Here is a 55,744-nt window from a genome sequence, read left to right as displayed (position 1 = left end):
ATCGAGGACGTGTGGATCTATCTGCATCTGATGTTCGAACTGATCTGGCGCTACCGTTTTTTCTATCGCGACCTGAACGACCTGCTCTCGCGCAACCGCAAGCTCGAACTGCATTTCAAGCTGATCCTGGCGCACAAGATCAAGGTGGCCAAGGAGTTGTGCGAAGACCTGCGCAGCGAAAAGTCGCTCGAAGCGTCGGACGCCGACATCAATGCCATGGCCACGAACATGGTGGTGGTGGCCACCTACTGGCTGTCGTACGAATACGTGCTCAATCCGCGCAAGTATTCGGAGCAGCAGGCCATGTCGGACGCGCTGGCACGCGGCTGCTACCAGGTGCTCTCGCAGATCGGTCCTTACCTGCGCGGCGACACCCACCTGCTGTTCCAGAAGCTGTCCGAGGAATACCTCAAAAAGCTTAAATAAGAAAACTCAAATAAGAAGCGGCACACAATGAAGTCAATCGCAGTCTATTGCGGCGCCTCGTACGGCGCCTCGCCGCTGTACGCGGACAGCGCGCGCGCCATGGGCCGCGCGCTGGTGGAACAGGGCATCGGCCTGGTGTACGGTGGAGGCAAGGTGGGCCTGATGGGCGTCATCGCCGACGAAGTGCTGCGCCTGGGTGGCGAAGCGGTCGGCGTGATTCCGCAGGCGCTGGTCGAACGCGAACTGGCGCACGACGGCCTGAGCAAGCTGTTCATCGTGCGCGACATGCATGAACGCAAAGCCATGATGGCCGAGCTGTCGGACGGCTTCATCGCCATGCCGGGCGGGATGGGTACGCTCGAAGAACTGTTCGAGATGCTGACCTGGTCGCAGCTCGGCATCCACCGCAAGCCGGTCGGCGTGCTCAATACCGGCGGCTTCTACGACCTGCTGGCCGCGTTTGTCATGCACCAGCATCGCGAAGCCTTCGTGCGCGAGGAGCATGCCGGCTTGATGATGGTCGAGGCCGAGCCGCAGGCGCTGCTGGCGCGCCTGCTGGCACGCTAAGTACCCGCACGTGTCCGGCGCCACCGTGCTGCTGGTGCTGTTCGCCGCGCTGCTGCACGCGAGCTGGAACGCACTGGTCAAGGCCGGCCCCGATAAACTCCTTTCCACGGTGCTGGTGGCCAGCGGCGGCGCTGTGCTGGCCGCGCTGGCGCTGCCGTTCCTGGCGTTGCCGGCGCCGGCCAGCTGGCCGTGGCTGATCGCGTCGGCCTGCTGCCACCTGGCTTACTACCGTCTGCTGGCCGCCGCCTATGCGCATGGCGACATGAGCCACGCGTATCCGCTGATGCGCGGCAGCGCGCCCTTGCTGGTGGCGCTCGGTTCCGCCGCGCTCGTCGGAGAAGTGCTCAGCCTGCGGCAGTATGGCGCGATCGCGCTCATTTGCGCCGGCGTGCTGGCGATGAGCCTGCGGCGCGCCGCTGGCGCCACGCCGCCCTCGCGCCGCGCCACCCTGTTCGCCTTGCTCAACGCCGCCGTGATCGCGTGCTACACGCTGGTCGACGGCATCGGCGTGCGCCGGTCCGGCGCACCGCTGGCCTACACACTGTGGCTGTTCGCGCTGTCGGCCGCTGTGCTGCTGGTGTCGGTGATGGGCGAGCGCCAGGCCTTGCGCGCTTATGCGGGCCGGTACTGGAAGACCGGCCTGCTCGGCGGCTTTGTTTCGATGGCGTCGTACGGGCTGGCCCTGTGGGCGATGACGGCGGCGCCGGTGGCCGTCATCGCCGCGCTGCGCGAGACGTCGATCCTGTTTGCGGCGCTGATCGCCAGCGTGTTCCTGCGCGAGCGGCTCGGCGTGCGTCGCCTGTGCGCGGTCGGCATGATTGCCGGCGGTGCGGTGGCGATGCGCTTTGCGTGACGGCACATCAGTCAGGTAAAGCGCATCGTGCCCGATGCTCACGGTCTATTCTGAAGATGTCGCCTTTTCGGAGACGTCAGTTGCACGATCATGGCGCTGCTTCATAAAGCTAGTCACTGTGCCAATGATCGTGGTGGTTAGAACGATGCCAGCTAGAACATCCTTATTCATCATGGCGAAAATCAACGCCATACCGTATCCACCGGCGATGAAGCTGTAGCTCATCCAGTGAACGCGTTGGATATCGTTCATTTTGGCGTTGATGATGTTCAGTTGTCTTTCTCGAAGATGGGCCGAATCTGCCTCGAGTATTTTCAGGATGCGCTCGGGTGCATCGGCGATGACTGCTCCGTACTGACGCATGATGTCAGGGGGAGGCAGAAAGCTGGTGGACGCATGGCGGCGGCATGCGGCCACGTTGACCCGCCGCTCCGGCGCTGAATCATCACTTGTCGCTGCGTGAGGATGCGAGGATATGAACATGCGGCGTCGCTCCCGGCTTCTTGGCAAGGTATCGGCGCAATTGCCGAAAACCCGGCCCGCTTCACGCGGCGTCGATAGCACATACCTACTTGTTTTTTTGCTGTTCGACATCTAGGCCTACCTTGTCGATGGCCGCTTCCATCCTGCGCCCTATCCCTGCCCAGTTGTCGCGCATCATCTCGGCAGCGCTTTGGTGTATCCGAACTCCGCCGTACTCGCCGTACTCGCTGTAGTCGCTGCTCGGCCGCAACGAAAAAACGCCGGGAAACGCCTTGAGTAGTTTCGACAGCATGAAAAACCTCCAATCAGAACATAGGCACATCACTCATGTACCGATTGGACCTGCGCGCACCACGGTTAGTTCAATTTAATGTCGTCATGCCGCATCGGCGTGCGGGCCGAACAAGGGACGCCCGGCGCTGTCGCAGCCGGCCTGCATGCGCGCCTGTTCCTCCAGCAACAAGGCGATCTGCGCCGGCGGCACCGGACGGCTGAACAGGTAGCCCTGCATCTCGTCGCAGTCGTTATCGCGCAGGAAGGTGCACTGCTGCTCGGTCTCGACGCCTTCGGCGATCACGCGCAGCTTGAGCATGTGCCCGAGCGAGATCACCGCCTTGGCGATGGCCTGGTCGTCGGGATTGTCGGCCAGTTCGCGCACGAAGGACTTGTCGATCTTCAGGGTGCTGATGGGGAAGGACTTGAGCGCCGACAGGCTCGAATAGCCGGTCCCGAAGTCGTCGATCGACAGCGAAATGCCCATCGCCTTCAACTCGCGCATTTTGTCGACCGATTGCGACAGGTCGCGCATGATCAGGCTTTCGGTCACTTCCAGCTCCAGCGCGCTTGGTGTCAGGGCGCTCTCGCGCAGGGCTGCGGCGACCCGTTCGACCAGGCGCTTTTCTTCGAACTGGCGCGGCGAGACATTGACCGACATCGTCACCGGCGCCAGGCCCGCATCCTGCCACGCCTTGTTCTGGCGGCAGGCCGTGTGCAGCACCCAGTCGCCGATGGCGACAATCAGCCCGCTTTCTTCGGCCAGTCCGATAAAGCGCATCGGCGAGACCACGCCATGCTCGGGATGCTCCCAGCGGATCAGCGCTTCGACGCCGAAAATGAGGCCGCTGCGCAGGTCCACCTTGGGCTGGTACAGCAGGTGGAACTGGCCGTCGTCGAGGGCGCCGCGCAAGCCTTCGAGCAGCACCAGTTTTTCTTCCACGCTGGCGTTCATCTCGCGCGTGTAGAACTGGAAGTTGTTGTTGCCCATCTCCTTGGCGCGGTACATGGCGGCGTCGGCGTTCATCATCAGGGTGTTCGGCCCGGCCCCGTCGCGCGGGTACATCACCACCCCCATGCTGCAGCTGACCTGCACTTCCTGGCCGCCCAGCAGGATCGGTTCGGTGACGGCCTGGCGGATCTTTTCCAGCACCGGCGCGACCGCCATCGGGTTGTCCGGCTGGTCGGGCAGGATGATGATGAATTCGTCGCCGCCGAAGCGTCCCAAGGTGTCTTCGCGCCGTACGCAAGCCGCCATGCGCGTGCCGACCACCTTGAGCAGTTCGTCGCCGGCGTTGTGACCGAGGCCGTCGTTGACCAGCTTGAAGCCATCGAGGTCGATGAAGGCCACCGCCACGCAGCGGTTGCGGCGCTGCGCCTGGACGATGGCCTGGTCCAGGCGGTCGCGGATCAGGCTGCGGTTGGGCAGGCCAGTCAGTTCGTCGTGGTGCGCCATGTGGCGGATGCGTTCCTCGGCCACCTTGCGCTCGGTGATGTCGCGCACGATCGCCACCACGCCGTCTTCGACCGCCACCACCTGGCGGTGCAGCCAGCAGGTACGCGCGCCGCTCAGTTCGGCCAGCCATTCGGCTTCGTGCACGCCGCCGTCCAGGGTGACCTTGATCAGGTCTTCGAAGATGCCGTTGTCGCGAAAGGCCGGCAGCATGGCCGACAGGCGCATGCCGCGCAGGGCCGGCTTGTCCATGCCGGCCAGTTTTTCGGCGCGCGTGTTGGTCGCCTCGATCACGAAGTCGCTGATCGCGCCGCCGTCGTTGACGATGCTGCGCATGAGGAAAAACGCATCCAGGCTCGCTTCCGACGCGGCGGCGTAGGTTTCCTGGGCACGCCGGATGCGGTGCCGGGTGCGCGTGAGCTGCCACGACCAGACGCACACCAGGGTGACGATGACGACCAGCACGGCGCTGCCGCTGCCGGCCACCCACAGGTAGTTGCGGCGCTGCTGCTCGAAAGCGGCCATCGACTCGTGTTCGGACAGGCCGACCAGCGCGGTCAGCGAAAAACCGTGCAGGCGGCGCACGCTGGTGTAGCGGCGCACGCCGTCCCAGCTGCTGGCCAGCGCCTGGCCGGCGCCGGCCTCGCGCGCGAAGCGCGGCGCGGCCTGGCCCCAGACCACCTTGTCGCCGATGCGCAGGGCGCGGAAAACGCCATCGGTGCCATACAGCCCGAGCGCGCCCGACTCGCCCAGGCGCGAGCGCTCGTAGCCGCTGGTGAAGTAGGCCGGGTCGACTTCGACGATGACGACGCCGGCGAAGCTGCCATCCTTGTCGTTCAGGCGCCGCGTGAAGTGCAGGTGCCAGTCGGGATTGGCGTCGTCGCGCAGGGTCTGGCTGACGTAGGGCGTGCTGGTATCGCTGTCGCGGTGGAATCCGAAGTAGCCCTGGCGCGACACGTCGATCATGCGCGCCGGCGGATTGCTGGCCACCAGCATGCCGTCGCGGTCGGCGATGCTGACCACGAACACCAGGCCCGAAGGCAGCAAGCCTTGCTGGTTCAGGGCGGGCAGGGCGCCGGCCGTGCCTTTCAGTTCGACCGCGTACTTGAGCACTTTCAGGGTCTGGTCGATGCTGCCCAGGTTGCGCTGCATCTGCGCTTCGTAGGTGTCGATCAGTTCCAGGCTCGACGCGCGCGCGGCGCTCTGCGCGGCGGTGCGTTCGATGCCGATGAAGTGGTCGGTGGCCATCCAGATCATCACCAGCAGCAGCATGGCGAACAGCGGCAGCGAGATATGGGTTTCCTGCCCGAGCCCGAGCAGGCGCGTGAGGCGGGCGCGCATGCCGTTCATGCTCAGCGCACCACCAGCACGGCTTTGACGCTCGGGTCGAGCGCGGCCTTGTCGATGTAGCCGATCAGGGCCGGATTGTCGGCCACCATGCGCCGTACGGCGGCGCTGTCGGCGGCTTCCTGGGGCGGCTGGCCGCGTCCCGTGAAGATCATCTTGGTCCAGTAAGCCTTGAGCAGGGCCGGCGTCTTGGCGGCCACGCGCGCATAGAATTCGTCGCGCAGCTGGGAGCCGATGCGCTGGTCCAGCGCCACCGCTTCGGCGCCGTCGGGAAAGGTGCCGACCTGGCCGAGGAAGATGTCGGCCACCTGGTCGGCGCGCAGGCTGGCGACCGGGCTTTTGGCCGAGACGATCACCACCAGTTCGGCGCCGGCGGCGTGCAGCGATGACGCGGACAATGCCACCGCCAGGGCGCAGGCGCCCAGCACGCGTCGAAGTGAGTTGTTGTTCATGGCGCCGTCCTCAGAACACGAAGTCGAGCACCGCGCTCGCGAGGTTCACGCGCGGGTGCGCGCCAAAGCCCGGCTGCACGTTGAACAGGGTGCCGCGCGAATGCTGGCCCGGGCGCACTCGGTCGTACTGGAGCTTGAGGGCGATATTGTGGCGCACATCCCAGCGCATCCCGGCGCTGACGGTGTTCTGGACCGGTACGCTCTTGAGCAGGTAGTTCAGGCCTTCATTGAGCTGGGCGGCCGGTGCGGCCAGCTGCGGCGGCAAGCCGTCCAGCGGCAGGCCGGGGTCGCGCGTGGCACTCTTGGCCTTGGCGCCGGCGAACGCGATATACGGCGTGAAGGCGCCGAAGCGGTAGCCGGCGCTGGAATACACCGTAACCGACTTGCCGAAAAAGGAATGGGTGGTGAAGCGCCCGATTTCGCCCATGACGAACCAGTTGCCGGGATCGTAAGTGGCGCCGATGGTCAGGGCGTTAAAGCGCTTGCTCTCGACTTCATATTGACGCGCCAGGTCTTCGCCGCGCGGGCCGAACTGGCGCAGGCCGTCGAACAGATAGCCGGCCAGGTTGATCGTCACCTCGCTGCTGAAGGCGCTGATGCGCCCGCTCAGGGCGCCGTGTTCGGCGGTGGTCGAGATGCCGGTCAGTTTGCGCGCCTTGACACTGTTCTCGTCCAGCAGTTCAAGGGTGGTGCCGCCGGCGAATGCCTGGCTGACGAATTTGACGTCGCCGGCGCGCCAGCGGTAGCTGACATCGACCCCGTCGCTGTTGCTGATCGGGATGGCGCCGTACACCTCCACCGGCGTGCGCGCCCATGGGTAGGCATAGCCGATCTTGCGGTAGTCGGCCGCCAGGAAGATCGGCAGGCCGATGCGCCCGAGCCGCAGCGACAAGTCTGGCGTGGCCTGGTATTTGACATTGGCCCATTCGATGATGGGGCGGTAGCTGTGGTCGAGCCGCTGTTCGGCGATCACCTGCACCACGCCCGACCACTGCTTGTTGACGGTCACGCCGAGCTGCGCGCCGAGGCGGCTGTCCACATGCGCACTCCAGGCGTCGGTGTAGCCGGCCCCGGTGGCCTTGAGGACGCTGGAGGAAAAATCGGCGTGGCGGTTGTCGGAGTAGGTCACTGCGGCCGTGCCGAAGCCGCCGAAGGTCCAGGCCAGGCCGTCCGGATCGGCCGCGCGTGCGCCGCCGCCGGCCAGCAGCAGGGCGGCCAGGGTGCAGGCGCGCGTGACGACAGGGGCAGGGTGGGAAGCAAGCTTGGTCATAAATAGAAGTCCGGTGAAGCATGCCTTGCGCAGGCGCAGCACGTCGGTGCGCGCGCGTGGCTCAGGCCAGGTGCGGGAATGTTGTTTTTCAGGCTAGCGGGAATTGGGCCAGCGCGGGGTTCAGCTTCGACTTTATAGAGCAGGGTGGCGCTTGTCGATCATTATCCTCCCCTTCGTAATCGTCCTGATAACTTGTGATGCGGAAGTGCAACATTTGGAGAGAATGTCGAAGGGCGGGGGTGGGGCGGCGCGCTGCGTGATACCGAAACGGGGATCGCGCGACGCGAAAAATTCATTGGTCCGCAAGGCGCGCCAGGCCTACCCTGAGTTGGCAGGGCAAGCACAACCATAACGGAGACCCATGTTAAAACCACTCATCGCGGCGCTGGCCCTGGCCATGTGCGCCGCCCCGGCGTCGGCCATCGAACTGGCCGGCGTCAAGAACGCGCACGACCCCGGCACCGTCACCAAGGACGGCGACACCTACTTCAACTTCACCACCGGCAAAACGGGCATCTGGCACTCGACGTCGAAAGACCTGATCAACTGGTCGGCGCAGAGCAAGCCGGTGTTCGCCACCTATCCGGGCTGGATCGCCAACAAGATCCCCGGCTTTAGCGGGGACATGTGGGCGCCCGACGTGATCCACATGAACGGTTACTACTACCTGTATTACTCGGTCTCTTCGTGGGGCTCGACGACGTCGGCGATCGGCGTGGCGCGTTCGGCGTCGCTGAAAAACCCGGCGTGGACCGACCTTGGCATCGTGGTCGAATCGTTCGGCAGCCCGGCCGAAATCAACGCGATCGACCCGGCCCTGTTCCGCGACCATGACGGCAAGGTGTACATGTCGTACGGCTCGTTCTTCGGCGGGATCGGGGTGGCGCAGATCAACCAGGCCAACGGCAAGCTGGCTGGCAGCGTGACCAGGGTATTGGGTGGCGGGCACCAGGATATCGAGGCGCCGTACATCACGCGCAATGGCCAGTACTACTACCTGTTCGTCAACCGCGGGGCCTGTTGCAAGCTGGCCGACAGCACCTACTACGTGGAGGTGCTGCGCGCCACCAGCGTGACGGGACCGTATGCGGGCGCGCGCACGATTTTGCCCAACACCGACGGCAAGTACAAGGGGCCGGGCCATGTGGGGGTGCTCAAGCAGGATGGCTGCAATTTCGTCTCGACCCATTACTATGACCTGAGCGACAAGGGCAACGCCAAGCTGGACATCCTGAAGATGAGCTACAGCGGCGGTTGGCCGAGCATGACGCGCAATTTCAGCAGCTTTGCCGGCTGCGGCGGCATCAGCGACGGCGCGTATGCGATCAAGTCACGCGCCAGCGGCAAGGTGCTGACGGTGGCCGGTGCGGCCACGGCCAACGGCGCCCTGGTGCGGCAGGCCGCCGACAGCGGCGCGAAACATCAGTCGTGGTACGTGATCGGGCAGGGTGATGGCATCTACAGCATCATCAACGCGGGCAGTTTGCGCAGCCTGGATAACTACGGTAACTCGACCACGGCCGGCACGCCCATCGCGCAGTGGGATTACTGGGCCGGCAGCGGGCAGAAGTGGCGCTTTGCCAGTCCGGCGCCGGGCTGGCATTCGGTGAGCAACCAGTTGAGCGGGATGGCGCTGGACCTGCAGGGCGGCGGCACGCAGGACAATGCGGCCGTCCTCCAGTACCCGCTCAATAATGCGGCCAACCAGCAGTGGTCCTTGCAGCGGCGGTAAGGCGCCGCCGGGTCCCATCACCAGAGGCGCTGGCCCGACACGTCGAGCTGCGTCAGGTACAGCCTCAGGTCGAATTCGTACTGGTGGTAGTTCGGCTCCATGTAGCAGCACAGCTTGTAGAAAGCCTTGTCGTGCTGCTTTTCCTTGACGTGCGCCAGTTCGTGCACGGCGATCATGCGCAGGAATTCGATCGGCGTGTCCTTGAACACGGTGGCCACGCGGATCTCGTGCTTGGCCTTGAGCTTGTTGCCCTGTACGCGCGAGATGAAGGTGTGCAGGCCGAGCGCGTGCTGGATCACGTGCAGTTTGCTGTCGAAGACGACCTTGTTGATCGGGTCGGCGTTGCGCAGGAATTCGGTCTTGAGGTCTTGCACGTAGTCGTACAGGGCGCGGTCGGTGCGCACCTCGTGGGCGGCGGGATAGCGCTGCTTGAGCACGTCGCCGAGCTTGTTTTGCGCGATCAGCTGGGTCACTTGCGCCTGCGTCTGTTCGGAGTAGGCGCTCAGGTATTTAAGGGGTTGCATAGGAGCACTTTACCATGCCGTGCCCACCGGCACGTGCATGAAAGCGACAGGGCCAGCGTTGAGATGGATGCTTTGGAGGTACATATGTTAAAGTTTATCAATTTTATAAGATGAACATATGAGCCAGAATCCCTACGCGCCGCCCAAGGCCGACATGAGCCAGCCAGCGCTGGCGGCTGGTTCCGACGAGATGTTCTACGTAGTTTCGCAGCGCAAGTTCACGATTCTGTTCCTGGCGACCGTCGGCGTATACGAATTCTACTGGTTCTACATGAACTGGTGTCTCGTCCGGCGCCAAAGCCGGCTTGTGTATGGCCCCGACAGCACGATCTGGCCGGCCGCGCGCTCCGTCTTCGCGCTGTTCTTTGTCCACTCCTTGTTCAACGCCGTGGCCGCTCACGCGGCGGCCAGGGCGCGCCCGCTGGTGTGGGACCATCGCTCCCATGCGCTGATCCTGGTCGTGCTGCTGGGCGCCACGCATGCCGTGAACTGGATGTCGGACACGAACCTCAACAGCGGACTGATGCTTTTCCTGGTGTTTGCCACCTGCTACCGCGAACGCCTGGCGCAGGGCTATATCAACCACAGTTGCGGTGATCCGCAGGGCGAGAGCAACAACGAACTGACGTGGGCGAACTACGTCTGGATCGCCCTCGGATGCTTGCTGTGGGGCGTGGTGTTCGTGAGCATGTTCATGTTTGAGGATGTCATGAGCCTGTTCATGCCCGAGGAAGTCGATTGAAACCGCTCGCTTGTCGGGGACGCGGCGTGTCGAACCCGCCGGCGGCAAAGGCCGGCGACATGAAATCGATTTCAATCTGCTCAAAAAAACAACAAAATCGCCGTTGTCAGATAGGCACGAGGAGAAAATTTATGTTAAAATTATGCAACTTTTCCTGAAAGAACTATATGACAGATAACCTTTATGCACCTCCGCAAGCCGACATGAGCAAGACGCCAGTGGCGGCCGGCTCCGATGACAGCTTCTATGTTGTCTCGCAGCGCAAGTTCACGCTGATGTTCATTTTGACGTTCTCGATGTACCAGGTGTACTGGTACTACAAGAACTGGAGCAACTACAAGAAGCAATGCCAGCTGCAAAACTCGACCGACAGCGATATCTGGCCGGTGGCACGCGCCTTTTTCGCGCTCTTCTTCATCCACGCCTTGTTCCGCCGCGTGGACCAGCACGCGGATGCGAAGCAGCGACCGCTGGGCTGGGATTTCGCGAGCCATGCCACCGGGCTGGTCGTCCTGCTCGTCGTTGCCAACGTGCTGAACGGCTTTCTCACCAGCATCCTCGGCCCGTTCCTGGGCAACTTGGTCGCGCTGGCCGTGCTGGGCGGTATTGGCTACAGCATGCGTAGCGCCCAGGCGTATATCAACAAGGCTTGCGGCGATCCGGAAGGCGCAGCCAATAACAATCTGACCACCGCCAATTATCTGTGGATGGGATTCGGCGTCTTGATGTGGTTGATGGTCATCGTCGGAATGTTCGCAACCGCGACTCCGGTTTAAGCATGTCGTCGCGGCGGCCATCGACGCAGGTCGATGGCCACCGCCAGGTGTCATCGGGCCAGCCGTCGGCCCGCGTCAGAACAGGCGATTTTCTTTGTTCGCCTCTTCAAAGCTGGCCTGCGTGACATCCTCGTCGCGCAGGCCGAACGCGTAATTCGCCTCCAGCCACATCACGTTGATGATGGCGGCCGAGAGGGCAAGGCCTATCCCTAATATCCAGGCAAAATACCACATGGTCTGCTCCTAGTAAGATTCGTGTTCGTTTTCGCGGATATGCGCCGCGGTGACCTTGCCGCGCATGATCGAATACACCCAGCTGGTGTACACCACCACGATCGGGAGCATCACCACAATCACCCAGAACATCACGCCCAGGCTCTTGTGACTGGCCACCGCATCCCAGGCGGTCAGGCCGCTGCCGGGCGAGAGCGACGAGGGCATGATAAACGGGAACATGGCCGCGCCGGCCGTCAGCAGGATCGAGGCGACCGACACGCCGCTGGCCAGGAAGGCCGGCAGGCTGCGGCGCGCCGCGCATAAAAGCACCGCCAGCGCCGCGCCGAGCAGGCCCAGGACCGGGAAGGCGATCGTCAGCGGCCAGCGCGCGTAGTTATCCATCCACGCGCCGACGCCGCGCTCGACCACTTTGGCGGTCGGCATGAAGGCGCTGTCGACCGGCGGCATCGAGACGATGCGAAACCCCTCCATCCCGGTTGCGACCCACACTCCGGCCGCGCCGAAGGCGAGCAAGGTCAGCGCACCGGCCGCCATGGCCGCCTTGCGCGCGCGCCCGGCGATGACGTCATCGGTCTTCTGGTACAGGTAAGTGGCGCCGTGCATCGCCAGCATCGACACCCCCAGCACGCCGGCCAGCAGGCCGAAAGGATTGAACAGGCCAAAGAAGCTGCCGGTGTACTCCATGCGCATGGTGTCGTCGTAGTGGAAGGGCACGCCCTGCAGCAGGTTGCCGAAGGCGATGCCGAAGATCAGCGGCGGCACGAAGCCCCCGGTAAACAGGCCCCAGTCCCAGGCATTGCGCCAGCGCGTGTCGGCCAGCTTGCTGCGGTAGTCGAAGCCGACCGGGCGGAAGAACAGCGCGAACAGCAGCAGCATCAGCGCCACGTAAAAGCCCGAGAAGGCGGCCGCGTACACCAGCGGCCAGGCCGCGAACATGCAGCCGCCGGCGGCGATGAACCAGGTCTGGTTGCCTTCCCAGGTCGGGCCGATCACGTTGATGATGACGCGCCGTTCCATGTCGTCCTTGCCGAGGAAGGGCAGCCACATGCCGACCCCGAAGTCGAAGCCGTTGGTCAGCGCGAAGCCGATCAGCAAAATGCCGACAAAGCCCCACCAGATGACTTTGAGCGTGTCGTAGTCGAAGATCATGCGGCCTCCTTGTGTTCCAGTTCCCAGTGATATTTACCCGTATGCAGCGCGCTCGGTCCCAGGCGCGTGTACTTGATCATCAATCCCATCTCGATCACCAGCAACAGCGTGTAGAAGCCGATGAAGCCGGCCAGGCTGAAATACAGGTTCGACGCCTGCAGCGTGGACGCCGACAAATGGGTCGGCAGGATGCCGGCGATGGTCCACGGCTGGCGGCCGTATTCGGCCACCACCCAGCCCAGTTCGGCCGCCACCCACGGCAGCGGGATCGCGACCACGGCCAGTTTCAGCAACCAGCGCTGCTGCGCCAGGCGCTTGCGGATCAGGAAGTAGAACGAGGCGCTGAAGATAAACAGGAACAGGAATCCCAGGCCGACCATGATGCGGAAGGACCAGAACAGCGGCGCGACTTTCGGCACTGTGTCGTTGACCGCCATCTTGATCTGCGCTTCGGTGGCGTCGATCACGCGCGGGGTGTACTTCTTGAGCAGCAGGCCGTAGCCCAGGTCGTCCTTCAGGCGCAGGAATTCGGCACGCGCTTCAGGCGACTTGTCGCCGCCTTTCAGGCGCGTGAGGGCCGCGTACGACAGCATGCCGTTGCGGATGCGCTTCTCGTGCAGCTTTTTCAGGTCCTTGATGCCGGTCACCTGGGTATCGAGCGAACGGGTGGCGATCACGCCCAGCACGTAGGGAATCTTGACCGCGTAATCGGTGCGCTCCTCGGCGTCGTTGGGCAGGCCGATGAGGGTGATGCCGGCCGGCGCCGGCTCGGTTTCCCATTCGGCTTCGATGGCGGCCAGCTTGACCTTGTTCACTTCCCCGGCGGTGTAGCCCGATTCGTCGCCCAGCACGATTACCGACAGGGTCGAGGCCAGGCCGAAGCCGGCCGCGATGGCGAACGAGCGCAGAGCGAACGGCACGTCGCGCGCCTTGAGCAGGTAAAAGGCCGACACCCCCAGCACGAACATCGAGGCGGTGACATAGCCGGCGGCGACGGTGTGCACGAACTTGACCTGGGCGACCGGATTGAAGATGACATCCGAGATGCTCACCAGTTCCATGCGCATGGTTTCGAAATTGAACTCGGCGCCGACCGGGTTGTTCATCCAGCCGTTGGCGATCAGGATCCACAGGGCTGACAGGCTCGATCCGAGGGCCACCAGGAAGGTCACGCCCAGGTGCTGCACTTTCGACAAGCGCGACCAGCCGAAGAAGAACAGGCCGACAAAGGTCGACTCGAGGAAGAAGGCCATCATGCCCTCGATCGCGAGCGGGGTGCCGAAGATATCGCCCACGTAGTGCGAGTAGTAGGCCCAGTTGGTCCCGAACTGGAATTCGAGGGTGATGCCGGTGGTGACGCCCATGGCAAAGTTAATCCCGAACAGCTTGCCCCAGAACTTGGTCATGTCGCGGTAGATTTCGCGCCCGGTCATGACGTAGACCGATTCCATGATTACCAGGATCCACGACAGGCCGAGGGTGAGGGGAACGAACAGGAAGTGATACATGGCGGTCGCGGCGAACTGCAAGCGCGACAGGCTGACAACATCATCGATGGGACTCATGGCGTGGCCTTGGCAGGAACAGGTGGTGTTGGTCGGGGCGTCGCGAGCAGGTGCTGTTCGACCTGCGCGGTCGGCATGCGCATTTTTTTAACCTGGGGCGTGGAGAAAAAGGCTTTGTAGAGCATGAACAGGATGACGGCCTTCAAAACCAGCACCAGCGTGATCGCCAGTGCGAACGGGAGGCGGTGAAGAAGGGCGCGCATCTTATTCGCCTTTGACGTTGCTCTCGCCGCTGTCGCGGTCAGCGGCGGCTGCCGCTTCGGGGGCGGCCGGCTCGGGAGCGCGCTTCTTGCGGAAGGTGCCGCGCACGGTATCGCCCACGTTGAGCAGGGTCTTGACGGTGGAGCCCATTTTCATCAGCGAGGTGAGGGTTTCGGGCGAGAGACGCTGCACGTCGTCGAACCAGGAGCTCGATAGTTCGATCAGGTTGTACATCTCGCGCATGCGTTCCTGGGCGACGCGGTCGGCGTCGGTGGCCGGCGTTTCGAGCAGGGCGTCGCGCAGCATCGAGAGGGTCGGCTCGACTTCGCGACGGCGGCGTTCCTCGAGCAGGGCCTTGAAGATGTCCCAGATATCCTTGGGCGGCTCGAAGTATTCGCGGCGGTCGCCCGGCTGGTGCAGCAGCTTGACGAGGCGCCAGGATTGCAGCTCCTTGAGGCCCATCGACACATTCGAGCGCGAAAACTGCAGGTGTTCGGCGATTTCGTCGGCATTGAGCGGCTTGGCCAGCACGTACAGCAAGGCGTAAATCTGCCCCACGGTGCGGTTAATGCCCCAGCGGCTGCCCATTTCGCCGAAGTGCAGGATGAATTTCTGGGCAAGTGGACTGAGATTGGTCATGTCTATAGGTCTTTGGAAGTATTGAATTTTCAGGAATTACTGAAATTATAGAAGGTTTACGAATTACGTGCAGGGGAGGGCCTGGAATGTTGCCGTAGGTGTCGGATAGGAACTGGACAGGCAAGCGGGCGCCCGCTCGTGTCAGCCCGGTGTCAGGTCTGACATTCGGACACGAACTGGACAGGCAAGCGGGTGTATGTCCGGTTGGCTGATGCTTAATGTAACAAGTTATAAAGGATGAGGTCGTGTCCGAATGTCAGACCTGACACCGGCGCGGACACCGGCGCGCGGAGGCACCGGCAAAAGGATGGGGTCGTGTCCGAATGTCAGACCTGACACCGGCAGGCGAATGTCAGACCTGACACCGGCAGGGAGGGCCGGATTTATTCCTGGTGTTCGCGCAAGACTGCGTGGAACAGGGCGTTCAAGGCGGGCAGGGGCCGGGCACGCGGCGCCGGCAATGGTTGCACCGACTTCAGCCGGGCCAGCTCCTGTTCGATAAACTCATTGAGCAAGGCGATCGGCTCGGACAGGCCCAGTTCGGGCGCGGCGCGTTTTTGCACCAGCAGCGCGTCAATCCGCGCCAGCAAATCCGGGCGATGATCGAGCAAATGCAGCAGTTTGTGGAATTCGATCGGCGCCGCCGTGCCATAACGCTCGATCCAATGCACCGACAGCAGCGCGCGCAGTACATAAAAATACTTTTTGAGCGGGACCAGCGCGGCGCGCAAATGGTCGCCGTAATTGGTCTTGGCCATGCTGCGATAGTGATAAATCCCGCGCTCGGACGAATACAGGGCCGGCAGCAATTCCCGCGCCCCGGCGCCAAAGCCGCCGCTCTCGATATACGTGATCGGCGACTGGATCCACTCCACCATCGCCGGATTGGTTTTCCAGAGCAGGCGCAGGGCCTTGCGCAGGTCCCAGCCATTGAGGTCGATGTCGTCGACGATCGGATATTCGATCACGTCGCGCCGTTCTTCCAGATCGACGGCCAGATACCAGTCGGCCGCGCGCGCATAAATGAAACGCACATCGTAATCGCTGTTGGGCGACGCAAAACCCCAGGCGCGGCTGCCCGATTCAATCGCCAGGATAATGCGCACGCCTTCCTCGCGCTCGGTGCGCGCCAGGCGCGTCATTATCTCGGTCCTAACCTCGTCTGGGATCATGCTGGTTCCTTGTGTTGCGCAGGCGCAGGCGACCTGCCTGCCCGGTCCGGCATTATGGCTTGATTTGCGCGAGCAGGTCGGAGATCGCCTTGATCACCGCCTGCGGCTGGTCGGCCTGGATAATGTGGCCGGCGCCCGGCACCACCCGGTGCGTACTGCGCGTGGAGAGCGCCGCCATCTCTTGGTGGATCGCGTAGTTTTCCTTTTCCGTTGCCTTGTTCAGCTCACTTTGCGGCTTGCCGGGAATGGCGTACGGTGACACGCCACGCGTCAGTACCATCAGCGGCAGGTCGCCGAACGGCTTGCGCGCCGCGCGCAACTGGGCGTTGCTGACTTCGAATGCGTCTTCCTCGGCATTGCGCGCGCGCCAGTAAGCTGGCGAGGTGAGCGAGGCGAGGTAGGCTGCATTGAGGGCGCGGCCGAATTGCGGCTGGACGCCACCCGTGCAGTTGGTGAACAGCTCGCTGCCGGGAACGAAGCCTTTTGCGGCCTGGGCCTCGCAGGCGTTGGCGTACGCGAGGCTTCCCGCCATCATTTCCTTGAACTTGCCTTTCGAGACGACATTGATGCGGTCGATTTCATCTTCATGGTGGCCTTCGACCAGCACCAGTCCTTTGACTTCATCGGGATAGCGGTAGGTGAACAATTGCACGTTGGCGCCGCCCAGCGAGTTGCCGACCAGGACGTAAGGCGGCGCGACGCCAGCCTTGCCCAGGGCGGCATGCAAGTCTTCCACCACGTTGGCCGAAGTGTTCGGGCGCGGCGACGGGTCGCTGAAGCCCATGCCGGCGCGGTCGAAGACGCAGGCGCGCGTCTGCTTCGCCACCTCCGGCTGCACGTTGTGCCAGACCCAGCCTCCCATGCCGGACGGCGCGTCGAAGATGACCGTGTTCGCTCCAGATCCGCTGCAGTACAGGTTCAGGCGTCGCCCGCCGATATCGACCAGTTGATTGGGGTGGGAAAACGCGAGCCCGGTATCGACTGTGGAGGGTGCCTGGGCATAGCTGGAAGCGGCGCAGACTGCGGCGATGGCGATGGCGGTCACGGACAAACGCAAGGCGAAACGTGGCATGGCAAACGTCTTTCTATGTGGATGGGGATGCCGTTGGATGCGGCTTCCAGAGTTGCATATTAGATTATTTGTTATTTCTTGAGGAGATGCGGGGGTGAACTAATTTGAAAGCGCGCCTTACTGACGTTGGCGCGCTTGCCATATGCATGTGCGTGAGGAATGCGTCGGGGATGGTGCGAACCGGTGCGTATATGCACGCGATCGCAGCGGGAGATTCTATGCGCCAAGGCGGTGCGCCAAGGCGGCGCGCCAAGGTGCCGGGCGATGCACGCGATGGTGGCGCGGTGTCGCCGATCTGCATATGCATGCAGGTGCCTCATTGAACATCACGCCGTGCCGACCACATGTCGCTGCGTCTGAAACGTACGCGCACAATCAACCGGCGGTGATCTGGCCGGCACTGCCGTTGAAAAGCGGATCGTTACTATGGCGCGTCAAGGAGCGACAGCGGGAACGACAGCGCAGGTCCGTCGCTGGCCGCCCTGCCTGGACCATCAGCGGCGTTCCTTGCGGGCGGCACCGGCACGGCACGCGATGCCACCCAGGCTCCACGCCATTTGCGCAGGCGCGGGCCGGTGACGTCCGCATGCCGGCAGCGCCACCGGACCTTAATCCGCCGCCTTGTCCTTGGGCTTTTCCTTGCTGCCCTGGCGCGCTCCCTTGGCGGCGCCGGCGCCATCGCCATTGCCATTTCCGGCGGCGGCGGCGGCAGCGCGCGCGGCCGATTGCCGGCTCTCGCCACCCTTGCGGCCGATGTCGGCCATGTGCTCGCGGTTGCGGCTGACCGCTTCACCGCCTTTTTGCCCGGCCCGCCGCGCTTCTTCGGAATCGAATTCGTGCGCCGTGCCCTTTTGGTGGGCGGCCTGGCCACCCTTGCTGGCAATCTCGCGCTGTTGATTCTGGTCCATCGCCGCGAAGCCGCGCTTGGCCGGACCGCTGCCGCTGCCGCTCCCGCTCTTTTGCGCATTGCCGCTGGACGTACTGTTCTTGTTGCCTCCACTTTCCTTGCTTGTCGCCATGTCGTTCTCCTTGTGTTTAGATATCGGAACCCCGCTCTCGTGCGTTACCGGGCTTCTGGGTTAGAGAAGTGCTCAATTCAATAGTTCCCTTGCGATGCCGCGGCGCGGTTCTTAATCGGGTGGACGCGGGGTGCGGCGTGCGTTGTTATGCGGTTCTGTCGCGTCGATCGGCGCCGGCGGCGCTGTCAGGTCCTCGTCCAGTTCCTCTTTGCGCGCGGCCAGACGTTCGCCCAGGTCGTCAAGGTCGATGCCCGATTCGAGCGCGACATCGAACATTTCTCGTTCTTCCTTGTCGATGTGGTGGGCCATTTCCTCGCCCAGCACCGTGACCGTGGCGTCGAAATGGTCGTCGTTCGGATACATCACTTCGAGCTGGCTGATCAGGTCGCGCATGCCGCTGTGCTCGACTTCGGCTTCGTCCATCAGGTCGTCGTCATCGATGACCGAGCGCAGCATGGGATAGAAAATCTCTTCCTCGATCATCGAGTGCAAGGTCAGTTCGTAGCAGATCTCGTCGACCAGCTCGAACTTGCGTTCGTCCTCATCGTCGCTTTCGCGCAGAGTTTCAAATTCGAGAAAAAGGCTTTTGACCTTTTCATGGTCGGCTTTCAGCAATTCGAGCGCGTCGATCGCCGCGCCGCTTTTTGGCTTACCGTGGGTAGACATGGGTACACTCCGTGGTGGGCTGTTTGCCGGTCATTACTCCGGCTGGTGGTGGGGTGCCTGCTGGCTGTCCCGCCCGGCCGCGCTGTCGGTGGCCGGGCGGAACTGCACCTGCGGCGCCCCGGCGCCGCGCGCCAGGTCGAGCCGGGCGCCGGACAGCACGTCGCCAAGCTGCCGCTGGTAGCTGCGCAAGTGGTCGAGGGCCGGCTCCGCCGCGCGCGCCGTGACCGCCGCCAGCTGGAACGGATCGTTGCACGACACCAGCGCGCGCGTTGCGTTGATGGCATCGTCATTAAGTTGCCGCGCGAGTTGCAGATTGAGCTCGCTCAGCCTGCGTAGCGCATCAACACCCGCGCGCGCCAGCTCGGTGAGAAAATGGACCTGCGTCTCGAATGGCGAGCGCATCGATGGTCTGTTTGAATAGGATGGCATGACGTTCCTTGTCGTAAAACATGGGGAAGGACGCCGTCGCGTTCAGGCGAACGTGCGTCGTAGTGACATGTGATAGACGTGACAAGGCGCGCCAAAGTTCCACGAACTTTGTGCGAAGGCGCGTTAGGTCAAGCGGGAAGGGAGTAAAAGGGCCGCCGCGAACGGGCGGCCCGATGCTTCAGGGCAGTTGTCAAGCGGGAAACAGGGCAAGGCGCGTGGCTTACGCGTCCGCGACTTTGAGCACGAGCTTGCCGAAGTTCTTGCCTTCGAACAGCATTAACAGCGCTTCCGGGAAATTCTCAAGGCCGTCGACCACGTCTTCGCGGCTTTTGAACGTGCCTTCCTGCATCCACTTGGCCATGGCGGCCACGCCCAGGTGATAGCGGTCGGCGTAGTCGAACACGACGATGCCTTCCATGCGCGCACGGTTCACCAGCAAGGACAGGTAGTTGGCCGGCCCCTTGACCGGGGTGGTGTTGTTGTACTGCGAGATGGCGCCGCAGATGACGATGCGCGCGCGCAGGTTGATGCGCGTGAGCACGGTGTCGAGGATTTCGCCGCCAACGTTGTCGAAGTAGACGTCCACGCCGTTCGGGCAATGTTCTTTCAGGCCATCCTTGACGGCGCTGTTCTTGTAGTCGATGCAGGCATCGAAGCCCAGTTCATTGACCACGAAATCGCATTTTTCCTTGCCGCCGGCAATGCCGACCACGCGGCAACCGAGCTGCTTGGCGACCTGGCCGACCGTCATGCCGACCGCGCCCGCCGCGCCCGACACCACCACCGTTTCGCCGGCTTTCGGCTGGCCCGATTCGATCAGGCCGAAGTAGCCGGTCATGCCCGGCATGCCGAGCGTGTTGAGCCAGGTGGTCAGCGGCGCCATGGCCGGGAAGATCTTGTAGAAGTTGCCCGACTTGTCATCGGCCGCGCCGACCCAGTACTGCTGCACGCCGGTGCCGCCGGAGACGGTGTCGCCGAGCGCGAACTTGTCCGACTTCGAGGCCACGATCACGCCCACGCCGCCGGCGCGCATGGTTTCGCCGATGGCCACCGGGCGGATGTAGGACTTGCCTTCGTTCATCCAGCCGCGCATGGCCGGATCGAGCGACAGGTACAGGACCTTGACCACGATCTCGCCCTCGTTGATCTCTCGCACCGGTTCGCTTAACTGCTCCCAGTCGCTGCGTTTCGGCATCCCGACAGGGCGGGCGGCGAGGCGGAACTGCTGGTTCATCAGTGCGGTAGTCGTCATGGCGAGTCCTTGTGTGAAGTGGTGATTTATCTACTATACCGCAATTCTGCACGGGCGTGCTTTTTTGTAATGGCACGATTTTCCCTGACGCATGCGACAATACAAGGTTCGCAGTTCCCACGCCAATCACCACAAGACCATGACGCATCCAGAATACATATTGACCCTGTCCTGCCTCGATCAGCGCGGCATTGTGCACCGTGTTTCGGGCTTTCTCGCCGAGCATTGCTGCAACATCATCGATTCGGCCCAGTTCGGCGATGCCGAATCGAAGCTGTTTTTCATGCGCGTCCATTTTGCGCTGGAGGAAGGCGTGGTCGGCGACGCCGTGCTGCGCGCCGATTTTGAGGCCCTGTGCACGCAGATGGGCATGAACGGCCAGTTGCACGACGCCCGCGCCAAGCCGCGCGTGATGCTGATGGTCTCGAAAATCGGGCATTGCCTGAACGACTTGCTGTTCCGCTACAAGAGCGGCCTGCTGCCGGTGGAAATTCCGGCCATTGTCTCGAACCACATGGATTTTTACCAGTTGGCGGCCAGCTACAACATTCCTTTCCACCACTTGCCGCTGGCCACCGGCGCGGATGCGGCGGCCAAGCAGGCGCAGGAAGCGCGCGTGCTCGACCTGATGCACACGCACAAGATCGACCTGGTGGTGCTGGCGCGTTACATGCAGATCCTGTCGCCGGGCTTGTGCGAGGCGATGCGCGGCAAGGCGATCAATATCCACCATTCGTTTTTGCCGAGTTTCAAAGGCGCCAAACCGTATGCGCAGGCGCATCACCGCGGCGTGAAGCTGATCGGCGCGACCGCGCACTTCGTCACGGGCGACCTCGATGAAGGCCCGATCATCGAGCAGGATGTCGAGCGGGTCGATCACGCGATGGATGCCGACACCCTCAGCGCGATCGGGCGCGACGTCGAATGCGTGGTGCTGGCGCGCGCGGTGAAATGGTTTGTGGAGCACCGCATTTTGCAAAATGGCGACAAGACTGTCGTGTTCAAATAAATTGAAGAAGTCAAACACAGAAGTTAAAGGCAGGCGTATCAATGGCACTTAAAGCGACAATTTACAAGGCAGAGCTGCAGATTGCGGACATGGACCGCAATTACTACCAGGAGCACATCCTGACGCTGGCGCGGCATCCTTCCGAAACCGACGAGCGGATGATGATCCGCCTGCTCGCGTTTGCGATCCACGCGAGCGAATCGCTGACCTTCACCAAGGGCCTGTTCGATACCGACGAACCGGACCTGTGGCAAAAAGACCTGACCGGCGCGATCGAACTGTGGATCGAGGTTGGGCAGCCCGACGAAAAGCGCCTGATGAAAGCGTGCGGCCGCAGCGAACGCGTGATCGTGTACAGCTACAGCGCGACCAGCCATATCTGGTACAAGCAGATCGCGAACAAACTCGAACGGGCCAAGAACCTGACCGTGATTAACATCCCGGCCGACGCCAGCGCGCAGTTGGAAGCACTGGCGCAGCGCAATATGCAGCTGCAATGCACGATCCAGGATGGCCAGATCTACCTGACCGACAGCGTGAACACGGTGTTGATCGAGCGCGAGGATTTCAAGGCGCTGCGTTAAACCGGCGCGGCGCAACTCCGGCACGTAGCGATCCTCGTGCGGCAAGCGCTAGCAGCCTGTCCCGGCCCTGTCGCCGGCGCAAGGCGGGAACGCCGTCGGTCAGGCATTTCGGTTTTTCTGCCCGGCGCGTGTGCGGCGCCGTGCCACGCCCGCCAGCAGCGCCAGTCCCGCCAGGGTCATCGCATACGTGTGCGGTTCCGGCACCGCCTGGGTGTACACCGTCAGCAGCAGCGGGTTCTTGAGCCCGATCTCGGCCGCCGAGTATGCGCGCGAGGGCCACCATTTCCCCGGCTCGTACCAGGTGGCCGGCGACGAGGAGCCGGACGAGTAGCCGTCGAACGAAAAATAGAACGATCCCGTCTTGTCCAGCGCCCCGCTGTCGATCCTGAAATCGCTATGCCCGTTCAGGTTTGACACCGAATGACTGCCGGATGCAAACTTGGCGCCTCCCGGGGTGTCGCTGGCATACGCCCACGCGGCGGCGTCGCTGTTGGCGCTCCCGGGTTCGCCCGAGCCATTCGGCGATTGGCCCACATAATGGGTGCCGTAAAAGCCGCCGTTCACGCTGTAGCCGGTGACACGGTAGCCCTCGCGTGCGCTCAGCTGGAAAATGCTGCCGTAGTCCTGGTAGTACGTCGTCATGTTTGGATAGCTCATGCGGTCGACGGCGTTGACCAGCGAAAAAGTCGCGGCCCCGTCCACATCCGACACCAGGTACTCGCCACGCGGCGAATAGAACGAGTCGAACGTCAGGCTCCCGGTTTCGATATGGACCTGGGCAAAGGCGGCGTGCGGCGCGAGGACGGCGGCGCAAGCGATGGCGGTGACGGCGATACGACGGGCGTAAGTGAACATGGGTTTTCCTCTATAAGTATGGTCGATGGGGGTTTTACGCGAAACTGGTGTTCACGCCTGCGCGCGCTGGCCGCCTGCGCCGTCGCACCACCCCGGCCAGCAGCGCCAGTCCGGTCAGGGTCAGCGCGAACGCGTGCGGCTCGGGAACCGCAAGCGCCTCGGTGTACACCGTCAGCAGCAGCGGGTCCTTCAGCTCCATAACCGCGCTCGAGAAGCTGTAGTGGTTTCGCGGGCCCGTGTCGGGGTCGAACGTGGTCCAGATGGCCGGCGATGCCGAGCCGTACGCGTAGCCCTCGAAGGTGACATCGAACGCCCCGGTCTGATCGAGCACGCCGCTGGCGAAGGTGAAGTCGCCCACTCCCTGCAAATTGCTGGCCTCGTAACTGCCCGACGCCAGATACGCCCCGCTGGCGGCATCCTGCGCCATGGTCCAGGCGTTGGCGATCGACTCGGCGCCGCCGGGGCGTCCCGATCCGTCCGGCGAGCGCCCGATGCGCAGGTCGCCGACAAAGCCACCGGACAAGGTGTAGCCGGTGACCTTGTAGCCCGCCCGCGCGCTCAAATGGAACATGCCGCTGTACGTGTGGTTGTAGTACAAGGTGTTCTGGTAGCGCAAATTGTCGACCGCGTTGACCAGCGAAAAAGTGGCCGCCCCGTTCGCGTCCGACACCAGCGTCTCGGGCCGCTGCGACCAGCCGGTGTCGAACGTCAGGCTGCTCGTTTCGATATGGACCACGTCGGCGAGCGCGAACCGGGGAGCGAGCAGGGCGGCGACGGCGATGGCGCTGACGGCGATATGCCGGACGCAGGTGAACATGGTTGATCCTTGATCGGAATGGTTGATGGGGAAAGTGCCCGGGCCGGTCTATGCCTGCGCGCGCGCAGGGCGCCTGCGCCGGCGCACCACCCCGGCCAGCAGCGCCAGTCCGGTCAGGGTCAGCGCGAACGTGTGCGGCTCCGGCACCGCAACCGCAAGCGCCTCGGTATAGACTGTCAGCAGCAGCGGGTCCTTCAGCCCGACTTCCGCGCGCGAGAAATCGTAGTGGTTGACCGCGCCGATCTCGGGTTCGTACGTGGTCCAGATCGCAGGCGACGCCTGGCCGTAGGCGTAGCCGTCGAAGGAGATGTTGAACGCCCCGGTACGATTGAGCACGCCGCTGTGAAAACTGAAGTCGGCATTGCCCTGGAGGTTGGCGCCCCACCAGCCATGCTGCACCAGCGTTTCGCCCGTGACCGCATCCTGCGCGCGGCTCATGACGCCGGCGCTGGTGTCGGCCCCGCCGGGACGTCCGAACCCGTCGGGCGAACGCCCCACATAGACAGTGCCGAACAAGCCGCCGGACAGCGTGTAGCCGGTGACCTTGTAACCGTTGCGCGCGCTCAGCTGAAACACGCCGGCGTAGTCGTTGAAGTAATTGAATTGAAACGGGAAGCGCAGGGAGCTGACCGCGTTGACCAGCGAAAAGGTGGCGGCCCCGTTCACGTCCGACACCAGCGTCTCCGCCTGCGGCGACCAGCTGGTGTCGAAGGTGAGGCCGCTCGTTTCGATATGGACCACGTTCGCGTACGCGCACTGCGAAGCGAACAAGGCGGCTGTGATGGCGATGTGCCGGGCGGACAAGGTCATGGTCATTCCTTCGGAGTGGGCGTCCCGTACTGGGCGCAGGCTGGGCGTCTTCAAATAGTACGTCAAGCGCCAAGGAAAAATTATCTTTTTTGTAACTGTTGTTTTATAATCAAAACGCCAAATGCCGCACGGCACCTAGTCCTTTTGCCGCCGGAGGTATCGCCCCGAACGCAGCATCGCTGCGATATAATTCACCCCATGAATATGAAGTCGACAAAGTGGCGCTTGCAAATCTGGATCGCGTGTCTCGCGATCCTGATGAACGTGCTCGCGCCGTCGGTTTCGCACGCGCTGGCGGCCGTTCGCGCCGATGCTCCCGGCGCCGATATCTGCTTCACCGATGCCGGCATGCGCGCCGCGCCCGCCGTCGAGGCCATCGGCTTCGTCGCCGACCAGCTCAAGCACTCCGAAGCGGGCATGATGCAGGATTGCGGCTACTGCCTTCCGCACGCCGGCAGTTACTCGCTGATGCCGAACCAGATCACGGGCATGGCCATCCTCGGTGGTCACGAGCTGCGCCCGTTCCTGTTCTACCGCGCGCCGCAGCCGCTGCTCGCGCTCACCGCCGCCCCGCCGCGCGGCCCGCCTTCCGTTCCCTGATAGTGCTTGCGGCGCCGCGCGCGCCGCACCCTCGCGACCTCGCGCGCCTGCCCGGCAGGCCCGCGTCCGGACCCGCGTCTCCAGACCTATTACAGAGAACCATCATGAAAAAGAATATGTATGCGCTGATCGCCTTGTGCGCGCTCGCCTCGTCCGCCTTCGCCCAGATTCAAGTCGACGCCCCGTGGGCACGCGCCACGGTGCCGGTCCAGAAAACCAGCGGCGCCTTCATGCAACTGCTGTCGGCCAAGGATGTGCGCCTTGTCGCCGCCAGCTCGCCGGTGGCCGGCGCCGTCGAAATGCACAAAATGGAGATGAAGGGCGACCAGATGAAAATGGAGCAGGTCGACGGCATCAACCTCCCCGCCGGCAAAGCGGTCAAGCTGGCCTCGGGCGGCTACCACTTCATGCTGATCGACCTGAAACGCCAGCTCAAGGCGGGCGACGCCGTGCCGCTCACGCTGACCGTCGAACACCCGAACAAGAAACGCGAATCGATAACCATCCAGGTTCCCGTCAAGCCGCTGAACTTTGTCAGCCAACCCGGTGCGCACGCCGGCCACTGAACTTGATACGCTACCCAACCTGGACCCCATCATGAACATTCGCCTTCTCTTCGCCTGCGCAGCCCTGGCCGCGCCGCTCGCGCACGCCCACGTGACGCTCGAACAAACCAGCGCCAACGCCGGCGCTTACCAAAAACTGACCTTCCGTGTCGGCCACGGTTGCAAGGGCAGCCCGACCCATACGCTCGTCGTAACCCTGCCCGACGGCTTCAATGGCGCCAAGCCGATGCCCAAAACCAGCTGGGCCTTGAGCGGCACGGCCAACCAGGTCACCTGGAAAGGCGGCTCGTTGCTCGATGCGCATTACGACGAATTCGTCATGCAGGTCAAGCTGCCCGCCAGCGTCGGCAAGCATTACTTCAAGGTCACGCAGCTGTGCGACCAGGGCCGCATGGACTGGGACGCGGTTCCCGACGCCAGCGGCGCGAAGCTGGCCTCGCCCGCACCGTTTATCGAGATTACCCCCGCCGTCGCCGGCGCACCGCACCACTAAAGGCTCGCCATGAAAACGTTTATGACCAGCGCGCCGGCGCTGGGGATCCTGCTCGCCTGTATCTCCACCGTGGCGCAGGCGACGCACACCCCCGACAAACTGCCGGTGGTGACCGTCAACGGCGGCCGTCCCAGCTCCTTGCCGACCCAGATTCCGACCACGATCGAGAGTATCAGCGGCGCCCAGGTGGAACAGCGCATCAACGCCACCGACAGCGAAGACGCGCTCAAATACTTCCCCAGCCTGAATGTGCGCAAGCGCTACATCGGCGACTACGACCACGCGGTGCTGGCCAGCCGCGCGTCCGGCACCGGCAACAGCGCGCGTTCGCTGGTGTACGCCGACGGCATCCTGCTCTCTAACCTGCTCGGCAACGGCGCCACCTTCACCCCGCGCTGGGGCATGGTCTCGCCCGAGGAAATCGAGCGCGTCGATGTGCTGTACGGTCCATTTTCGGCTGCCTATCCGGGTAATTCGGCCGGCGCCGTGGTCGACTTCCAGACCCGCATGCCGACCCGCCTGGAAGCGCACGCGAAGCTGTCCGCCTTCAGCCAGCGCTATCGCCAGTACGGGACCGACGACCGCTTCGGCGGAGGGCAGGGCAGCGCCTCGGTGGGCAACCGCCAGGGCGCGTGGTCGTGGTGGGTCGATGTGTCGCGCCTCGACAGCCGCGGCCAGCCGATCGCGTTCGCCAACAAGCTGGTGTCAAGCGGCGTGAGTAGCGCGGCCGGGCTGCCGGTCACCGGCGCCGTGGCGGACAAGAATTCTGCCAACAAGGATTGGCTGATCATCGGCGCCAGCGGCCAGTCGCACACGGTGCAGGACCACGCCAAGATCAAGCTGGCCTACGACGTATCGCCGGTGCTGCGCGCCAGCTACACGCTGGGATGGTGGGGCAACGACGCCCACCGCGCCGCCGACACCTACCTGCGCGACGCCAACGGCGCGAAGGTAGTCCGTGGCGACGCCAACGGTTTCATCAACATGGGCGGCAAGCGCTATGAGCTCAAGGCGTCCGACCTGGCGCCCACCATCGGCAAGCTCGAACACCTGATGCACGGCTTCTCGCTCAAGCAGCACAGCAAGGGCGTGTGGGACTGGGAAGTGGCGGCCAGCAAATACGACTACGCCAGGGATATGGTGCGGTCGCCCGTCGTGCCGGTCGCCGGCATCGGCCAGTCCGGGCGCGGCAACGTGACCGACATGGGCGGCAGCGGCTGGACCACCCTGGCGCTCAAGGGCATCTGGCGCCCGATTGCGGCCCACGTTGTCGACATGGGCGTGCAGAGCGACAGCGCGGCCCTGCGCACGCGCGTGTTTTCAAGCAGCGACTGGATCGGCGCGGGCGACGGCGCCACCGTCTCCACCTTCAATGGCAACACGCGCCTGCAAAGCCTGTACGCGCAGGACACCTGGCGCTTTGCGCCGCAGTGGAAGACCACGCTCGGCATGCGCGCGGAGCGCTGGAGCGCGTACGGCGGCGAAGTGTCGAACGCCGCCTCGGTGGCGCCGCTGCCGTTCGGCGAGCGCACGGAAACGAGTTGGTCGCCGAAAGCGGCGCTGGCCTGGCAGGCCACGGACGAGTGGGCGTTGAAGGCCTCGGCCGGGCGCGCGGTGCGCAATCCGACCGCGGCGGAACTGTTCCAGGGATCGATCGTCGACCAGCAGATCGTCAACCGCGATCCGAACCTGCGCGCCGAGCGCTCCTGGACGGGCGAGCTGACCGCCGAACGGGTGACCAGCGACACGTCGCTGCGCGCCACCCTGTTCCACGAAACCACGCGCGACGCCTTGTACTCGCAACCGTTGACCAACCTGGTGAACACGGTGCAAAACGTCGACAAGATTCGCACCAACGGGCTGGAAATGGCATGGCAGGGCGACGACGTGCTGGTGCACGGCCTGACCATCAACAGCAGCCTGACCTACGCCGATTCAACCATCGCGCAGAACTGCGGCTTTGCGGCCAGCGTCGGCAAACGCCAGCCGCGCGTGCCGCAGTGGCGCGCCAACCTGCTGACCACTTACCACCTGGGGCGGGACTGGGTCGGCAGCGTGGGCGTGCGCTACAGCGGCAAGCAATACGGCACGCTGGATAACACCGATCCGAACGGCGCCACCTACATGGGCGTATCCGACTATCTGGTGGCCGACCTGCGGGTGCGCTACAAGATCAACAAGCAGTGGAGCGCGGCGCTCGGGATCGACAACGTGAACAATGCGCGCTACTGGGCCTTCCACCCGTACACCCAGCGCACGGCGGTGGCGGAGTTGCGTTTCGATCTGTAAGGGTCAGCGCGGCGGCGCATCGCCGATGCGGCGGGTGGTGCCGGAACCGGCCACCGACTTGCTCACGGTCGGGTCGCCATAGTATTTGACGCCGCCCGAGCCGGCAATCGAGGCACTCAGGCTGGCGCTGGCCCACACGGTCGCCTCGCCGGAGCCGGCCACGTTGATTTTTGCGTCGCGCGCCTTGACCTTGCCCAGGTCGACGTCGCCCGAGCCGCCGATTGAAATCGACGCCTTGTTCAGCGTTCCGGGGCCGCTCGAGAGGCTGCCGCTGCCGCCGACCGCGATGACGGCGTTGTCCGCTTCGATGCCCTTGACGACGATGCTGCCCGATCCGCCGACGGTGATGGTGACCTTGTCGCCGCGCAGGGCGTCGGCATCGATGCTGCCGGCGCCGCCGATCGACAGGTGATCGACGTTTTTGGCCTGCACCACGATCTTGATGTTGCGCGACTGCAGATTCAGCTTGCGTTTGTTGGGGCGCAGCAGCAGCGTGCCGTCTTCGATCACCGCTTCGATCAGGGGCAGCAGGTTGTCGTCGGCTTCGATGGTGACGCCTTCGGTGCCTCCGATGCGCACTTCCACCTTCGCCGGCAGGCTCACGCCCACGCCGGTGAAGTGGCCCAGCGCGCGCGCCTGGCGCTTGACGATGGTGCTGCCCTGGACTTTTTCGCCCCCGAACCAGCCGCCGGCCGCCTGGCTGGCGGGCAGCGCGCAGGCCAGAACGGCGGCAAGGGCAAGGTGGCGCAGGGCGAAACGGGCTGTCGGTGCTTGGGTCATGGCGCTTCCTCTATATGGATGATCGGACGGTGTTCCTGATCAGCATAATAGGTAAGCCGGCGGCGCGCGGCGTGTCGTTTGCGACAGACTGCGGCGCGCGCCGGACAGGCTGCAATTTAGCGCGATGGAGCGGCCGGGCCAGTCCGTCCGTGCTGTTCCAGCCAGCCGAGCGCCCCTTCCCACAAGGGCTGGCAGTGGGCCTTGAAGTAGCCCATGTGGCCGATCGGCCCCAAGCCGGCCTGGCGCGGGTCGATGTCGGTCGACTGCCAGCCGGCGTTGCGATAAGCCGACATGAAGGCGTTGCGCGAGGGCGGGCGCGCCCACAGGTCGTCGAGCGCGTTGCAGGCCATGATCGGGCTGCGCACGCTCTCGTACGAGGCGGCGATGTGGGTCATCCGCGGATCCTGGAAAAAATAGCGCGGAAAGGTGCACCAGCGCTTCCACTGGCGGTACACATCGAGCGGCAGGTCTTCGCCCATGCCCATCCAGTTCCAGGCCAGGTAGCCCTTGATGCGCACGATGACCGGGCCGACCACGCGCCACATCAGCAGCACGCGCAGGCGTTCCATCGGCGGCATCCAGCCATGCCAGCCGGCGCCGGTGGCGAAGGTGTACAGGCCATCCACCTTGTCGTGGTTGGGCAAGAGGCCAAAGGCGTGGCCGCCGTAGGAGTGCCCCACCATATACAAGGGCAGTCCGGGCGCGCTCATGGCGTCGACGGCGGCGGCCAGGTCCTGGCGGCCCCAGTCCAGGTAATCCATGCGAAAGCCCTTGAGCGAGGCCGGCTTGGACAGGCCGATGCCGCGATAATCGAGCGTCATCACGTTGTAGCCGCAACTGCTGGCGTACAGGGCGAAGCGCCGGTAGAAGCCCTGCGGCACACCGTTGGCGCCGGCCACCACCAGGTGACCGCGCGTTGCCCCGGCGGCCGGGTAGCGCAGCGCCGCGATCGGGTAGCCGTCGGCGGTTCTCAAGGTCAGCGATTCGGCTTCGACAGGCTTACTCATGATCGGGCTCCTTGGGGCGCTGCAGTTTCAGATAGGTGAGCAGGGCGGCGCTGACCAGCGCCATCGGTTCCGGCGTGCCGGCCACGCGCGCTTGCAGCAGGCCGCCTTCGTAGGCGGCCAGCAGCAGGGCCGCCGTGGCGTGGGCGCTGGCCGCTTCGTAACCGGCGTTGACCAGGCCCGTGGCAATCCGGTCGCGCACCGCCGCGAAGCCCCTGGCCAGCGCCGCGCGGATCGCCACGTCGTCGGCAGTGGTTTCGAGCGCGATGGTGGCCAGCGGGCAGCCGCGTTCGTAGTGGCTGGCGTCGAGCCGCTTCTGGGCGCCGTTAATCCAGATCATCAGCGCCGCGCCCGGATCGCCGCTGGCGGCCATGCTCGCTTCCATGCTGTCGCACAGGCGCGCAATGGTGAGTTCGATGGCGGCCACCGCCAGTTCGGTCTTGCCGCCTGGGAAATGATGGTAGAGCACGCCTTTGGGCGCGTCGGCGGCGGCCAGCAGTTCGGTCAGGCCGCTGCCGTGCAGGCCACGGCGTTGCAGGGCGTCAATCATGGCGCCGATGAGGCGCTGTTTGGCATCGCTTGTTTTCATGCAGTCAATCCTATAGACCGATCGGTCCAGACGCAACAAATATTTCTCGGGGGTAGAGGAGGGGCTCTAAATGGGCCGGCAGGCGGTATCATGTGGCATTGCAATGCATTTTCACTGGAACCACATGCTGATCATCACCATCAAACAGGGCAAGGAAAAGAGCCTGCTCGCCGGCGAGCCCTGGATTTACGCCTCCGCCATCGAGAAAGTCGACGGCAAGCCGAACGAAAAAATGAAGGCCGGCGGCACCGCCATCGTGCAGTCGTCGTCGACCAAATTTTTGGCGCGCGCCGCCTACAATTCCAAGTCGCAGATCCGCGCGCGGGTGTGGACTTTCGACGAAGGCGAGCCGGTCGACCATGCGCTGATCAAACGGCGCGTAAAAGCGGCGCTGGCAAAAAGCGCGGCGGCGGCGAAGAAGGCGCGCCCGGACCAGGTGGTCAAGCTGGTCAACGCCGAGGCGGATAACTTGCCGGGTTTGCTGGTGGAGCAGTACGGCGGCAAAGACGGTTATCTGATCTGTGAATTCCAGGCGGCCGGCGTGGACGCGTGGAAGGTGCCGATCGTGCAGACCCTGATCGCCGAAACCGGTTGCCGCAATGTCTACGAGCGCGCCGATGAACTGGTGCGCAAGGGCGAAGGCTTGGCGTTCGTGGAAGGCGCGCTGGCCGGCGATGAGCCGCCCGATGAAGTGCCGGTGACCGAGAATGGCGTCAAGTTCGCGCTCGATTTGAAGACGGGCGAGCGTTACAAGTTCCGCTGAGCGCTGCTGGCTCGGGAAAGCATGCTCAAGTCGCATTCATGAATTTTTCAGGCATTCCAATCGCTGACGTCGTGCTCGCTAATTGGGCCGGCTTGCGTGCCGGCCTCCAGCTATTGGAAACATCGGTGCTCGCCTACCGTCACACAGTGTGGGTTATTCCCAGGTCAAGCCCCCGTTCACATATGCTCCAGCCAACAGCGGTCACATCGCGAGCTCCGCACGTGAACGACTGCTTAAATGCTTAAATGCTTAAATGCCAAATTAACACGGGATGAATCAGAAAACGTCAAAACAATAGGTGATTAGCGCTGATCTTCAGCTAACCGACACCACGCTTCGGTTCGGTTGCCCGTGGCGACAGCAGCGTACAAGAGGCGCGTCAAGATGGTCGACAAATCGAAGCGCCGGTTAAATCGATACTGAGCCTCGGCCAAATAGAGAAAACCATATTTATCGAAATTGAAAGCATGGTAGGTTCCGCCGGTGGCGGTTTTCAGGTTACTCAGAACGGTATTTATCCACCTGAAACAAGGCATTGCGCTGCTCTTGCGGGCAGTGCCCACGACCGATGGCTCATGCTTTGCACCGGCCGCCTGCACTGCCGTGAAGCAGTTCAAACCATCGGAGACGACGATACTCGCTGCTGCCAGATGTTTCAATGCCCATTGCGCCACATCGGCTTTTCCGAACGTTTTCACCCTGGAGAATATGGCATATACCGGATGGCCTTCCGGCGAGATTTGCACCGCCGCGATGAATGGCACCTTATTTTCCGACCCGCGCCCCCGTTTCCCACCGGGGTGTGCACCACCAAAGTAGGCGTCATCGGCCTCTACATGGCCCACCAGCTGGCGTTCGGACTCGCGCTCGGCCATCACCTCCAGTATCTTGTGTTTAAGGCGCCAAGCGGTTCGATAGCAGACACCGAGGAGGCGCATCAACTCCAGCGCCGCCACATTGTTCTTCGCTTGCGTGAGGAAGTACATCGCTTGGAACCATTTCGTGAGAGGCAATTTACTCGAGTGGAAAATGGTCCCGCTCGTGAGGGTCGTCTGGTACCGGCAAGCCTGGCACTGGAACGTTTTTGCCTTACCATGCCAAACCACGTAATGCTCGTTGCGAGCGCACATGGGGCAGACGAATCCGTCGCGCCATCGAATCTTTTCCAGTGCCGCTTCGCACTGCGCTTGCGTCCCGTAGAGCTCCATGAATTGCGTCACACTCATGCCCGCCTGAAACTGGACCCGATTCATCGTTGCCATAATCTTCTCCCGCCTGCGCCACCACGGACGCATATGCAAAGTTGGACACGTAACGGCGACCGAAGTTCAGTTATGCTGAAGATCAGCGCTAATCACCAAACAATTTCCGGGAGCGTACCGTCACGGGTGTCCAAGTATCAGAGCAGTTGCATATACGCTTAACGTTTGCATTCCGGGACTGCCTAAGGCAGCCCGCTGGAATGATGAGTTAGAGCTCATTTAGACTTGGCAATTTAGGAAGCTTTGGCAGCCCAGGCGAATCCTTTAGATCAATGCTCACTTGGCCGTTTTCATTTGTCTTAATTACGAATTGATCAGGATGCAGCGCAATAACTTTTGCAAATGATTCTGAGACACATAGCGTCTCCATCCTGGAGTTCGCAAGAACCGCATTCCCGTCAACTGCTATTACGGGCTGTTGATGCTCAAGTCCTCCGCTGTTAACACGAACCCCGATAACACCGGAGTTTGAGGTAACAACGGAACCATGCAAGGGAACACTAAATTTTCCACACGGTGGCTCAGTGGCGCATGCTGAAAATAAGGTCACTATCGTCACGCCCAATGCACAAGAACTACTTGGCCGATAGTTCATAGGAGCCATCCGATTTAAGCTTGAATACCCAGCGCTCAGGACTGGCGGCTATTGATTTGACAATCGCCTCATTTAGACAGGCCGTTTTCATAGACCGAGAAATAGAAGCATTAACCTCCGCAGTAGCCTTGATGGGAATGACTTTTTCATCGACAACATCAAGCTTGAAGCCACCATCCGGCGTCTCAATCTTCGCCGAGGCATTTCCATCCGATTTGTCTTCACCTATTCCATTCAGAGCAGATGATCCGGGAGGACAAGTCTGCGGTTGCGTCATACTTTGGCAACCGCAGGCTAATGCGACTATTGCGGTCAAGAGACTGATTTTTGTGAAAACGTTCATAGTTAAACCTTTCAAGAAAAGTTTGAAATACGACTTCGCGGAGGGTACTCGAACGATACGTGACAGATAACTAGCTGCCGAACGCGCAGCTTGAAGAAGTCCAGTTGACTGCATTGTTGGACAAATAGCCGTTCATTTCAAACGAACCCAGCAAGTACCGAAACCACATCACCTAAGCAGCAAAGAATAAAGAGCCGACCCAAGTTCGTGCACTGCGCGTCCCACTGCCAAAACGGCGACCATCACCACAGGAGGTAAACCGCGCGGGTAAAAGCATCATCGAATCTACGCAACCCGATTTGCCGCCAGCTGAAGCGCCAAGTTCTGAGCTACCGATGTAAAGTGGCCGCTATATGGACGTTTCAAAAACGTTAACATGCCAGATAAGGACAATTTGATCAAGACCAAAGTGGAGCTTTCGGCCTGAAGTGAACATAAAGACCTGATGACAGCCACGTCATGCCACCAATCAACAAAGTTGCTCGATCAGGTGCGCTGGCGCATTCGCACGATAAGTTACAACATTCAACCCGAGGAGGCTTTTGTCGCTGGAATGTGTCGCTTCAGCCGTTTCCCGACAGGAGACCGTCCCGCGTCGTACTGCTGAGTTATAGCATCGTTAAAATCCCGGCCGATGTCGGCCGGGCCCATGATGCAAGTGTGAGAGGTCAGACAATCATCATAAGTGCTTGCTCAAGTGCCATTTCCTTCAATGAAGCCCCTGTCCGAACCACGCGGATTCCAAACGATGATCGTTACTACGTGCGCGCCGCTCATAGTCGACAAACTCCTTTACTGCGTTGAGCAGGCCAAAGGCCGTCCCCTTTGCCGACGCGAGCTCGGGGCCACCTGGCTTAGTGCGCTGTCAAATATCAAACCCACTGGCTATGAAGCAATGCGTTCCTACACCGATAGACAGTCTGAATATGCAGCAATAGTAGACCTGCTTTGGAATAAATTTGAGCTCGAAAAGTAGACCGCAGCAGAGTTGCGCATGAAGGAAACCGCAATGTGCAAACAGCGAGGACAAGGTGGCCTGACTGACGCGGAGTTCACCCGCCACATCGAGCGGATTCCCTGACCTATTCCTGCGGAGGGTTTTTGAGGCGATGCGCGATGAAGAACCAAGTGGCGACGACAAATATATACACTGGCGCCCAGTCTTGAACGACCTCCGGCATCCGGTGGCGGTAGTAGGTATGCAGCCAGAGCCAAAAGGCGCTACTTTCGACCAGCACCACGACACAGATCATCACCGCGCTCGTGCGCGCCGCCGCCGCGTCATGTATGGCATCATTCCGGGCAGCACCCCTGCATTGGCGATCCATAGGAATTTCATGACGGCACCATCCACCAAAAAGACGGTGAACACCGCTTCTGCGACGAATCGGAGCGACTTTCCGATCATCGTAATCGGTACTTCCGCCGGCGGACAAAGTGCGCTTAGCGTCCTGGTTGCGCAATTGCCGGCGGATTTCCCCGCCGCGATCCTGATCGTCCAACACATGGCGGCGACAAGCTCGAACGAAGCGATGTTGCGCCTGCTCGCCGACAAGGGAAATTTGCCCTGCAAACAAGCGGCACAGCATGGCGTTATCAAGAGCGGTTATATCTATCTGGCGCAGCCGGATCACCATCTGATGATCTCGCAAGGCAAAACCCTGGCAACCAAAGGCGCGCGCGAAAACCGGGCGCGGCCCGCGATCGATCCCCTGTTCCGTTCCGCCGCCGTTGAATTCGGAAATCGGGTCATCGGTGTCATCCTCACCGGCTATCTCGACGATGGTACCTCGGGCATGGAGGTGATCCGGCGCTGCGGCGGAATCTGCGTCGTCCAGGACCCGGCCGACGCCGCCTATCCGGACATGCCGCAAAACGTGCTCAATCATGTCAAGGTCGATCACTGCGTGCCGCTGGCGGAGATGGGGAGCTTGCTGACCCGGCTCGCGCTGAGCGAGCGGGGAGCTCGAATCGCTGTCCCCGCCGATGTCGCAATCGAGGCCAAGATCGCCCAGCGCGTTTTGAGCGACCTGGAATCGGTCGATTTCCTTGGTACCCAGGTGCCCTTCAACTGTCCTGGCTGCGGCGGCGTGTTGTGGCAAATGAAGGTGGGAGAGCATCTGCGCTTCCGTTGCCATACCGGTCATGCGTATACGGTGGCAACGCTGCTGGCGGAGCAGACGGCGAAGATGGAGGAAACCCTGTGGGTGGCCCTGCGCATGTTTGAAGAAAACAAGAACCTGCTCGTCAAAATGGGGACGGAAGGCACCGCCAGCCCATCCTATGCCGAGCGGGTGGAGCAATCGGACATCCATATCCGGCGGATCAAAGCCATGCTGCACTCCAACACGGCCAACACCGATCCTCTTCCGTAGAAGCCCGATCGTCGCTGCACCTTAACCGCCCAGCGTCGCCCCGCCATCGATCCTCAGATCATGCATGGTGATGTGGCGCGCAGCGTCCGACGCCAGGTACAGCACCGCGTCCGCAATATCCTCGGGCGTTGCGATCCGTTTTAGCGGAATCCCCAGCCGGAACGTCTCCAGCGAGCCTTTGATGACGCCTTGCGAGCCATCGGCCCCATTCCATAACTGGCGCTGCATCTCGGTATCGGTCGATCCGGGCGAGACCACATTGCAGCGGATGCCGTACGGCGCCAGTTCCAGTCCCAGGCAGCGCGTGAACTGCGTGGACGCCGCTTTTGATGCCGCATACGCCCCCATCTGCATGCGCGGCACCGTCGACGCATTCGAGGCCACCGTCACGATGGCGCCACGCTTGCGCTCCACCATGCCGGCCGCCACCGCGCGGCACAGGCGGAACACGCCGCCGGCGTTGACCGCAAACGTGCGCTCCCAGTCGTCATCGCTGTAGTCCAGGATGGACCCCATGCGCAGGATGCCGGCCACATTGACCAGTACATCGATCTCGCCCAGCTCGCGCCGCACGCGCGCCACCGCCGCGTTCACGGCCGCGCTGTCGGTCACATCGACCGCCATGCCGATGGCCAGGGCGCCGCTGGCGCGCAAGGTGGCCGCCATGTCTTCCACCGCACCGGCCTTGACATCGATCACCGCCACCGCCGCGCCACCGGCGGCCAGTTGGCGCGCCACGGCCGCGCCGATACCCTGCGCCGCACCGCTGACCAGTGCGACCTTGCCTTCGAATTGATTGCCCATCTTGTTCCTTGTTCGATTAGTGAAAACGAGTGAAAGCTAGTGAAAACGCCTGACCGGCACCACCACCGGCGCACCGTCGCCGGGCGCGGACAGCACGTCCACCGCCAGTTCATACAACTGGCGCACCAGCCCGGGGGTGACCACGTCGCGCGGCGCACCGGCGGCGACAATGCGGCCATCGCGCATGGCCACCAGGGTGTCGGCATAGCGCGCCGCCGCGGCCAGGTCGTGCAGCACGATGACCACCGCGCGGCCATTCGAGGCCAGCGCGCGCACGCGGTCCAGCACATCGACCTGATGCCCCAGATCGAGCATGCTGGTGGGTTCGTCCAGCAGCAAAATCGGCGTCTCCTGCGCCAGGGTCATGGCCAGCCAGCAGCGCTGGCGCTGCCCGCCGGACAGCTGATCGAGCCGGCGCTGCGCCAGCGAGATGACATCGGTGGCCGACATGGCCGCGTTCACCGCCAGTTCATCGTCGCGCGACCACTGGCGGAACATGCCCTGGTGCGGATGGCGACCGAAGCGAACCAGAGCGCTGACGGTAATGCCCTCGGGCGCCTGCGGCGACTGCGGCAGCATCGCCAGGCTGCGCGCGGCTTGTTGCTGGCGCATCTGCCACAGGTCGTGCGCGCCGAGCGTGATGCTGCCTTGCTGCGGCCGATGCAGGCGCGCCATGCAGCGCAGCAGGGTCGATTTGCCGCAGCCGTTCGGGCCGACGATGGCGGTGACCTTGCCCGGCTCGATCGCCAGGTTGATCCCGTGCAGCACCGCGCGTCCCGGATGGCCGGCATGCAGGTCGCGCACAAGTAATTCTGTCACTTGTTTATCCATTACTGCGTTTCTCCATTGCGCTCGTGAAGGAGCAGGTACAGCAAAAATGGACCGCCGAGCAGGTTGCAGATCACGCCGACCGGCAGCTCGGCGTCGCCCAGGACCACGCGGCCAAGCGTGTCGGCGGCCGCCACCAGCAACGCGCCGGACAAGGCCGACGCCAGCAGCGCCCCGCGCCCATAGCCGACCAGGCGTTCGCCGATGAACGGTGCGGCCAGCGCCACGAAGGCGATTGGCCCGCACACGCCGACCGCCATCCCGGCCAGCAGCACGGCGCACAGCAGCACCTGCCACTGGGTGGCGCGCACCGGCAGGCCAAGGCTGGTTGCGATGTCCGGATCAAAACGCAGCAGCGCCAGGCGGCGGCTGGCCAGCAGCGCCGGCGGCAGCAGCACGAGCAGGGCGACGGCCAGCGGCAGCGCCGAACCCCAGGTGCGCCCGCTCAAGCTTCCGATGCTCCACGCGTACAGGGCGCTGGCGTGCATCAGCTCCTGCTGCGACAGCACCAGTTCGGCGCCGGCGCGCAGCAGGCTGGCAATTGCGATGCCGACCACCAGCAGGCGGTGCCCGCGGCTGTCGAGCGGGCCGCTGGCCAACAGCAGCAGGGCCACCGCGCCCAAGGCGCCGAGCGGTCCCACCCACCACGGCCCCAGCATGCCGGTGGCGCCGGCGATGAGGGCCATGAAGACGCCGAGCATGGCGCCATCGGCCACGCCGAGCATGTCGGGCGAGGCGAGGCGGTTGCGGGTGAGTGTCTGGATCAGGCTCCCGGCAAGACCGAGCGAGGCGCCGGCCAGCACCCCGGTGAGCACGCGCGGCAGGCGAAATTCCAGCACCATCAGGCGGGTGCCACCGGGTGCATCGCCTTCGAAGACGGCGAGTAGCTGCGATGGCATGAGCCACGCCGGGCCGGCCGACAAGGCCACCGCGACCGCCAGCGCAAGCGCCAGCAGCAAGGCGAATGTGGCGTACAGCGAGCGCCTGGCCACCAGCACCGACAGCGCGCCGCCACGCAGCACGACGAGGCCTGTTTCGGGCGCCATCATCTAGCGCTCCCGCGCGCCAGCCACACCAGCAGGGGTGCGCCGAGCAGGGCGCTGAGCACGCTGATCGGCGTTTCGAACGGCTGCGCCACCAGACGCGCGCCCAGGTCGGCGAACAGCAGAACGATCGCGCCGACCCAGGCCGATGCGGCCAGTTGCGCCGCCAGTCCCTGCGCCAGCGCGCGCGCCAGGAAGGGCGCCAGCAAACCCAGGAAGGCGATCGGCCCGGTCAGGGCAACCGCGCTACCGGTCAGCAGCGTGGCGGTGAAGGCGACGGCGCCGCGTAGCATGCGCGGCGAGTGCCCGAGCGAGCGGGCGATGTCGTCGCCGAGCAGCATGGCCGACAGCGGGCGCGCCAGGAACAGCGCGGCCAGCAATCCGAAAATGATGAAGGGCGCGGCCAGCAGGAGCATGCCGCCGTTCGAACCGGCGAGCGAACCGAGAACCCAGAAGCGGTATTGGTCGTAGCCGGATGGTTGACTGAGCAGCATGGCCGAACTCAGGCCGTGAAATGTCGCGCCCAGCGCCACGCCGGCCAGCACGAGGCGCAGCGGGCTGCCAGAGCCGCGCCCGGCGTTGGCCACGCCAAGCACGCAGGCGTTGCCGAGCAGGGCGCCGGCGCCTGCCCACAGCAGGTAGGCCAGCCCGGATTCGGCGCCGGCCCAGGTAATGCCGGCCACCACGCCCAGCGCCGCGCCGGCATTCACGCCGAGCAGGCCAGGTTCGGCCAGGCGGTTGCGGGTAACGGTTTGCATCAGCATGCCGGCCACGCCGAGGGCCGCGCCGACCAGCAGCGCGGCCAGCGTGCGTGGAGCGCGCACGTCGCGCACGATCATCTGCAGCGGCGAGTTGTCGCCGCCGGCCAGCACGGCGCGCAGGTCGGCCATGCCGGCGTCGCCGGCGCCGGTCAGCATCGATGCCAGCAGCAATGCCGGCAGGATGGGCGCGAGGAGCGCGATGCGGCCGGCTGGACTCAAGGCGCGGCCAGGGCTTTGTCGACGTCCGCCAGGATCGCCAGGGCGGCCAGCGGGCCGCCGGGACTGGTCCAGAGCGAGCCATCGACCGCGCGCACCTGGTTACGCTGTGATGCGCCGAGCTGGCGGAATGGTGGCGACTGGCGCGCCGCCGCCAGGGCGTCGTTGGCCGGCCCGCTGGTGCCCAGGGTACCGACAAAGATCCAGTCGGCGTCGATGGCCGCCAGCGCTTCCAGGCTCAGTGGACGCGAGTGCGCGGCGCCGGGCTGCATCTGCGCGGCGGGGCGGCGCATCTTGAGGTCAGCCAGCACCAGGCTGGCAAACGAATCGCGCAGCATGTACGACGGGCCTTGCGGATTCCAGCGCACCACGCTCACCGTGGCGTTGGCGCGCTCGCCCAGGCGCTGGCGCAGCGCGCCGGCTTTGGCCAGGTAGTCGGCCAGAAAGGCGTCGGCCTCGGGCGACTTGCCCATTACCGTGCCGATGCGGCGAAACGTGGCCTGCCAGTTCTCGCCCGGCTGGTAGGTGACGACGGTGGGGGCGATCTTGGCGAGTTGGGTCAGCAGCTCGGGGTCGCTCATGCCGCCGGCAAGGATCAAGTCGGGTTGCATGCCGACCACCAGGTCGAGCACGGGCGCGGCAAAATTGCCGGCGCTGGGAATCGTGCTTGCTGCGGGACCGAGGTAGCGCGGCATGGCGGTCTGGCCGCGTCCCTTGGTGGCGCCGGCGGGCTTGATTTTCAGGGCCAGCACGGCGTCGAGATCGAGTTCGGACAGGGCGACCACGCGTTGCGGGCGTTCGGGCACGGTGACGGTGCGGTTGGCGGCATCGACGATGTTGCGCTGGGCCAGCGCCGGCGCGGCGCACAGGGCCATGAGAGCAAACAATGCGGCGCGGCGCAGGGGGGAGAATGTGATCATGATTCGGCTTCTTCCAGTTCATCCATGATGCGGTGGCGTTCGGCGTGGTACGCCTCTTCGGTGTGTTCGTCTTTCCAGTACGGGACCGCGTACATGTCTGTGCGGGCCACGCCGCGCTCGTGCAGCAAAAAATCGCGCACGGCCAGCAGCTGGTTGCTTTCGCCAGCCAAGGTGACCGACACGCGTCCCGGCGGCCAGGCCAGGGCCTTGACCGCGTCGAGCAGCAAGGTGCTCGCGCCGGGCCGCGCGCCACGGCGCGACAGCCAGTGCACCGTGAACGCGGCAGGGTAGGGCAGCGCCTGGACTTCGGAATGGTCGGGCACTTCGATCAGCACCGTGCCGCGCGCCTTGCGGGGCACGCCGCGCAGGGCGGCGGCGAGCGCGGCCAGCGCGCTCGGGTCGCCGATCATCAAGTGGTAGTCGGCGCCTGGCACGAAGCGCGGCGGGCCACCGGGACCGGCCACGCCGACGGCGTCGCCCGGTTGCGCGTGCACGGCCCAGCGCGAGGCGGGGCCGTCGTCGCCGTGCAGCACCAGGTCCACATCGAGCTCGCCGGCTTCGGCGTCGTAGCGCGCCACGGTGTAGGTGCGGGCGATCGGGCGGATGTCGGCCGGCGGCCACACCGGGCCGTCGGGGCCGAGCGTGGGCAGCACCGGTTCGCGCTGGCCGTCGCGCGCCAGCAGCAGCTTGATGTGGGCGCCGTCGCTCTCTAGCGGAAAGCCGGCCAGTGCGTCGCCGGCCAGCGTAATGCGGCGCATCAGCGGAGTCAGTTGCAAGGTGCGGCGCACGTACAGCATCCTTGGGGGCGTGCGTTTGGGAGTGGTCATCATTTGCCTTTCGGGTCAATGCGTTGGGCCAGCACGCGGCCGATGTGCCCCAGGGGCGCCGGCTGGCTCATGGACGAATGGGTGCAATCGACGTCGATCCGTTCGAGCTGGCCGTTCACATACGGGGTCCAGCCTTTCCAGTCGGGGGCCTCAAGCCCGCGCCGGCTGGCGTGGAAGAACAGCACGTCGCCCTCATAGCGCGGATGGCGCAGCTGGCGGTACAGGCGCATCGACAGCAGCGCGGTGGTGGTGATGCGCTCGAGGTGGGCGTCGTCGGCCGCGGCCAGCGAGCTGCCCGGCTGGCGGAACTGCGCCAGCAGCACCTCGCGCGCGAGCGGCTGGCCGGCGGCGTCGACCGAGGGCGCACCGATCACGTCGAGCATCGCGACCAGGGCGTCGCGCTCTTCCGCTTCCGGCTTGCCTTCCCAGATGTCGCTCGGGTAGGAGTCCATCATCGCTAGCAGCGACACCGTTTCGCCAGCGGCTTGCAGGCGCGCCGCCAGCGCGTGGGCGAGGCCGCCGCCGGAGGACCAGCCGATCAGGCGGTACGGGCCGTGCGCCTGGGCACTCCTGACCAAGCCAAGGTAGTCGTCGACCTGCATGTCGATGCCGGTCGGCGCCGCGCCGCTCATGCCGCGCGCTTGCAGGCCGTAGATCGGCGTATGCGGCAGGTAGGCGGCCAGGCCCAGGTAGCACCACGACAGGCCTTCGGCCGGGTGCACGCAGAACAGGGCCGGGCCGCTGCCGCGCTGGATGGTCAGCAGCGGCGCGAACTCGCCGCCGGCGGCGGCCGCCGGCGGCGCATGGCCGACGGTGCCCAGCGAATGCGCCAGCGCGGCCACGGTGCGGTGGCGGAACAGGGCCGATACCGCCACTTCGCGCTTCAAGGCCGCGCCGAGGCGGTTGGCGACCTGGATCGCTTGCAGCGATTTGCCGCCGAGGGCAAAGAAGTCGTCCAGCGGCGTCAACGCATCCACACCCAGCACCTCGCGCCAGACAGCCATGACCGACTGTTCGAGTGGCGTGGCGTCGCTGGCCGTTGGCGCGGCATCGGGCTCTTTGGCACGCAATGCGGAACGGTCGATCTTGCCGTTGGCGTTGCGCGGCAGGCGCGCCAGGCTGGCGTAGTTGGCCGGTACCGCCGCTGCCGGCAGGCGCTCGGCCAGAAAGGCGCGCAGGGCCGGGGCATTGAGCTTGCCGGCGGTGGCGACAAAGGCGCGCAAGTGCTTGCCGCCGTCAAGCTGCGGCTGGCACACCACGGCCGCTTCGCGCACGCCGGGGTATTGCAGCAGGGCCGCTTCGATCTCGCTGGGGTCGATGCGGTGGCCGCTGATCTTGACTTCGTCGTCAAGCCGGCCCAGGTAGCGCAGTTCGCCATCTTCGTCCAGGATCACGCGGTCGCCGGTGCGGTAGGCGCGGCGCCCGTCCGGCAGGGTGACAAAACGCTGCGCGGTCAATGCGTCGCGGTCGAAGTAGCCGCGCGCGAGAGCGCCGCCGATCAGGCACAGTTCTCCTTCTTCGCCGATGCCGACCGGGTGCTCCGTGCAGACAGCGATATCGACGCCGGGCAGCGGGCGGCCGATCGGCACGGCGTCGCCGTTCCAAACGATGGCGTCGGGGCCGGCCAGTTGGGCGGTGGTGCAGATGACGGTCGCTTCGGTCGGGCCGTAGGTATTGAACAGCACCAGATGCGGCGGCGCTGCCGTGCGCCAGCGCGCCACGCGTTCGGCCAGCGCGGCTTCGCCGCCGATGATCACCAGTCGCAGGCACTCCGGCAGCGTGGCGTCAGCCTGGCCCACGTGGAAGGCCAGTTCGTGCCAGAACGCGGTCGGCAGATCGAGCACGCTGATGCGCAGGCGCGCGCAGGCGTCGATGAAGCGCTCCAGCGATTCGAGCATGGCGTCGTCGCGCAGGACCAGGGTGGCGCCGGCGCCGAACGTGAGGAAAATCTCTTCGACGCTGGCGTCGAAATGCAGTGGTGCGAATTGCAGCACGCGGTCGGCCGCGCTCATCTGGTAACGCGCGCCGGCGCCGGCGCCGAAGTGGGCCAGCGCGGCGCGCTCGATCATCACGCCGTTCGGCCGGCCGCTGGAACCGGAGGTGTAGATGATGTAGGCGAGGGCGCTGTCGGCAACCGGCAGCGGGGCTGGCATCGGTTCGCTGGGTGCGGCTTCGTCGACGCACAGCAGCGGCAGTGCGGTGGGCAGGAGCGGCGCGTATTTGCGCAGGCTGACGACCAGCGTGGGTTTGACGTCTTCCAGCACGGCCGCCACGCGCAGGGCGGGACCGTCCGGGTCGAGCGGCACGTAGCCGCCGCCGGCCCACATGATGGCCAGCATCGCGACAATCGCATCAGGGCTGCGTGGCAGCAGCAGGACCACGCGGCTGTTTTCGGTCACGCCGGCGTCGCGCAGGCGGCCGGCCATGTTGCGGACCGCTGTCAGCAGGTCGCAATAACTGAGTTCGGTGTCGCCGTGAACGAGCGCGGTTCTTTGCGCGTCATGCCGCAGCAGGCAAGCGAGGACCGATACGGGAGCGGCCGGCAAGGGACCGCCGGACGCCAGGGCCGGTGTTGCGTGCGGCGCTAGTCCGAGGACGTCGGACAGGAGCGCGTCGGGTTGTTCAAGAAGATCGGCCAGCGCTTGCAGCAGCGATGCGTGCAGGGCCCGCAAGGTAGCGTCGTCGTAGGCATCCGGATTGGCTTCGATGTCGATACGGCTGTTCGCGCCCGGCGCGATGGTGATCGACAGGTCTTCCACCGGACCGGCGGACACCGGGTACGAGAGCGCCTGCAATGGTCCGAATACCGGCGGGCGGTCGAACGGCATCAGGTTGATGACCGCGCCGAACAGGCGGCGCGCGCCGCCGCTCATGCCCAGGTCGTGCTTCAGATGTTCGTAGCGGTAGCGCTGGTGCGGGCGGATGGCCTTCATTTCGGCGGCCACCGCGCGCGCCAGGTCGGCCAGCGATTGCGACGCCACCGGCGCCAGGCGCAGGGGCACGATATTCATCGCCATGCAGGGAATCGTCAGCGCCACCGAGCCAAGCCGGCCCATGACGGGCAGGCCCAGGGTCAGCTCGCCCGCCGAGGCGTGGCGGCGCAGCCAGGCGCCGGTGGCGGCGACCAGCACGGCGGCCCAGTCCACGCCGGCGGCGGCAGCCACCGACTGGCAGCGTTCGATGGTGCTGGTGGCGATGCCGCCGCGTACGCGGCGCACGCCGCGCGCCACGCTGGCCGGCGGCGCCAGCATGGCCGGTGCGCCGGCGTCCATCATGCGCGCCATCCAGAAGTCGCGGTCGCGCGCGTAGGCGGGCGAGGCGAGGTAGGCGGCGTCTTCCGCCACCACCGGATCGAGCTTGCCGGCGCGCGCGGGCGCTGCGTCGGTATTGGCGCAGCGGGCCGAATACAGGGCCGCCACGCGTTGCGCCAGCATGGCGTAGGCAAAGCCGTCGAGGGCGATGTGGTGGGCGCGCAGGTACCACAGCGTTTTATCCGGGCCGGTTTGCAGCAGCGCGCTGGCGAACAGCGGGCCGCGCGCCAGGTCGGCCGGCTGTTTCAGGTCGTCCTGCATCCACAGGCGCGCTTCGGCGTCGCTCATGACGTGGCGCACCAGCGGCCAGTCATCGAGCGGCTCGGGCGTTTGCCAGAGCGCGTCGCCGTCGCTGGCAAAGCGCATGTGCAGGGCGTCGCATTCGCGCACGGCCTGGCGCAGCGCGGCTTCGAACAGGGCGGCGTCCAGCGGGCCGCTCAGCTCGACCGCTTCGGCCGTCCAGTAGGCCGGGCTGGCGGCATCCAGCTGCTGTCCGAGCCAGATGCCGTATTGGGCACTGGTCAGCGCCAGGCGCGCGCCGCTCACCGGTTCACCCGGCGCGCGTCGAGCAGTTCCCACCAGTCGGCCAGGGTCGGGCGCTCGGCCAGTTCGACGAAGCTCGTTTCGATGCCGGCGCGGCGCCAGCGTTCGATCAGGCTCATTAACCTGATCGAGTCGAGGCCGGCGTACAGCAGGTTGTCGTCGGGGAGCAGGTCGGACGCCGGAACGGCCAACAGGTCCGCCACTTCGGCTTGCAGGGCGGTGCGCGTGGCGTGCCAGGTGGCCGCAGGCTTGAGCGCGCCCGTCACGGTCGCCGTGCTGGCGACCACGCCGCAACGCTGCGACACGTAGTGAAGGCCCATCTGGTGTTGTTCGGCCGAGAAGTCGGCCAGCGCATCGCCCACCAGGAAGGGCTGGATGTCGCTCATGAAGGCGTCGGCGGCCGTCATCAGGCAGCCGATGTGGGCGTACACGCCGCACACGATCAATTGGTCGCGGCCCTGTTCGCGCATGCGCGCCAGCAGGTCGCTGCGGAAGAAGGCGCTGTAGCGCCATTTGGTCAGCACCACGTCTTGCGCGCGCGGCGCCAGGCTTGCCACCACCGGCGCGCGTTCGGGGTGCGCGGTCAGGCCCGGTCCCCACCAGTCGGTGAGCAGGCCGCGATCCTCGGCCGATTGTTTGGCCGGTTGCGCGGTGTAGACGACCGGTACGCCGGCGGCGTCGGCGGCGTCGCGCAGTTGCCTGATGTGCGCGATCAGTTCGGGAATCGGCGCGGCGGCGTTGTCGTAGAAGTCGAGGAAGTACTCCTGCATGTCGTGAATCAGCAGCACAGCGCGTTTCGGTTCGGGCATCCAGCTGACGCGGTTGTCCGGCATGGCCGTGGGCATGGGGTAGGAGGCGATTTTCGGGATGGTCATGGTGCTTGCCGATCTTGTGATTGAATGCCGATCAACTGGGCGATCTGTTCGCGCAGCTGGCGTTTATTGACTTTGCCGACGCCGGTGGTAGGGAAGCGTTCGACGAATTCGATGCGGTCGGGGATTTTGTACTGCGCCACGCCGCGTTCGCGCAGGAAGCGCGTGAGCTCGATCGCCCGCACCGGCGCGCCGCGCGTGACGATGAAGGCGCAACTGCGCTCGCCCAGGTAGGCGTCGGGCATCGACACCAGCGCGGCGTCGTGCACGGCGGGGTGGGCCAGCAGGTGGTTTTCGACTTCTTCGGCTGCGACCTTGTCGCCGCCCCGGTTGATCTGGTCCTTGGCGCGGCCTTCGACCACCAGGTGGCCCGAGGGCAGGCGCATCACCAGGTCGCCGGTGCGGTAAAAACCGTCGCTGGTGAAGGCGCGCTGGTTGTGTTCTTCGGCGCGGTAGTAGCCGCGAATGGTGTAGGGCCCTCGCGTGAGCAGGTGGCCGATCTGGCCATCGGGCAGGTCGCGGTCTTCGTCATCGACGATGCGCACTTCGTCGGCGGGCGAGATCGGGCGGCCCTGGGTGTGGGCGGTCAGTTCTGGCGTGTCGTCCGGGCGGGTGTAGTTGACCAGGCCTTCGGCCATGCCGAATACCTGTTGCAGGGCGCAGCCGAGCACCGGCCCCACGCGGCAGGCGGCTTCGGCGGACAGGCGTGCGCCGCCCACCTGCAGCAGTTCGAGGCTATCGAGTTTGTAGCGCGTGGCGCCGGCGGCGTCGAGCCAGATCATGGCCAGCGGCGGCACCAGCGCGGTGATGGTCACGCCTTCGGCTTCGATCAGCGGGAATGCTTCGTCAGGCGAGGGCCGGCGCGCCAGCACCACGCAGCCACCGGCATGGAATACGCCGAAGGAGCCAGGCGAACTCATCGGGAAGTTGTGCGCCACCGGCAGGGCGCATAAATACACGCTGGTGCGATCGAGTTCGCAGATGTCGGCGCTGGCGCGCACGCTGTATAAATAGTCGTCGTGGGTGCGCGGGATCAGCTTGGGCAGGCCGGTGGTGCCGCCGGAGAGCTGCAAAAAGGCCACGTCGCCCGGTTGCGGGCCGGCCATTGGCGCGGGGTCGGCGTAGAGCGAATCGAAGGCGATGAATTCGGCGCTCTCGCCGAGCACGATCACGCGCGCCAGGTTTGGCACTTCGGCGCGCACTTCGCGCGCCAGGGTGCGGTAGTCGAAGCCGGCGTCGCTGTCGGCGACGATGTAAGCGGCGGCCTCGGTAAAGGCGCACAGGTGGCCGATTTCGTGGCGGCGGTGCGCGGGCAGGGCAAATACGGGCAGGGCGCCGATGCGGAACAGGGCGAAGCAGGCGACGAAAAATTCAGCCACGTTGGGCAGCTGCACGACCACGCGGTCGCGCGCGGCGATGCCCAGGCCGGTCAAGCCGGCGGCGAAGCGGTCGGCGCGTGCATCAAGTTCGGCGTAGCTCCAGCGGCGCGCGCCGCACACCAGCGCGGTGCTGTCGGGATGTTGGGCCGCGCGCTGGCGCAGCAGGGAACCGAAGGTTTCACCAGTCCAGTAGCCGGCTTCGCGATAGCGCGCCGCAAAGTCGTCGGGATACGGGGTGAAACCGGGCAGATAGTCACTACTCATACCGCTTCCTCCAGTACCGCTTCGAGGCCCATCGCGCGCAGCATGGTGCGCAGCTTGCCGGATGTTTCGAGATATTCGAGTTCGGGGTCGGAACCGGCAACGATCCCAGCGCCCGCGTACAGGGTGGCGCTGTGGGCGCGCACGTCGGCGCAGCGCAGGGTCACGGCCCATTCGCCGTCGCCGTTGGCGTCCATCCAGCCCACCAGGCCGGCGAAGAAGCCGCGCTCAAAACCTTCGACTTCGTTGATGAAGCTGCGCGCGTCCGCGGCGGGGTGGCCGCAGACGGCGGGGGTGGGATGCAGCGCCATGGCCAGCGCGAGCGAGGTCATGCCGGGCTCGTTCAGTTCCGCTGTTACTTCGCTGCCCAGGTGCCACATGGTGGGCGTGGCGATCAGCGAGGGCACGGCCGGCACGGTCACCGAGTGGCAGTAAGGACGCAGCGAGTCGGCCACCATGTCGGCCACCAGCGCATGTTCGTGCAGGTCTTTCTGCGATTCCAGCAGGCCCTGGGCGCGGCGCTGGTCTTCCTGCGGGTCGGCGCTGCGCGGGATCGACCCGGCCAGCGGATGGCAGCGCACGCGGGTACCGGTACGCGAGAGCAGCAGCTCGGGGCTGGCGCCGATCAGCGTGCGGCGCCCGTCATCGTCCGGCGTCAGGTCGATGGCAAAGGTGTAGCCGTGCGCGTTGCGGGCGCCCAGGCGCGCCAGCAGGGCGGCGACATCGATCTCGGTTTCCAGGGTCAGTGAGCGCGACAGGACCACCTTTTCCAGCTGGCCGGCGCGGATGCGTTCGACCGCGCGGGCCACGGCTCCGCAGTATTGGCCCTGGTCGGGAACGGCGGCGATGGTGCGCGGGAAGCGCGCGCGCGCCGCCGGCGCTTGCGGGGTGGCCGCCGGCAGGTTGGCCGGGCCGGTCGCCATCAGCACATGCTCCGGAATGAACAGGTGGGCTGGCGCGTCGGCCAGGAACGGCACGGCGCCGATCAGCACCGGCAGCGCTTCGCCGTCGCGGCGCGCGGCGCGCAGCAGGGCGCCAGCGGCATCGGCCAGCGCGGCCCCGGACTGCGGCGCCAGGATGCTGCGCTTGCCGCTGGCCAGCAGCGTGTGGCCGGGCGACGAAAACAGGGTGGTGCCAGCTTCGTAGTGCGCGCACAGGTCGGCCGCGCTGGTGCGGCTCAGGTAGTGGCCGTGCAGTCTGTCATTCATGTTGAAGTTCCTTGCGTTAGGAGGGCAGTCGGAGCGTTTCGCCGGATAGGCGGGACCGAACTATAGACCGGAATGATAATCATTTACAACCTAAATATTAATGCAAATGAGATTGATTCGCATTTAGCGAGTATGGTATGCTTAAGTTTCACACCTGTCAACGATGGCAATTGTTTATCCCACTTGAGAAGACCTACCATGCCCGCATTTCACTTCGCCGTTCGCCAGCCGGGCGCGCTTTTGCCCGCCGCGTCGGCCCATGCCGCCCACGCCCACGCCCCTGCCTGCGGCGAGCGCGCATGAAGCGCGACCTGTCCCCGCTGTCGCACGACACGCCCGGCCCGTTGCCGTCGCCCGCCGAATTGCGCGCGCAACTGCCGCTGTCCGATACCGGCGCGCTGACGATCGGCGCCGCGCGCCAGAGCGTGCGCGATATTCTCGACCGCCGCGATCCGCGCCTGATGGTGGTGGTCGGCCCCTGTTCGATCCACGACCTGCACGCGGGACGCGATTACGCGCGCCGGCTCAAGGCGCTGGCCGAGGAAGTGGCCGACACGCTGTTCGTGGTCATGCGCGTGTACTTCGAAAAGCCGCGCACGCGGGTCGGCTGGAAAGGGCTGATCAACGATCCGCGCATGGATGGCTCGTTCCGCATCGATGAAGGCCTGGCGCTGGCGCGGCGCTTCCTGATCGAGGTGGCTGAGCTGGGTTTGCCGGCGGCGACCGAGACGCTCGACCCGGTCTCGCCGCATTACGTCGGTGAGTTGATCAGCTGGGCCGCGATCGGCGCGCGCACCACCGAGTCGCAGACGCACCGCGAGATGGCGTCGGGCCTGGGCATGCCGGTGGGCTTCAAGAACGGCACCGACGGCAAGGTCGATACGGCGGTCAACGCGATCGCATCGAGCTCGCACCCGCATGCTTTCCTGGGCATCGACGCCGATGGCCGCGCGGCGGTGATCCGCACGCCGGGCAACCCGTACGGTCACCTGGTGCTGCGCGGCGGAGGAGGGCGGCCGAACTACGATGCGGCCAGCGTGGCGCTGGCCGAACAGGCGTTGGACAAGGGCGGCCAGCCGCCCAACATCGTGATCGATTGCGCGCACGATAACTCGAACAAGAACCACACCCTGCAGGCCGGCGTCATGGCCGACGTGGTGCGCCAGCGCCTGGCGGGCAACCGCAGCGTGGCCGGGGTGATGATCGAGAGTTTCATCGAGGCCGGCAACCAGGCGATTCCTGCCGAACTGTCGGCGCTGCGCTATGGCTGCTCGGTGACCGATCCGTGCGTGGACTGGGGCGAGACGGCGGCCATGCTGCGCGCCGCGCGCGCGGCCCTGCGCGCGCACGTGGCGGCCCGTCGCGGAGGCGCCGATGTCTAAGCAGTCGCGCGCAATCCTGCTGGTCGCGGCGCTGCAGTTCGTCTACCTGGTCGACTTCATGATGGTGTTGCCGCTCGGGCCCGACCTGGCGCGCGAGCATGGCTTTGCGGTGGATCGCCTGGGCTGGCTGGCGGCAGCCTACACGCTGGCGTCGGCGGTATCAAGCCTGATCACCTTCCGGCTGCTGGACCGCTTCGACCGTAAACCAGCGCTGCTGCTCACCTTTGGCCTGCTGGCGCTGGCGACCCTGGCGACGACCTTTTGCCACGGCTTGCCGGCGCTGATGGTGGCGCGCGCGCTGACCGGTGCCTTCGGCGGGCCGGCGGTGGCCATCGGCATGGCCATCGTGATCGACATGACGGCGCCCGAGCAGCGCGGCAAGGCCATGGCCAAGGTGATGCTGGGCTTTTCGCTGGCGGCGATTGCCGGCGTGCCGCTCGGCCTCGAGCTGGCGCGCATGGGTGGCTGGCAGGCCCCGTTCTATATGGTGGCGGCGCTGGCGGCGCTGGTGCTGGCGGCGATGGCGTGGCTGCTGCCGGCATTGGAGGGGCACCTGAACGCGCGCGAAAAGGTCTCGGCGCAGGTCTCTGCCCGCCTGCTGCTGGCGCGTCCCACTGTGCGCCTGGCGATGCTGCTGCAGGCCGGCAGCGCGTTCTCGGCCTTTTTGGTGATTCCGCATTTTTCGGCCTACTTTTTGCTGAACCTGGGTTTTCCGCGCGCGCAGCTCGGCATGCTGTATTTCGCCGGCGGCGTGGTGGCGCTGCTGACAGTGCAACTGCTCGGCCGCCTGGCCGACCGCGCCGGCCCGGTGCTGGCCGCAGCGCTGGCGTCGACCGCTTTCTGCGCCGGCCTGGCGCCGTTTTTCGGCCTGGGTGCGGCGCTGCCGATCCTGTTCTTCGTGCTGTTCATGGCCGGCAACGCGGGGCGCAACGTGACCATGGCGGCCACCGTCAGCCAGGTGCCGTCGCCACACGAGCGGGCCGGCTTCATGTCGCTGCAAAGCCTGGTGCAGGATGTGGCCATCGGCGCGGCCGCGCTGGTGACCAGCTGGCAGCTGGGCGAAGCGGCCGACGGCAGGCTTACCGGCATGGCGCCGGTGGCGGCGCTGGCGGCCGTGATCGCGGTGGGAGTCGCTGGCGGCCTGGCGCGCCTGGCCGGTGCGCGCCGCGCTGTTGCGCTGGAGTGACACTGGAAGGGCTGCGATGTGACAATTCTGAAAAATTATCTTTCAGGATTGCAATTTTTTGCGGGGACTGGTCTTATAATTATCGGCACTATTGATCACGCCAAGAGCCAGATGGAAAACCACCAGTCCTCGCAAATTCGTACCCTGTCCTATGTCGAGAATGAAGACCATCCGGTGTTCGGCACCCTGGTCGAACAGATTCTTCACCTGCTCAATTCGAAGCTCATTTTCAGCGACATCATCATTCACCAGAATAGTCCGCTGATGCTGCGCCAGCCGAAAGGGTTGGTGGCGGTGACCGATTCGCCGATCACCAAGGAGGAGCTGGAAGAGTTCTTCGAAGTGATCGAACCCGATTGGTCCGATCGCATCGCCGTGCGCGCGTTCGACCGTTCGATCGACCTGCATACGGCGCGCATCCGCGCCAACTGTTTTACTTTCCAGGGCAAGAAGCGGCTCGGCTGCGTGGTGCGGCGCTTTCCGCGCGAACCGCTGCCGCTCAATGAACTGGGCCTGCGCGCGGCCGAGCAGGATTTTGCGCTGCTCACCAGCGGGCTGGTACTGATCATCGGCGACACCTGCCAGGGCAAGTCGACCACCATCGCCTCGATGATCGACCAGATCAACAAGACGCGCTCGGGCCACATCATCACCATCGAAGACCCGGTCGAAACGCTGATCCCTCAGCGCAAGTGCATCATCACCCAGCGCGAAGTGGGCTTCGACGGCGACGTGGAGAGTTACTACCTCGGCGCGCTGGACGCGTTGCGCGAGCGGCCGGACGTGATTGTGATCGGCGAGATCCGCGACGCGCAGACCGCGCAGGAAGCGCTGGCGCTGGCCGAATCGGGACCGCTGGTGCTGGCCACCCTGCACGCGCGTTCGACCGAGCTGGGTTTGCAGAAGATGCTGCGCCTGCTGGGGAACTCGGACGCGCAGGCGCAGGCACTGGCGAGCGCCTTGCGCGGCGTGCTGTGCCAGGCCTTGCTGCCGTCGGTGGGCGGGGAGCGCTATTACCTGGCCACCGAATGTCTCAGTTCGAATCCGGAAGTGGTGCGCATGATCGAATCGGGCCGGGTGGGCGAAGTGCGCTCGCTGATGGATGGCGGCACCGGCAAGTTCAACGCGGGCTGCCATTCGATGAACACGGCGCTGGTGAACCTGCTGCGCGAGAAGAAGATCAGCGTCGAGGATGCGCGCAACGCGACCACCGACCGGATCGGGTTTGCGGACGCGTGTTACAGCGGGATGCTGGACGCGGCGTAAGCCAGTTTTTTCGGGCTGGCCACCTTGCGGGCCAGCCAAGCGATTTCGCGGCTGGCCTGACAACGTGGGCAGACTTGACGAGGGTGGCAAGGAAGACCTTCAGGTACAATCTTTGTAAGCAGTGCACCTGTAGCGTTGGGGATTCGGCTATGTTGACGAATGAAAAAAAGCGACAAATTTTCTTTAAGTTACGTTTCGAAAATTACCGCCCCAGCCTGCGGCTCGAAGGGCTGGTGCCGCCCCCGGCAGGCGCCAGCCTTCGGTTCGAAAGCCTCGTGTCGTCCCCGGTAAACGCCGGCCACCCGGTCGTTGAACCAGGCGCGGCGACCGTCAAGAAGCAGCATGGCCGCTAAGTACGGCACGGGCGAGGATGGCCGCTATTGCTATCCAAATTCGAACGTACTGATCAATAAGCTGGGCATCACCGATGAGCATGCGTTGGAAGTTGCTGAAGTCAAGCTGAGTCACGCTCGCATCGGACAATTCACCCTGGATTTCGACGATTTTTCCTTTGCGGCGCTGCGCGCAATTCACTCCCATCTGCTCCAGGATCTGTACAACAGGGATCGCCGCATACAATTGCCAGCTTGATTTGCTGATCGATCTGCTCAATCGTACGCTGACTCTCATCTGAGCAATGCGCACCAACGCCCGCACAACGGTTCTCAAGCCCTTGTTTGATCTGGCGCAAACTTCGGCATGCCCTGCGGTCTAGCATAAGGATCGACTTCCCAATTAATGCGCAGCTCGCTTCTGCATGCATGCCGGCGGAGCAGGCGCCCCGCCAGGGCTTCGCGCGCGTCCCGGCATGGAATCGAACCGGAGCTGACCATGAAACCGCTGTACGCGCCCCTCCTCGCCGCCTTGATCCTCCCCGCCGCGTTTGCCCAGCACAGCGACTGCCGCCAGTCGTGGATGCCGCCCGACGCGCCCGCCTTTTGCCCGTTCGAGCCGGAACCATCGCTGCCGGAAGCGCGCACCTATCACGCGGTCACGAATGCCGGAAAGAATGTCTACGTCGCCGGCGGTTACCAGTTCACCGCGTCGACCGGGGTGGTGACTTACTACAACAGCGTGCTGCTGTCGCGGGTCGGGGCCAACGGCCGCCTCGGCGTGTGGAGCGTCGAACCCGCCTTTGCCACGCCGCGCGCGGGGACGGCGCTGGCGCAGGCCGGCAACTGCCTGTTCCTCGGTGGCGGCAGCTCGTCGACGCCGACCTCGCTCAATTACTACGACGATGTCCAGTTCGCGCGCATCCAGGCCAACGGCCGCCTGTCGGCGTGGAGCACCAGCCCGGCGCGCCTGAAAACGCCGCGTTCGAACCACAGCCTGCTGGCCATGTCGGGCGACCAGGGCACGTTTTTGTACGCGGTGGCGGGGGTGACCCAGATCGGACCGGATACGGTGCACCTGGACAATGTCGAGGTCGCCAAAATCGGCAACGACTGCGCGCTCGGTCCCTGGCAAATCGCCAACTTCCACATCAAAGGCGGGCGCAGTTCGCCGCAGGCGCTGGCGGTGCGCAAGCACATCGTGACGATCGGCGGCTGGGGCGACCTCGACTTGCATGATGTGTACGACGACGTGCAGGTCACGGCGCCGCGTCCGGACGGCACCCTGGCGCCATGGCAAACGTCGCCCGCGCGCCTGACCTCGGGCTTGTACGGCCATGCCTCGGTGTTCGTGCCGTCGCCGCAAGGGCCGCAGGCGCCGATGCTGCTGACCGTGGGCGGCCAGCCGGGTACCGGGGCCTACGCCAACTGGATCAACTATAACTATGTCCAGCGCAACGAAAGCTTGCCGGACGCACTGGGCCGCTGGCGCATCGCGCCCACCGGCAAGTTGCCCAACGGGCGCGCCGGCCTGGGGGCGGTGGAGGTGGACGGGCGCCTGTTCGTCATCGGCGGCAACGATGCGGCCGGGGTGTATTACCGCGACGTGCTGTCGGCGCGCTTCGATGCGGGACGGCCGTAGGGAGCGGCCGTAGAGGTCGGCCTGAATGGGCGTCAATCGAGCGGCACGCCCCGGTACTTGTTGACCTCCGAGGCCGTCACCGGCGGCGCCTTGTTGCTCCAGCTATTGCGCAGGTAGCTCACCACGGCGGCGACTTCATAATCGTCCATCAGGTGGCTGTACGGCGGCATGCCGTACGGCCGTGGATTGCCGGCCGTGCCGGGCGCAAAGCCACCGTTGAGCACGATGCGGATCGGGTTGACCGCTTCCTTCATGGTCAGTGCGCGGTTGCCGTCCAGTGGCGGATAGTGCGGCGGCAAGCCCTTGCCGTCGGCGCCGTGGCACTCGATGCAGTTCGCTTCGTACAGCTTCTTGCCCTGCGCCAGCACCGTGATCACGCGCGGATCGTTTGACGCCTCCAGCGCCGGCGCCGGCGTGGCCGGCAGCGACTTCAGGTACACCGCCATCGCCGTCACGTCTTCGGTCTCCAGGTGCTGCAAGCTGCGCTGCACCACTTCGGCCATCGGCCCGAACACGGTGGCGCGCGGCGACACGCCGGTCTTGAGCAGGTCGACGATGTGCGGCACTTCCCAACTGCCCAGGCCCGCCTCGGCGTCGGAGGTGAGCGAGGGCGCGTACCAGCCGATCATCGGAATCAAGCCGCCCGACAAGCCTTCTTCGCTGGCGCCGAAGCTGTTGCGCGTACTGTGGCAGGCGGCACAGTGGCCCAGGCCTTCGACCAGGTAGGCGCCACGGTTCCATTGCGCGTTCCGGGTGCCGACCGGCACGTATTCGCCCGGCTTGAAGTACAGCAGGCGCCAGCCGGCCAGCATGATCTGCTGGTTGTACGGGAACGACAGGCTGTGCGGCTTGTTCGGCGCTTTATGCGCGGGAACGCTTTGCATGAAGGCGTACAGGGCGTCCGCATCCGCACGGCTGACCTTGGTGTAG

Annotated in this window: 56 protein-coding genes and 1 pseudogene (2 of these 57 cut by a window edge); 20 read left to right on the top strand and 37 right to left on the bottom strand. The window is 64.7% G+C overall.

The window, feature by feature from the left end; genetic code table 11:
• The 3 genes in view from F2P46_RS06150 to F2P46_RS06140 are tightly spaced (at most 27 nt apart) and all read left to right on the top strand, a layout consistent with a single transcriptional unit that may run on beyond the window.
• Positions 1–426, top strand: partial view of a TetR/AcrR family transcriptional regulator gene (locus tag F2P46_RS06150; RefSeq protein WP_054263370.1) — the 3' portion only. The gene continues 240 nt to the left of window position 1, outside the view; only the last 426 of its 666 coding nucleotides appear in the window; its start codon lies beyond the left edge, outside the window; it ends in the stop codon at positions 424–426.
• 27 nt (positions 427–453) lie between these two features.
• Complete coding sequence (locus F2P46_RS06145; RefSeq protein WP_166886219.1) at positions 454–993, top strand: TIGR00730 family Rossman fold protein; 540 nt, start codon at positions 454–456, stop codon at positions 991–993.
• A 10-nt stretch (positions 994–1,003) separates the two neighbouring features.
• Positions 1,004–1,846: a DMT family transporter gene (locus F2P46_RS06140; RefSeq protein WP_166886217.1), complete on the top strand. Its 843-nt coding sequence runs from the start codon at positions 1,004–1,006 to the stop codon at positions 1,844–1,846.
• A gap of 45 nt (positions 1,847–1,891) precedes the next feature.
• Here F2P46_RS06140 and F2P46_RS06135 read toward each other — a convergent pair whose 3' ends face one another.
• From F2P46_RS06135 to F2P46_RS06115, 5 genes are all read right to left on the bottom strand, one after another.
• Positions 1,892–2,440 (bottom strand): hypothetical protein, encoded by a 549-nt coding sequence (locus tag F2P46_RS06135; RefSeq protein WP_166886214.1) that lies wholly within the window; start codon positions 2,438–2,440, stop codon positions 1,892–1,894.
• Complete coding sequence (locus tag F2P46_RS06130; protein ID WP_166886211.1) at positions 2,415–2,621, bottom strand: hypothetical protein; 207 nt, start codon at positions 2,619–2,621, stop codon at positions 2,415–2,417. Before F2P46_RS06130 ends, F2P46_RS06135 begins: the two co-directional genes overlap by 26 nt.
• A gap of 84 nt (positions 2,622–2,705) precedes the next feature.
• On the bottom strand, positions 2,706–5,405 hold the full coding sequence (locus tag F2P46_RS06125; RefSeq protein WP_229509102.1) for an EAL domain-containing protein: 2,700 nt from the start codon (positions 5,403–5,405) through the stop codon (positions 2,706–2,708).
• 2 nt (positions 5,406–5,407) lie between these two features.
• On the bottom strand, positions 5,408–5,854 hold the full coding sequence (locus F2P46_RS06120; RefSeq protein WP_166886208.1) for a phosphate ABC transporter substrate-binding protein: 447 nt from the start codon (positions 5,852–5,854) through the stop codon (positions 5,408–5,410).
• A gap of 10 nt (positions 5,855–5,864) precedes the next feature.
• Entirely contained in the window at positions 5,865–7,124 is a 1,260-nt protein-coding gene (locus F2P46_RS06115) for a hypothetical protein (RefSeq protein ID WP_166886205.1), read from the bottom strand.
• 361 nt (positions 7,125–7,485) lie between these two features.
• On the opposite strand from F2P46_RS06115, the gene F2P46_RS06110 reads away from it, so the two are divergent.
• On the top strand, positions 7,486–8,856 hold the full coding sequence (locus tag F2P46_RS06110) for a family 43 glycosylhydrolase (RefSeq protein ID WP_166886202.1): 1,371 nt from the start codon (positions 7,486–7,488) through the stop codon (positions 8,854–8,856).
• A gap of 17 nt (positions 8,857–8,873) precedes the next feature.
• Here F2P46_RS06110 and F2P46_RS06105 read toward each other — a convergent pair whose 3' ends face one another.
• Positions 8,874–9,380 (bottom strand): YgjP-like metallopeptidase domain-containing protein, encoded by a 507-nt coding sequence (locus F2P46_RS06105; protein ID WP_166886198.1) that lies wholly within the window; start codon positions 9,378–9,380, stop codon positions 8,874–8,876.
• Between the two features lie 118 nt (positions 9,381–9,498).
• Here F2P46_RS06105 and F2P46_RS06100 point away from each other — a divergent pair, with 118 nt between their 5' ends.
• Both F2P46_RS06100 and F2P46_RS06095 read left to right on the top strand, forming a co-directional pair.
• Positions 9,499–10,122, top strand: a complete 624-nt coding sequence (locus F2P46_RS06100) for a hypothetical protein (protein WP_166886195.1) — start codon at positions 9,499–9,501, stop codon at positions 10,120–10,122.
• Positions 10,123–10,289: 167 nt separating this feature from the next.
• The gene (locus F2P46_RS06095) at positions 10,290–10,898 is read left to right on the top strand and encodes a hypothetical protein (protein ID WP_166886193.1); all 609 of its coding nucleotides are present in this window, start codon (positions 10,290–10,292) and stop codon (positions 10,896–10,898) included.
• A 75-nt stretch (positions 10,899–10,973) separates the two neighbouring features.
• Here the strand turns inward: F2P46_RS06095 and cydX are convergent, their stop codons facing one another.
• The 11 genes from cydX to F2P46_RS06040 form a co-directional block, all read right to left on the bottom strand.
• Positions 10,974–11,132: a cytochrome bd-I oxidase subunit CydX gene (gene cydX / locus F2P46_RS06090; protein WP_166886191.1), complete on the bottom strand. Its 159-nt coding sequence runs from the start codon at positions 11,130–11,132 to the stop codon at positions 10,974–10,976.
• A 9-nt stretch (positions 11,133–11,141) separates the two neighbouring features.
• Positions 11,142–12,284: a cytochrome d ubiquinol oxidase subunit II gene (gene cydB, locus F2P46_RS06085; protein WP_166886189.1), complete on the bottom strand. Its 1,143-nt coding sequence runs from the start codon at positions 12,282–12,284 to the stop codon at positions 11,142–11,144.
• Positions 12,281–13,849 (bottom strand): cytochrome ubiquinol oxidase subunit I, encoded by a 1,569-nt coding sequence (locus F2P46_RS06080; RefSeq protein WP_166886188.1) that lies wholly within the window; start codon positions 13,847–13,849, stop codon positions 12,281–12,283. The genes cydB and F2P46_RS06080 overlap by 4 nt, the downstream gene beginning before the upstream one ends.
• Positions 13,846–14,052: a cytochrome oxidase putative small subunit CydP gene (gene cydP / locus F2P46_RS06075; RefSeq protein WP_166886186.1), complete on the bottom strand. Its 207-nt coding sequence runs from the start codon at positions 14,050–14,052 to the stop codon at positions 13,846–13,848. The genes F2P46_RS06080 and cydP overlap by 4 nt, the downstream gene beginning before the upstream one ends.
• Before the next feature lies 1 nt (position 14,053).
• Positions 14,054–14,689: a GbsR/MarR family transcriptional regulator gene (locus F2P46_RS06070; protein ID WP_166886184.1), complete on the bottom strand. Its 636-nt coding sequence runs from the start codon at positions 14,687–14,689 to the stop codon at positions 14,054–14,056.
• 383 nt (positions 14,690–15,072) lie between these two features.
• Positions 15,073–15,861 carry a nucleotidyltransferase domain-containing protein gene (locus tag F2P46_RS06065; RefSeq protein ID WP_166886182.1) on the bottom strand — a complete coding sequence of 263 codons (789 nt, stop codon included), beginning with the start codon at positions 15,859–15,861 and terminating at the stop codon, positions 15,073–15,075.
• Between the two features lie 52 nt (positions 15,862–15,913).
• Entirely contained in the window at positions 15,914–16,933 is a 1,020-nt protein-coding gene (locus F2P46_RS06060; protein ID WP_166886180.1) for an alpha/beta fold hydrolase, read from the bottom strand.
• Positions 16,934–17,541: 608 nt separating this feature from the next.
• Positions 17,542–17,952: a KGG domain-containing protein gene (locus F2P46_RS06055; protein ID WP_166886178.1), complete on the bottom strand. Its 411-nt coding sequence runs from the start codon at positions 17,950–17,952 to the stop codon at positions 17,542–17,544.
• 111 nt (positions 17,953–18,063) lie between these two features.
• Positions 18,064–18,618 carry a hemerythrin domain-containing protein gene (locus F2P46_RS06050; protein WP_166886177.1) on the bottom strand — a complete coding sequence of 185 codons (555 nt, stop codon included), beginning with the start codon at positions 18,616–18,618 and terminating at the stop codon, positions 18,064–18,066.
• Positions 18,619–18,651: 33 nt separating this feature from the next.
• A complete protein-coding gene (locus F2P46_RS06045; RefSeq protein ID WP_166886175.1) occupies positions 18,652–19,047 on the bottom strand; it encodes a phasin family protein in 396 nt (131 codons plus the stop codon).
• Between the two features lie 220 nt (positions 19,048–19,267).
• Positions 19,268–20,299 carry an NADP-dependent oxidoreductase gene (locus F2P46_RS06040; RefSeq protein ID WP_166886173.1) on the bottom strand — a complete coding sequence of 344 codons (1,032 nt, stop codon included), beginning with the start codon at positions 20,297–20,299 and terminating at the stop codon, positions 19,268–19,270.
• Positions 20,300–20,438: 139 nt separating this feature from the next.
• On the opposite strand from F2P46_RS06040, the gene purU reads away from it, so the two are divergent.
• Both purU and F2P46_RS06030 read left to right on the top strand, forming a co-directional pair.
• Positions 20,439–21,308, top strand: coding sequence for a formyltetrahydrofolate deformylase (gene purU, locus F2P46_RS06035; protein WP_166886171.1), 870 nt, complete (start codon positions 20,439–20,441; stop codon positions 21,306–21,308).
• A gap of 41 nt (positions 21,309–21,349) precedes the next feature.
• Complete coding sequence (locus tag F2P46_RS06030) at positions 21,350–21,892, top strand: YaeQ family protein (protein WP_166882436.1); 543 nt, start codon at positions 21,350–21,352, stop codon at positions 21,890–21,892.
• A gap of 99 nt (positions 21,893–21,991) precedes the next feature.
• Here F2P46_RS06030 and F2P46_RS37515 read toward each other — a convergent pair whose 3' ends face one another.
• From F2P46_RS37515 to F2P46_RS06015, 3 genes are read right to left on the bottom strand one after another with little or no spacing between them, the layout of a single operon-like run.
• Positions 21,992–22,747, bottom strand: a complete 756-nt coding sequence (locus F2P46_RS37515; RefSeq protein ID WP_229509100.1) for a PEP-CTERM sorting domain-containing protein — start codon at positions 22,745–22,747, stop codon at positions 21,992–21,994.
• Between the two features lie 34 nt (positions 22,748–22,781).
• Positions 22,782–23,564: a PEP-CTERM sorting domain-containing protein gene (locus F2P46_RS06020; protein ID WP_166886169.1), complete on the bottom strand. Its 783-nt coding sequence runs from the start codon at positions 23,562–23,564 to the stop codon at positions 22,782–22,784.
• A 48-nt stretch (positions 23,565–23,612) separates the two neighbouring features.
• Positions 23,613–24,374, bottom strand: a complete 762-nt coding sequence (locus F2P46_RS06015; RefSeq protein ID WP_166886168.1) for a PEP-CTERM sorting domain-containing protein — start codon at positions 24,372–24,374, stop codon at positions 23,613–23,615.
• A 225-nt stretch (positions 24,375–24,599) separates the two neighbouring features.
• Between F2P46_RS06015 and F2P46_RS06010 the strand changes: the two genes are divergently transcribed.
• From F2P46_RS06010 to F2P46_RS05995, 4 genes are all read left to right on the top strand, one after another.
• Complete coding sequence (locus F2P46_RS06010) at positions 24,600–24,974, top strand: DUF2946 domain-containing protein (protein WP_166886166.1); 375 nt, start codon at positions 24,600–24,602, stop codon at positions 24,972–24,974.
• Positions 24,975–25,078: 104 nt separating this feature from the next.
• A complete protein-coding gene (locus tag F2P46_RS06005) occupies positions 25,079–25,540 on the top strand; it encodes a copper chaperone PCu(A)C (RefSeq protein WP_166886164.1) in 462 nt (153 codons plus the stop codon).
• 31 nt (positions 25,541–25,571) lie between these two features.
• Positions 25,572–26,033 carry a YcnI family protein gene (locus F2P46_RS06000; protein WP_166886163.1) on the top strand — a complete coding sequence of 154 codons (462 nt, stop codon included), beginning with the start codon at positions 25,572–25,574 and terminating at the stop codon, positions 26,031–26,033.
• A 9-nt stretch (positions 26,034–26,042) separates the two neighbouring features.
• Positions 26,043–28,322: a TonB-dependent receptor gene (locus tag F2P46_RS05995; RefSeq protein WP_229509098.1), complete on the top strand. Its 2,280-nt coding sequence runs from the start codon at positions 26,043–26,045 to the stop codon at positions 28,320–28,322.
• 3 nt (positions 28,323–28,325) lie between these two features.
• On the opposite strand, the gene F2P46_RS05990 is transcribed toward F2P46_RS05995, so the two are convergent.
• From F2P46_RS05990 to F2P46_RS05980, 3 genes are all read right to left on the bottom strand, one after another.
• Positions 28,326–29,102 carry a head GIN domain-containing protein gene (locus F2P46_RS05990; protein ID WP_166886161.1) on the bottom strand — a complete coding sequence of 259 codons (777 nt, stop codon included), beginning with the start codon at positions 29,100–29,102 and terminating at the stop codon, positions 28,326–28,328.
• Positions 29,103–29,218: 116 nt separating this feature from the next.
• Positions 29,219–30,109 (bottom strand): alpha/beta fold hydrolase, encoded by an 891-nt coding sequence (locus tag F2P46_RS05985; RefSeq protein WP_166886159.1) that lies wholly within the window; start codon positions 30,107–30,109, stop codon positions 29,219–29,221.
• Complete coding sequence (locus F2P46_RS05980; RefSeq protein ID WP_166886157.1) at positions 30,102–30,695, bottom strand: TetR/AcrR family transcriptional regulator; 594 nt, start codon at positions 30,693–30,695, stop codon at positions 30,102–30,104. The genes F2P46_RS05985 and F2P46_RS05980 overlap by 8 nt, the downstream gene beginning before the upstream one ends.
• Before the next feature lie 124 nt (positions 30,696–30,819).
• On the opposite strand from F2P46_RS05980, the gene F2P46_RS05975 reads away from it, so the two are divergent.
• Positions 30,820–31,458: an SAM-dependent methyltransferase gene (locus F2P46_RS05975; protein WP_166886155.1), complete on the top strand. Its 639-nt coding sequence runs from the start codon at positions 30,820–30,822 to the stop codon at positions 31,456–31,458.
• A 302-nt stretch (positions 31,459–31,760) separates the two neighbouring features.
• Here the strand turns inward: F2P46_RS05975 and F2P46_RS05970 are convergent, their stop codons facing one another.
• The 3 genes and pseudogenes from F2P46_RS05970 to F2P46_RS05960 form a co-directional block, all read right to left on the bottom strand.
• Positions 31,761–32,720 (bottom strand): IS1595 family transposase, encoded by a 960-nt coding sequence (locus F2P46_RS05970; protein ID WP_166886153.1) that lies wholly within the window; start codon positions 32,718–32,720, stop codon positions 31,761–31,763.
• Between the two features lie 575 nt (positions 32,721–33,295).
• Positions 33,296–33,658 (bottom strand): hypothetical protein, encoded by a 363-nt coding sequence (locus F2P46_RS05965; protein ID WP_166886152.1) that lies wholly within the window; start codon positions 33,656–33,658, stop codon positions 33,296–33,298.
• Between the two features lie 668 nt (positions 33,659–34,326).
• Positions 34,327–34,505, bottom strand: a pseudogene (locus tag F2P46_RS05960) (DUF932 domain-containing protein); the annotation flags it as partial.
• Between the two features lie 316 nt (positions 34,506–34,821).
• On the opposite strand from F2P46_RS05960, the gene F2P46_RS05955 reads away from it, so the two are divergent.
• Entirely contained in the window at positions 34,822–36,033 is a 1,212-nt protein-coding gene (locus tag F2P46_RS05955) for a chemotaxis protein CheB (RefSeq protein WP_208296519.1), read from the top strand.
• Positions 36,034–36,054: 21 nt separating this feature from the next.
• Here F2P46_RS05955 and F2P46_RS05950 read toward each other — a convergent pair whose 3' ends face one another.
• The 10 genes from F2P46_RS05950 to F2P46_RS05910 are packed head-to-tail and all read right to left on the bottom strand — an operon-like array spanning position 36,055 to position 49,006.
• Positions 36,055–36,837 carry a 2,3-dihydro-2,3-dihydroxybenzoate dehydrogenase gene (locus tag F2P46_RS05950; protein WP_166886150.1) on the bottom strand — a complete coding sequence of 261 codons (783 nt, stop codon included), beginning with the start codon at positions 36,835–36,837 and terminating at the stop codon, positions 36,055–36,057.
• Between the two features lie 36 nt (positions 36,838–36,873).
• Positions 36,874–37,656: an ABC transporter ATP-binding protein gene (locus F2P46_RS05945; protein ID WP_368737881.1), complete on the bottom strand. Its 783-nt coding sequence runs from the start codon at positions 37,654–37,656 to the stop codon at positions 36,874–36,876.
• An 11-nt stretch (positions 37,657–37,667) separates the two neighbouring features.
• Positions 37,668–38,714 carry an iron ABC transporter permease gene (locus F2P46_RS05940; protein ID WP_166886146.1) on the bottom strand — a complete coding sequence of 349 codons (1,047 nt, stop codon included), beginning with the start codon at positions 38,712–38,714 and terminating at the stop codon, positions 37,668–37,670.
• Complete coding sequence (locus tag F2P46_RS05935) at positions 38,711–39,688, bottom strand: iron ABC transporter permease (protein WP_208296518.1); 978 nt, start codon at positions 39,686–39,688, stop codon at positions 38,711–38,713. The genes F2P46_RS05940 and F2P46_RS05935 overlap by 4 nt, the downstream gene beginning before the upstream one ends.
• Positions 39,685–40,605: an ABC transporter substrate-binding protein gene (locus tag F2P46_RS05930; RefSeq protein ID WP_166886144.1), complete on the bottom strand. Its 921-nt coding sequence runs from the start codon at positions 40,603–40,605 to the stop codon at positions 39,685–39,687. The genes F2P46_RS05935 and F2P46_RS05930 overlap by 4 nt, the downstream gene beginning before the upstream one ends.
• Positions 40,602–41,435 (bottom strand): siderophore-interacting protein, encoded by an 834-nt coding sequence (locus F2P46_RS05925; protein ID WP_166886142.1) that lies wholly within the window; start codon positions 41,433–41,435, stop codon positions 40,602–40,604. The genes F2P46_RS05930 and F2P46_RS05925 overlap by 4 nt, the downstream gene beginning before the upstream one ends.
• Complete coding sequence (locus F2P46_RS05920; protein ID WP_208296517.1) at positions 41,432–45,322, bottom strand: non-ribosomal peptide synthetase; 3,891 nt, start codon at positions 45,320–45,322, stop codon at positions 41,432–41,434. Before F2P46_RS05920 ends, F2P46_RS05925 begins: the two co-directional genes overlap by 4 nt.
• Positions 45,286–46,161, bottom strand: coding sequence for an isochorismatase (locus F2P46_RS36995; protein ID WP_208296516.1), 876 nt, complete (start codon positions 46,159–46,161; stop codon positions 45,286–45,288). The genes F2P46_RS05920 and F2P46_RS36995 overlap by 37 nt, the downstream gene beginning before the upstream one ends.
• Positions 46,158–47,801 carry a (2,3-dihydroxybenzoyl)adenylate synthase gene (locus F2P46_RS05915; RefSeq protein ID WP_166886138.1) on the bottom strand — a complete coding sequence of 548 codons (1,644 nt, stop codon included), beginning with the start codon at positions 47,799–47,801 and terminating at the stop codon, positions 46,158–46,160. Before F2P46_RS05915 ends, F2P46_RS36995 begins: the two co-directional genes overlap by 4 nt.
• A complete protein-coding gene (locus F2P46_RS05910) occupies positions 47,798–49,006 on the bottom strand; it encodes an isochorismate synthase (protein WP_166886136.1) in 1,209 nt (402 codons plus the stop codon). Before F2P46_RS05910 ends, F2P46_RS05915 begins: the two co-directional genes overlap by 4 nt.
• Before the next feature lie 299 nt (positions 49,007–49,305).
• Here F2P46_RS05910 and F2P46_RS05905 point away from each other — a divergent pair, with 299 nt between their 5' ends.
• From F2P46_RS05905 to F2P46_RS05880, 6 genes are all read left to right on the top strand, one after another.
• The gene (locus tag F2P46_RS05905; protein ID WP_166886134.1) at positions 49,306–50,388 is read left to right on the top strand and encodes a 3-deoxy-7-phosphoheptulonate synthase; all 1,083 of its coding nucleotides are present in this window, start codon (positions 49,306–49,308) and stop codon (positions 50,386–50,388) included.
• On the top strand, positions 50,381–51,574 hold the full coding sequence (locus F2P46_RS05900; protein ID WP_166886132.1) for an MFS transporter: 1,194 nt from the start codon (positions 50,381–50,383) through the stop codon (positions 51,572–51,574). The genes F2P46_RS05905 and F2P46_RS05900 overlap by 8 nt, the downstream gene beginning before the upstream one ends.
• A 111-nt stretch (positions 51,575–51,685) precedes the next feature.
• Positions 51,686–52,840, top strand: a complete 1,155-nt coding sequence (locus F2P46_RS05895; RefSeq protein WP_166886130.1) for an ATPase, T2SS/T4P/T4SS family — start codon at positions 51,686–51,688, stop codon at positions 52,838–52,840.
• Between the two features lie 149 nt (positions 52,841–52,989).
• The gene (locus F2P46_RS05890; protein ID WP_166886129.1) at positions 52,990–53,193 is read left to right on the top strand and encodes a YhfG family protein; all 204 of its coding nucleotides are present in this window, start codon (positions 52,990–52,992) and stop codon (positions 53,191–53,193) included.
• Positions 53,183–53,431: a hypothetical protein gene (locus tag F2P46_RS05885; protein ID WP_166886127.1), complete on the top strand. Its 249-nt coding sequence runs from the start codon at positions 53,183–53,185 to the stop codon at positions 53,429–53,431. The genes F2P46_RS05890 and F2P46_RS05885 overlap by 11 nt, the downstream gene beginning before the upstream one ends.
• Positions 53,432–53,671: 240 nt before the next feature.
• Entirely contained in the window at positions 53,672–54,814 is a 1,143-nt protein-coding gene (locus F2P46_RS05880; protein WP_166886125.1) for a hypothetical protein, read from the top strand.
• A 32-nt stretch (positions 54,815–54,846) separates the two neighbouring features.
• On the opposite strand, the gene F2P46_RS05875 is transcribed toward F2P46_RS05880, so the two are convergent.
• Positions 54,847–55,744 carry the 3' portion of a c-type cytochrome gene (locus F2P46_RS05875; RefSeq protein WP_166886124.1) on the bottom strand. 377 nt of this gene lie beyond the right edge of the window, so 898 of the gene's 1,275 nt are visible here — the last part of the coding sequence; the start codon falls outside the window, past its right edge; its stop codon occupies positions 54,847–54,849.

The organism is Massilia sp. CCM 8734 (assembly GCF_011682155.1).
Taxonomy (GTDB): Bacteria; Pseudomonadota; Gammaproteobacteria; order Burkholderiales; family Burkholderiaceae_D; genus Telluria_A; species Telluria_A rubra.
The sequence above is the reverse complement of the archived record's forward strand: the minus strand, read 5'-3'. Positions and strand labels throughout refer to the sequence as shown.

Coding starts and splice junctions, on each gene's coding strand:
- F2P46_RS06125 (WP_229509102.1), bottom strand. CDS start 5,405: ATGAACGGCATGCGCGCCCGCCTCACGCGCCTGCTCGGGCTCGGGCAG.
- purU (WP_166886171.1), top strand. CDS start 20,439: ATGACGCATCCAGAATACATATTGACCCTGTCCTGCCTCGATCAGCGC.
- F2P46_RS05885 (WP_166886127.1), top strand. CDS start 53,183: ATGGCCGCTAAGTACGGCACGGGCGAGGATGGCCGCTATTGCTATCCA.
- F2P46_RS06045 (WP_166886175.1), bottom strand. CDS start 19,047: ATGCCATCCTATTCAAACAGACCATCGATGCGCTCGCCATTCGAGACG.
- F2P46_RS06110 (WP_166886202.1), top strand. CDS start 7,486: ATGTTAAAACCACTCATCGCGGCGCTGGCCCTGGCCATGTGCGCCGCC.
- F2P46_RS06100 (WP_166886195.1), top strand. CDS start 9,499: ATGAGCCAGAATCCCTACGCGCCGCCCAAGGCCGACATGAGCCAGCCA.
- F2P46_RS05975 (WP_166886155.1), top strand. CDS start 30,820: ATGCTGATCATCACCATCAAACAGGGCAAGGAAAAGAGCCTGCTCGCC.
- F2P46_RS05910 (WP_166886136.1), bottom strand. CDS start 49,006: ATGAATGACAGACTGCACGGCCACTACCTGAGCCGCACCAGCGCGGCC.
- F2P46_RS06105 (WP_166886198.1), bottom strand. CDS start 9,380: ATGCAACCCCTTAAATACCTGAGCGCCTACTCCGAACAGACGCAGGCG.
- F2P46_RS05990 (WP_166886161.1), bottom strand. CDS start 29,102: ATGACCCAAGCACCGACAGCCCGTTTCGCCCTGCGCCACCTTGCCCTT.
- F2P46_RS06060 (WP_166886180.1), bottom strand. CDS start 16,933: ATGCCACGTTTCGCCTTGCGTTTGTCCGTGACCGCCATCGCCATCGCC.
- F2P46_RS06055 (WP_166886178.1), bottom strand. CDS start 17,952: ATGGCGACAAGCAAGGAAAGTGGAGGCAACAAGAACAGTACGTCCAGC.
- F2P46_RS06115 (WP_166886205.1), bottom strand. CDS start 7,124: ATGACCAAGCTTGCTTCCCACCCTGCCCCTGTCGTCACGCGCGCCTGC.
- F2P46_RS06015 (WP_166886168.1), bottom strand. CDS start 24,374: ATGACCTTGTCCGCCCGGCACATCGCCATCACAGCCGCCTTGTTCGCT.
- F2P46_RS06120 (WP_166886208.1), bottom strand. CDS start 5,854: ATGAACAACAACTCACTTCGACGCGTGCTGGGCGCCTGCGCCCTGGCG.
- F2P46_RS05915 (WP_166886138.1), bottom strand. CDS start 47,801: ATGAGTAGTGACTATCTGCCCGGTTTCACCCCGTATCCCGACGACTTT.
- F2P46_RS06040 (WP_166886173.1), bottom strand. CDS start 20,299: ATGACGACTACCGCACTGATGAACCAGCAGTTCCGCCTCGCCGCCCGC.
- F2P46_RS06145 (WP_166886219.1), top strand. CDS start 454: ATGAAGTCAATCGCAGTCTATTGCGGCGCCTCGTACGGCGCCTCGCCG.
- cydB (WP_166886189.1), bottom strand. CDS start 12,284: ATGATCTTCGACTACGACACGCTCAAAGTCATCTGGTGGGGCTTTGTC.
- cydX (WP_166886191.1), bottom strand. CDS start 11,132: ATGTGGTATTTTGCCTGGATATTAGGGATAGGCCTTGCCCTCTCGGCC.
- F2P46_RS06070 (WP_166886184.1), bottom strand. CDS start 14,689: ATGACCAATCTCAGTCCACTTGCCCAGAAATTCATCCTGCACTTCGGC.
- F2P46_RS05905 (WP_166886134.1), top strand. CDS start 49,306: ATGAAGCGCGACCTGTCCCCGCTGTCGCACGACACGCCCGGCCCGTTG.
- F2P46_RS06130 (WP_166886211.1), bottom strand. CDS start 2,621: ATGCTGTCGAAACTACTCAAGGCGTTTCCCGGCGTTTTTTCGTTGCGG.
- cydP (WP_166886186.1), bottom strand. CDS start 14,052: ATGCGCGCCCTTCTTCACCGCCTCCCGTTCGCACTGGCGATCACGCTG.
- F2P46_RS06080 (WP_166886188.1), bottom strand. CDS start 13,849: ATGAGTCCCATCGATGATGTTGTCAGCCTGTCGCGCTTGCAGTTCGCC.
- F2P46_RS06005 (WP_166886164.1), top strand. CDS start 25,079: ATGAAAAAGAATATGTATGCGCTGATCGCCTTGTGCGCGCTCGCCTCG.
- F2P46_RS05925 (WP_166886142.1), bottom strand. CDS start 41,435: ATGATGACCACTCCCAAACGCACGCCCCCAAGGATGCTGTACGTGCGC.
- F2P46_RS06000 (WP_166886163.1), top strand. CDS start 25,572: ATGAACATTCGCCTTCTCTTCGCCTGCGCAGCCCTGGCCGCGCCGCTC.
- F2P46_RS05950 (WP_166886150.1), bottom strand. CDS start 36,837: ATGGGCAATCAATTCGAAGGCAAGGTCGCACTGGTCAGCGGTGCGGCG.
- F2P46_RS05930 (WP_166886144.1), bottom strand. CDS start 40,605: ATGATCACATTCTCCCCCCTGCGCCGCGCCGCATTGTTTGCTCTCATG.
- F2P46_RS05995 (WP_229509098.1), top strand. CDS start 26,043: ATGAAAACGTTTATGACCAGCGCGCCGGCGCTGGGGATCCTGCTCGCC.
- F2P46_RS05895 (WP_166886130.1), top strand. CDS start 51,686: ATGGAAAACCACCAGTCCTCGCAAATTCGTACCCTGTCCTATGTCGAG.
- F2P46_RS05970 (WP_166886153.1), bottom strand. CDS start 32,720: ATGGCAACGATGAATCGGGTCCAGTTTCAGGCGGGCATGAGTGTGACG.
- F2P46_RS36995 (WP_208296516.1), bottom strand. CDS start 46,161: ATGACCATCCCGAAAATCGCCTCCTACCCCATGCCCACGGCCATGCCG.
- F2P46_RS05985 (WP_166886159.1), bottom strand. CDS start 30,109: ATGAGTAAGCCTGTCGAAGCCGAATCGCTGACCTTGAGAACCGCCGAC.
- F2P46_RS06050 (WP_166886177.1), bottom strand. CDS start 18,618: ATGTCTACCCACGGTAAGCCAAAAAGCGGCGCGGCGATCGACGCGCTC.
- F2P46_RS37515 (WP_229509100.1), bottom strand. CDS start 22,747: ATGTTCACTTACGCCCGTCGTATCGCCGTCACCGCCATCGCTTGCGCC.
- F2P46_RS05900 (WP_166886132.1), top strand. CDS start 50,381: ATGTCTAAGCAGTCGCGCGCAATCCTGCTGGTCGCGGCGCTGCAGTTC.
- F2P46_RS06135 (WP_166886214.1), bottom strand. CDS start 2,440: ATGTCGAACAGCAAAAAAACAAGTAGGTATGTGCTATCGACGCCGCGT.
- F2P46_RS05890 (WP_166886129.1), top strand. CDS start 52,990: ATGTTGACGAATGAAAAAAAGCGACAAATTTTCTTTAAGTTACGTTTC.
- F2P46_RS05880 (WP_166886125.1), top strand. CDS start 53,672: ATGAAACCGCTGTACGCGCCCCTCCTCGCCGCCTTGATCCTCCCCGCC.
- F2P46_RS05980 (WP_166886157.1), bottom strand. CDS start 30,695: ATGAAAACAAGCGATGCCAAACAGCGCCTCATCGGCGCCATGATTGAC.
- F2P46_RS06030 (WP_166882436.1), top strand. CDS start 21,350: ATGGCACTTAAAGCGACAATTTACAAGGCAGAGCTGCAGATTGCGGAC.
- F2P46_RS06095 (WP_166886193.1), top strand. CDS start 10,290: ATGACAGATAACCTTTATGCACCTCCGCAAGCCGACATGAGCAAGACG.
- F2P46_RS05940 (WP_166886146.1), bottom strand. CDS start 38,714: ATGATGGCGCCCGAAACAGGCCTCGTCGTGCTGCGTGGCGGCGCGCTG.
- F2P46_RS06020 (WP_166886169.1), bottom strand. CDS start 23,564: ATGTTCACCTGCGTCCGGCATATCGCCGTCAGCGCCATCGCCGTCGCC.
- F2P46_RS06065 (WP_166886182.1), bottom strand. CDS start 15,861: ATGATCCCAGACGAGGTTAGGACCGAGATAATGACGCGCCTGGCGCGC.
- F2P46_RS05965 (WP_166886152.1), bottom strand. CDS start 33,658: ATGAACGTTTTCACAAAAATCAGTCTCTTGACCGCAATAGTCGCATTA.